Origin of the sequence: Aliivibrio sifiae (assembly GCF_002954715.1) — a bacterium.
In the GTDB taxonomy this organism is placed as follows: domain Bacteria; phylum Pseudomonadota; class Gammaproteobacteria; order Enterobacterales; family Vibrionaceae; genus Aliivibrio; species Aliivibrio sifiae.
Genome location: NZ_MSCP01000004.1, coordinates 57,672 through 100,756 on the forward strand (window position 1 = coordinate 57,672; position 43,085 = coordinate 100,756).

Sequence of the window (43,085 nt, forward strand, 5' to 3'; positions counted from 1 at the left end):
CCAAATTCGTGGAATAGTGTTACCACTTCATCATGAGTAAACAATGCAGGCTTACCACCAACAGGCTTACTGAAGTTACAGGTTAGGTACGCCACTGGCGTTTGTAGTTCACCATTTTCAGTAATACGACGCACACGACACTCGTCCATCCATGCGCCACCACGTTTGTGCTCACGCGCGTATAAATCTAGATAGAAGCTACCACGCAATATATTGGTAGAATCAAAGATATCAAAGAAACGCACTGACTCATGCCATACGTCAACGCCTTCACGTTCAACCACTGTCATACCAAATAGACGGTTTAAGACCTCAAATAGGCCAGATACTGCTTTTGATTCAGGGAAGTAAGGACGTAGTTCTTCATCAGAGATTTGGTACAGCTTTTGTTTTAGCTTTTCTGAGTAATAAGTCACATCCCACAGATCTAACTCATCAATATCAAACTCTTCTTTTACAAATGCTTTTAGCTCTTCAACTTCGCGCTCACCTTGTGGTTTCGCTTTAGCCGCTAAATCATTTAAAAAGCCCAGAACTTGCGTTGGGCTTTCTGCCATTTTTGTCGCTAATGATTTTTCACTATAAGAAGCAAAACCCAATAAACGTGATACTTCATGACGAAGTTGTAGCTCTTCAGAAATTAAATCAGTGTTATCCCACTTACCGGCATTTGGACCGCGATCCGATGCACGAGTCACGAACGCTTCATAAATTTCACGACGCAGTGGTTTATTATCAGCATAAGTCATGATTGGAATGTACGATGGCATTTCTAGTGTCAGTAACCAACCGTCTAACTCTTTCGCTTCTGCCGCGGCTTTTGCTGCTGCCATTGCTGATTCTGGTAACCCTGATAATTCAGCTTCATCAGTAATGTGTTTTGACCAACCCATGGTTGCATCAAGCACATTATTGCTGAAATTTGAGCTTAATTCTGAAGTACGCTTACTGATCTCACCGTAACGCTTTTGTTGATCAGCAGGTAAACCAATGCCTGATAATTCAAAATCACGCAGCTCATCAATGATTGTTTTTTGTTGAGCTTGAGATAAGGTTACAAACGCCTCGCTCTCTTTAATTGATTTATACGCTTCGTACAGTCCTTTATTTTGACCAACCCATGTACCGTACTCAGATAATGCAGGTAAACACGCTTCATACGCTTCGCGTAATTCTTCACTGTTTTGCACTGAATTCAAATGACTCACTGGTGACCAAATACGACTTAGACGATCATCGGTTTCTGCTAGAGGAATAATAATACTCTCCCAACTTGGAGCCGCGTCAGACGCCAATACTTCTTCCACTTTAGCGCGACAATCAGCAATGGCTTGTTCTACCGCTGGCTGAATGTGTTCAGGCTTAATTTGAGAAAACAGCGGTAAATCAGTAAAGGTAAGTAACGGATTAGACATATTCATTCCTTTTCTATTTTTCGTTTTTAGGATCGGCTTATCCCTTAAAGATGGTGCTTAATGGATAAAATTTCAATGGCTGATGCAAGAGTACACACATTGAGCTATAAACTTGGGTATAATCATGTGATTCCAATAGTGAGAGTTCATCCATGCTAAGTTATCGTCACAGTTTTCATGCAGGCAACCATGCCGATGTGGTTAAACACATTGTACAAAGCCTTATCCTTGATTCATTAACGCAAAAAGATAAGCCATTTGTTTATCACGACACCCACTCAGGGGTTGGTCGTTACGACTTAACGCATGAATGGTCTGAAAAAACCGGCGAATACAAGCAAGGTATCGCTCGCATCTGGGAGCAAACTGATCTTCCTGAAGAGATCACAAGCTACCTAAATGCCATCACTGAATTAAACGACGGTGAAGAACTGCGTTACTACCCAGGCTCACCACGTGTTGGTCGTGCTCACCTGCGTCGTCAAGACCGCATGGTATTAACCGAGCTTCACCCTGCCGATCACCCTCTGCTTGAGCAAGAGTTCCACCGTGATCGCCAAGTGTCTATTTATAAAGAAGACGGCTTTGCACGATTAAAAGCAAGTCTTCCACCAAAAGAGCGCCGAGGATTAGTCCTAATCGACCCACCTTATGAGCTTGCAAAAGAATATTACGATGTCGTTAACGCTATTGGCCAAAGCCACAAGCGCTGGGCAACAGGCATTTATGCGATTTGGTATCCAGTGGTTAATCGTTGTGACATCGACGATATGATTAAAGGACTTAAAAAATTAGATATCCGTAACATTCTACAAATTGAGTTGGGTGTTTCTGCAGATACTAACGAGCGTGGCATGACAGCATCTGGCATGATCGTCATTAACCCACCGTGGAAATTAGAAAGCCAAATGAACACTATTTTGCCTTTCTTAAAAGAAGCAATTGCACCAGCAACAGGTCACTTTAAAGTTGAGTGGATTGTTCCAGAATAAAAAATAAGGGTTCAGGCCGGTCGCAAGCTCCCTCAAAGGATTCAGGAAAAGCAGATAGCATTGCTCAGTTTTATCTCCTTCCTGAAACCTGCAAGCGAAGCGACCTGAAACCTAGTAGACCTTGAAAAAGAAAAATTTGGTCGCATTTCATACATAGTATGTAAAAAAATTAATACCAATGTAATTAATTAGATGAACTATTTCTTACGCAGGAAAATCACTTAAGAGTAAGGCAAAAATTCTTATAAGTAGCAATTCTACAATAATAATTTTTAACGCAACTATTAAGTGATTTAACCAGTAATAATGGTCAGATAATTATTGGAATTGGTATAACACTTATTGGAGAGAAAGTAATGGCTACGCATTTTGATTATATCTGTATCGGCGGTGGTTCTGGCGGTATCGCATCAGCAAACCGTGCGGCTATGCACGGCGCAAAAGTTGCTCTTATTGAAGCGCAAGAGCTTGGCGGCACTTGTGTAAACGTAGGTTGTGTTCCTAAGAAAGTGATGTGGCATGGTGCACAAGTTGCTGAAGCGATTAACTTATACGCTGAAGATTACGGCTTTGATGTTGAACTAAAAAAATTCAACTGGAGCAAAATGGTTGAAAACCGCCAAGCTTACATTGGTCGTATTCATGAATCTTACGATCGCGTTCTTGGTAACAATAAAATCAATGTAATTAAAGGTTTCGCTAAGTTTGTAGACGCAAACACTGTTGAAGTTAATGGCGAACACTACACTGCGGATCATATTCTTATTGCTGTTGGTGGTCGTCCATCAATCCCAAATATTCCAGGTGCTGAACACGGTATCGATTCAAACGGTTTCTTTGAACTAATGGAGCAACCAAAACGTGTTGCGGTTATTGGTGCAGGTTACATTGCGGTTGAAATCGCTGGTGTTCTTCATTCTCTAGGCACTGAAACTCACCTATTCTGCCGTAAAGAATCTCCTCTTCGTAGCTTTGACCCAATGATCATCGATACGCTAGTTGAAGTGATGAACACAGAAGGCCCAACTCTTCATACTCACTCTGTACCAAAAGAAGTAGTGAAAGAAGCGGATGGCAGCCTAACACTTCACCTAGAAAATGGTGAAACACAAAACGTTGATACGCTAATTTGGGCAATTGGTCGTCACCCTGCGACTGATGCTATCAACCTAGAAAAAACAGGCGTTGCTACTAACGATCGCGGTTACATCAAAGTTGATGAATACCAAGAAACTAACGTGAAAGGCATCTACTGTGTAGGTGACATCATGGAAGGCGGTATTGAGCTAACTCCTATCGCAGTTAAAGCGGGGCGTTTATTGTCTGAGCGTCTATTCAACGGTCAAACAAACGCAAAAATGGACTACACATTAGTTCCTACTGTTGTATTTAGCCACCCACCGATTGGCACGATTGGTCTTACTGAACAAGAAGCTGACGAGCAATACGGCAAAGACAACGTAAAAGTGTACACATCAGGCTTCACTGCAATGTACACAGCGGTAACTAAGCACCGTCAACCTTGTAAAATGAAACTAGTTTGTGCGGGTGAAGACGAGAAAGTCGTTGGCCTACACGGTATCGGTTTCACAGTTGATGAAATGATCCAAGGTTTTGCAGTAGCAATGAAGATGGGCGCAACTAAGGCTGATTTCGATGCAGTTGTTGCTATCCACCCAACAGGTTCTGAAGAATTTGTTACTATGAGATAGTCTATTTTTAGACTGTTTTAAATAAAAACGCCGCCAATAGTTAATATTGGCGGCGTTTTTTTTATTGAATCATGTTTAATTCAATTAAACAGTTAATGGCATTACTTACCCGATTTTTCTGCGATTTTAACTTCAACCATTGGCGCTAATTTTTCATAAGGTAAATACCCCGGAAGAAGTTGACCATCGATCAACATAGCAGGCGTCCCTCGCACACCTAAGTCCGTAAATAGTTGGTAGTTCTTCGCCACCATATCTTTCACTTCGTTATTAGTTGATACGTATTTTTCTGCACCATTTGCTTTAGCGACCTTCATAATAGAGCGCATATTGTGAATTCCCGGTTTACTTAATAAGGTCTCATTGATCTTATTAAATTTCTGAGGGCTTTCTTTCCATACTCTCATTGCAAAGGTTGCCGAGTTCGTCGGATTTGAACCCTCTTTAAGTGGCACATAAATGTTTATAACTTTAAGGTCATCAGGATGCTCATCGACCAATTTCATTAAAACTGGATCTAATTTTTTACACCACGGGCAACTTAAATCAGTTAACACCACAATAGTTAGCTTGGGATCTTTGGCGCCAAACGACGGAAGGTCTGGATTGTTGTACATATAATCATGATAATCCGCCAATGTTTTTTGATAGTTACCTTGTTGAACAATATACATCGCTAAACTTTCATGAAGACTATCAATAATCGTAGGATTTCCTTTAAGCATCTCATTAATATCTTCAATTTTCTCTGACTGAGTCATTGCAGAAGCAAAAGGAGAAAATAAGCATGCCATTACCAGTGTTGTGATTAATTTCGTTTTAAATTTCATATTCACTGTCCAAATTTATTCGTTAAATAAGTGATAAGCGAGCAAGTAAGCCCGGAGGTGTTGTTATCCCCGTGGTGATATTTTTTATCTCGCCTTTATCGATAATGACGATCGTTGGGGTTACTCGAATACCCCACGTTCTTGAAATATCACCGTACGTATCATTAATGTTGGTGAAGGTATAATTATGAGATGCCATGTAGCCAGATACTCTTCTGTCTTCTCCTGAACTTGTACTTATTCCTACAACTTGATAAGAGTCACTGAACCAATTAATCGTTGGCGTCACAAATCGACACGCTGCACACCACGTCGCCCAAAAGTAAACGATGACTGGTTTCTTTTGACTCATAGCAATGACATCAATAACCTCTCCGGTAGCACTTATCCCCTCAAGAATAGGGGCGGTATTAACTGGCATATCTTTGGTTCTCCATGCATCAACAGCAATGCTAAGAACAATGATCACAACAAGATAAATAAGTGTCTCTTTACCCCAACGTTTCATTTTCTTTCTCATTACTGCTTACTTCCCGCTTTTTTAATCGCGTCCATAACGACTTTTTCATTCAAAATAACCGGAAGTTCGATGCCATTTGGCGCACTAGGGCCATAAACCACGTTAAATGGCACACCAAATCGGCCATGCTCTTGCAAATAAGTGGTAATCTCTTCACTAGGTACTGTCCAGTCTCCTTGCATGGCAATAACATTGGTGCTGTTTAACTCGCTATAAACCGGCTCTTGAAGCAACACTCCAATTTTGTTCGCCTTACACGTCACACACCAATCAGCGGTAACATCAACAAATACCACTTTCCCTTCATCGACATATTGCTGAATAGATTCACTCGATAAGGGGACCCATTGAGGTTCAGCAGGAAGGAGAACCGTTGAGGTCATACTGTCTATCACGGTGCCAAAACCAAACGTGACCGCAAATAAAATACTCAACCATCCCGCCGCTTTCTTACTGTGAACTTGAACGGTTCGCAGTAAAATTACACCTCCCGCTATCACTGCAATACCATAAATCCAAAGTTCAGGTAGATGATTAGAAAGTAAATTCAACAACCAAATACTGGTAACTAACATCATTCCACCAAAGAGATATTTCAGCTTACTCATCCATGGTCCGGGTTTTGGTAACGAAAGAGCTATAGATGGGAAGATAGCAACCAATATCCACGGAGACGCCATACCAAGCGCTAACGCGGTGAATATGCCATACATGGTTGGAATATTTGTTGCTAAGGCAAAAGCAACGGCTGTACCTAAGAAAGGCGCAGAGCAAGGAGTAGAAAGTAAGGTAGCAAACATTCCTTGAATAAAGTGACCAAAATAGGAGTTATTCCCTTTTGATGCTATCCAAGTATTTGTATTTGATGATAATCGGATTTCAAATAAGCTCAGCATATTGGCACCAAATAGCACCGTAATTAGAGCCATAATGCCAATAAACCACGCACTCTGAAATTGAATCCCCCACCCAATGGCACTCCCCGATAACTTGAGCACAACTAAGAAAGAGGCAAGAAGCCAAAAAGAGAAAATAATCCCACTTGCAGAAGCTAAAAACTGCAATTTAATCTGTTTTTTCTCAAGGCCTTGAGCTGAAATAACACTACTTAACTTCATTCCCAATACAGGGAATACACATGGCATTACGTTTAAAAGTAAACCTCCAAATAAAGCAAATAGAATCATTTTTACGATGGATTGGAGTCCATTACTGTTTGTGATCATTCCATCAGCAATACTTGCAGGTTGTTCAGCAATGAATTCCTTATCTTTTAAGGTAACACTGATATCTTCACCGGTTAGGTCTGGGGTACCCATCCAACTACTCACATCAAAAGTTGCGGTAATATTATCGCCATCCACATCAATCTTTGGACGGGAGAAATTATCATCCTGCATTTCATCGGAAGGGCCATCAACCAAGACATCAGGCGCAATCCATCCCATTTTTTTGGTTGCTGTAACCTGAAGCTGCATTTTTGTCGCATCCCACACCGCTTTCACATCGCTGATCAATGCCGATTCTTTCGGAACCTGACTCAGCCCTTGGGCATAAACGTGCATCGCTTCTTTAGAAAGCGTTAAATCGGTAGGAGTGAACGTCAGTTCAAATGGATAGTCAGTCAGTACACAAATGGTGGTACAAGATGACAAAGTGAGATCAGCCTTAAAAGTAACTGGCTTATTGAGGTCGTCAATATGGAGCGTCATCGGAAAAATAACACTTCCTTTATAACCTAAGGTTTCAATACCAAGTAGGTCGAAACGTTTTGGGTAAGGCCAATACCAATCAATATTACGGATATTTTGAGAGTCATCCCAATTCATACTAGGGGCTATTCCCCCTTCGCCAGGACTTCTCCAATAGGTTTTCCAATCGCCCGAAAGACGAATTTCTAAGAATCCAGCAACGGTTTGATCAACTTTATTGATTTGCCCTGTAAGTACAAAACGAGTTTCAATCGGAGTGTGGTTTGGGTTTTTAAGCCACCCAGTATTCGGAGTTTCTGCTTGAGCAACGGATATAAATACGCTGCACAGCATCGCAAATAGCCCAAAGAGGACTATACGTGCTGTCATTACTGATTTTTGCATTTGTGTTTCCTTTAAAAAATAAATATACGTCGAATGTCGATAAAAACATTCGATTATTTATTCTCTAAAAACACATAACTTGAGATGAAGCCGCCTTCCTTTATGGAGAATTGGCTCTGTAAATAAGGAGGTATAACTAAAAGATAACAGCAATCCTATCACTAGGAGGACTATAAATATTTGCATAATCAGCGCATGATCGCCAACTTGATGTTGCTCGAAATGGACTAAGTGCCCCGAGAGATCGCATTTGTCGGTTAACCCATTTTTATCTTGTTGTTCTGCCTGTATTTGCTGTGCAGAATTAGATACTGACTCTCCTAGCGGTAAAGAACACGAACTCAATAAACCAATATTATTTGCCGCACAGACAAAGATAACCCAACACACGAGAATGAGGGGCCATCTAAGAAATTTATGTCTGTAAAGCGCAAGTTGCATAAACTAGTTAGCTACCAAAATAGGAATGAGTGCCATTAGGACAAACGTTCCTATAAATAGTTTCCTAGTTCAGATATTTAAATTTAGTGCGAATGATCGTGATGATGGCTATGTCCACAACCACACGTTGGGGCTGCGATCACACTTTGTAGTGGATGAAATTCCATTTTTTCTTGCAGGGCTTCTGGCGTTAACGAGTTTATTAACTGCATATTTTCCATATTAACCGCATCCACATTACCCAACTCACGCTGTGCTTTAGTTACTTCAATAAACTGACGGCTTAACTCTTCAGGTAGCTTAAATTCACGAATCGCACATAACAAATTGGTTGCTGTATCTACTGCAATCATCGAAACAGACAATGTTTTATCTTCAGTCAGAGTGAAGTAATCGTCAGGAATAGCAGCTGAGTTTAATTGCATTTCAAACGCTAGATCACCAAAGCTAACGACAACTAAACAACCCCCATTATCAGAGGTAATTACACCAAGTTGCGCGCCAGTTTGGCCTAACATCGCTTGTTCGTCGGCGGTAATATTACCCAAACCAACATAAAGCATATTTGGTAAGTCATTACGGAACAACTCAAGCATTGCGCCATCACCTTCTTGAAATGGGTGATCTGTAAACGTTTGTCCAACTTGAAATTGCGGAGTGTTGTGTTCAGCCATAATGATTACCTTAGTAGATTCTTAGCTCGATTTGATGAGATAAGTGTAATCTTTATTTGAGAAATGACTATCCCAGTAAAGGGCAAATGACTATTACGTATATGTAAAAGTTATCGTCATTCACATTTAATATATACGAACTAAAGCCTTTTCAATGACTATAAATCAGGCAAAAAACAAAATTTTCAGCCTGTTTTTCAATCGTTAAAAACGCAATTAAATAAAATGTCTTAATTGTTCTCAAAAATGATAAAAATCATTCACATTCCATATATAAATCTATACAGTACGCGAAAATAATTCTTATAAATTAATTCTTTGCAGCTAATAACCTCTCCAACTCAAGTCTTTTATCATTTAATGGATCTTGATGACGAACAACAACGAAAGATGCTTGATGACCTAAAAAATAGTCATCCTGATATTTATCGTGACGTCACTCCATTACTTAATATAACTACTTCAGACCACTTCTCAGATCTGTTTGGCTTTCACGCGCAACAAGCTTTTCATGTTGAATGGGACTTTAGCCACCAAATCGTTGATAAATACCAAATCACAGAAGAGTTAGGTCGTGGTGGGATGGGTGTCGTATATTCTGCATACAGAAATAACGGAACGTTTGAACAAGAACTTGCGATTAAATTCATTCAACCTGATTTTAATAACTTGCTAGATAAACATGCTCTATTTGAAGAAGCGCAATTACTCGCACGCTTAAATCACCCATATATAGCAAAAGTCTTTGATGGTGGAGAGCATGAAGGAACGGTTTATGTCGTTATGGAAAAAGTTATTGGGACAACGCTCAATGAATTTTTATACTCCACACCGTTATCACCAAAAGAAAAATTGCTGTTGTTTAGCCAAATTTGCCAAGCTTTAGAACATGCACATCAAAATGATGTTTTACATGCAGATTTAAAACCTGAAAACATTTTAATCGATAAGCAACACTGCCCAAAACTGATTGATTTTAACTTAACTCAAAAAGTACAGAACAGTAGAGGCCGTGGTATTAAAGAACTTGTTGCTTATAGTGAGCATTTTGCCAGCCCAGAACAAAAAAAAGGAGATTACTTAACGTCATTAAGTGATGTGTATTCTCTCGGAAAAATCTTACACCTTCTTTTCCCAGATCTAGAAAGCAAACACGATATTGCTTGTATACAACAAAAAGCAACGCAAATAAATTTATCTAAACGCTACAACTCCGTAGAAGATCTGCGTCACGACATTGAATCAGTCGTCAGTTCTCAACCGATTACATTAAAACAACAAAATCCTTTATATGTGCTTCATTGCTTACTAAAACGAAAGCCTGTGCCATCGTTTCTTTTGGTTTTATTAATATTATCAGGCCTTCTTTTTTCTGGCCTTTTGATCTTTAAAAACCACCAATTAGAACAAGAAAAAATAGTTGCTGAAAATATGATGTATGAGGTCACACAATTATTGTTTCATTCAAAAGGAAGAGATGTTTCTAAAGTATCTATCAACTCGATGCTGGAATTAACTCGACGTAGGATCCTCTCTAATCCAGATTTACCGACTCATATAAAACAAAAAATGCTGCTAGCTATGATGACGCCAATACCAACAAAGCACAAAGTAATCAGCGAGAACATAGAAAAAGAACAACAAACACTGTAAGAATTTCAGTAAGAAAAGGCATATTTAATGAAAAAGACAATACCCTCATCTCTATTACTAATTTATATAGTTATAGAAACAATCTCAGCCGCTTCTGCAACTGAAGTTCATACTGGTTATTTTATTGATTCACCAGTGACTGGACTTTACTACCAAACAAGCTCTGAACTTTCAGGGACGACAAATAAAGGCGCATTTAACTATCGCTCAGGAGATGTTGTTCGCTTTTTTTTAGGAAAAGATGAGAATGGGTATTTGGTTAGCACGCTATCAGGGCAAGAAGTAATAACGCCTACATTAACAACAACAACACCGAGCAAAAGCATTAACCTTACTCGATTGCTTCTTTCTCTTGATAGCACCCCAAACGATCGAAAAGAAATTATTTTAGCGAGTAAAATGCTTTCTGATATCAATTTTCAACAACAGTTAAAAAACATTGACCTTAATGTATTGGATCAATCAGCAAAAGATCTCAATTTAAATTTAGTGTCAGTCAAAGAAGCAGTCAATCATTTAAACCAAAGTCAGCAATACATAGAAAATAATTTCACATCAAATGAAATCATCTACCACCCAATAAATAAACGCCTTGAGCATATCATCATTAAGAAGAAAGACTCACAAGGAAGGCTTTGTGCATACGACCTTAAATACCGTAACCACCCTAGATCTAGCCCTCCTTTTGGCAATATAGAATATACAATCAATAAAACACATTTAATTCAATACCCAAGCGTTGGTGATTATTTTAATGGCTGTTTTCTAGATAAAACAAAATCATTATCTTCTGAAAAAACACATATCTCTCAATTTAAACATTGGGAAGGATTGATTGGCTGTGCAAATACAGGATGTACTCGTAATGATTTAAATGGTTTTTCTTTAGATAATTACAACGATGAAGGAGATTGGAAATATCGCACAACCGCAATGAATTTTGATCCTGAAACTGAATTATTTATGGAAAAAGTACAAGGACTTGGTCCAAATGAACACATCAAACATCAAAATCAAAGTGAAAAAATAATATTTACTTACCCAAAAGAAAAAGGAAAAAACATTCCTTTCGAGGGGATTTGGCGCCAAACCCAATATCAGGGTAAAACCATTAATTCATATTGCTTATTAATAAAACAAGGCGTTATTTTTCAAGATCCAGAAGTCAAAGATTCTTGCTCTCAAAATGAAAAGCATTACGTTCTCAATGTAACGAAAAAATATCCCGATATGTGGTGGATTAATAACGAAAATAAAACCGCACATTTAGAACAAATGAACTTACTCGTTCGTTGGTATCAAAACGGAAATCAACCACAACATACAACGTGGGAGTACTTACCAGCAGGAGAAGAATGGAACCAAGGCATTCTTTATCGGTACCGACAAATCGTTCAACAACAATCTGATGGCACAGAAGAAATAAATACGTTTACTGTCTCTGAATTTAGCAAAATATAACGGGATCCTTTTCATGACGAAAACAACAGAATTAACTCGAATCATTCAAAACTGGCAATCTGGTGATAAACAAGCCGAAAGTCATTTATATCAATTCGCCTATTTACAATTACATAGTATCGCTCAAGAAGAACGTAAGCGTAATGCAGAAAAATACGGTGAAAATAATGACGTACTTTCTGATAGCGTAAATAGTACAACAGCATTAATACACGACGCTTACATCAAACTATCAAATGCAGAGTTAACCGACATAAAAACAAAACGTGATTTTTTCTTAATGGCGACTAAAGTAATGCGTCAAATATTGATTGATAACGCTCGTTCACAACAAGCTCAAAAACGTCAGCCATTAACATCAATAGAAGGTGAGCATAATAAATTTGAACAACTAATTACAATGGACAAAGCATTAGATAGCTTTAGTGTTCGCTACCCTCGCCAATCCAGCGCTTTAAAATTAAAGTACTTAATGGGGATGAAAAATACTGAAATCTGCCAATTATTAGAATGCAGTCCAAGCCTAATAGAAAAGGATTTAAAATTTTCACGCAGCTGGCTGCAAACTCGCATGATGTAAGAAATATGAAAAAATACGCGTTACCTTTAATTCCAATAGTAATAATTACATTGAGTGGCTTTTGGCTACATTCAGCTCTATCTTCACCATCCAATAGCACTCAACCAATAGAGCAAGAGACACAAGCAAGTATCAAAGACCCCTCTTCTGATGAAGCTTTTCTTTCTAGCTTTGATAAACAAAAAATACTCATAAATAATGAGATTAAAAAACATGGACAAGAAAAAAAAACCATTACAAAAAATAAAAAAATAGAAAAATCCTCGCCTACTCAAATTGAAAAACAAAATTTACAGAATAACGAGCATGAAAAATACAACATTCAAGAAGATAATTTATTAAAGGAAGCTGACAAATTAGGGTCAAAAGGGAATCAAAAGCCCCAAATCAATAAAGAAATCCAACAGCAACTTCAAACAATGATTTACGCATGGGACTTAACTGAATCAACATCCATCAAGTACTCTTTCAGTATCCATGGACTTTTTTATGATGAAGACGATGATTTTATTACCACAAAAATACATTTTTCATATCCAGGCTTATCTTTAATCAATAAAGCAGGGCTGACTTTGGTTGGTACCCCTATAAAAAATAAAAAACCAACTAAATTCATAATTTCAGCTAAAGATGATCATCATGGAGAAGATGAAAGCTCTTGGGCACAAGTAAGCTTTTCACTCCCTTCAACCGAAGACTCGAACCTTATAGGTGAAAATGCATTAATTGGACAAACACTGTACCGCCTAGAAACATCCAAAAATTTTCTCGGTAGTAGTTACGACTATGAAATAGTCTATTGTGAAGCATTTAAGTTCATCAATAATATTGCTTTCTATGCAGCATCAACTAATAAACAAACATGCCCAAAAGAGGATCGTTTAACCGAAATAGGAACTTATCAAGCCGATGAGAATCAACTAATTTTAACTAGTAACGGCTCAGTATTTAACGCAGAGCAGCACTGGGAAATTAAACATGAATATAAATCCAGTCACAAAAAAGGAGAAAGCCTGCTCACCACCGTCCATAATGGAAAAAAATTTGAAACCTACACAATATTAAAAAATAAAGCTGCAATGGAATCGCGACTTAATGTAGTAACAGGTGAATACCCTTACCAAATGGAAAAGTTTGAATACTTTTTGCCTAAAGATATGGAAGGTCATTACATTAAGGGGACTGCTGGTATGTACATGATGGATTCACGTCTAATAAACCCAAATTGGCGAGATTTAGATTCAGACTTAAATATTAATTCAGATACTCATGATGTCACTTGTAAGCATGTTCTGTCTTTTTACCAAAGTTCAATACTAGGTGGGAAGGGGGTATATGCAGATATAACAACAAGTTCATTGGCACCAAATAATATCGATCCTATAGAATGCGAAGAAAGGATAAATTCAGAAACAGGAAAACGCTATTCTTATCTGGATTTAGATTATTCTAATTATGATGAGTTAGTAAATGGAGAAGTTTACAGTTACGTTCTCAAGCCTAAACCAGAGCTTGCTCATTTAGTTGAAGAGTTTAAGATCAATTTAATTTATCACGAACCAAATCTAAACTAACTCATTAATAAATAACAACTAAAAGAGCAAGCCCATGGCTCTTTTAGTTGTTGGCCTATCGTAGGCTAAAAACTCCAAAGTGCTTGAAAGCCAGTACTGAAGGTGTACGTATCAGCTTCTGGCAACGTCGCATATCCACTTTTATTCTCACGCTCTGTACATTCACCATCAACCATAGTGACACACGTTTCAAACTGTACTTTTTGTTTATCGGTTTCAAAACGTTTTTCATAACCAAGCATAGCGTACCATCCCAAGTGAAGCCCTTTCATTATTTCATAACTAACGGTTCCTTCAATGGATGTCCTAATACCAAAATCATTAAAAGTATTATCTTCAAATTTGGTATTTTTAGTCACACTATAAATTGGCATACCTAGTACAGCTCGTCCGCTTACTTTCCATTTTTTATCACTAAACAGTGAACCATTATCGTAAGCCACACCTAAATCGACAAAAATATCGGTCGACGTTTCTTCCCATGTCCCATAAAACGCTTTATTGGTGAACCCATTATGATTTCTCATACCGTAACGAGTATAGGTTTGATAAGTAAGTGCTGGTCCACCTATTACTCGCCACTCATCAGTAAGCTTGTAGTGCAATTGTATATTGGTCGCCGTTTTTAAATACTCAAACTGATTAGTTTGCATTAAATGGCTGTAATACTCCCAATCCTCCTCTGCGCTTTGAGGTGAAAAAGAAGCTAATGCATCTATCGAAAAATCAAAATTATCATTGATGTAATACAAACCACCACTATTTAACACCGGGTTTGTAATAGTGACTTTTGATTGCACCCCTCCATAATATTCTTGATACGTTACATTTTCTAAACCAAACGTAAAATACGAATACCCATAGTTTTTTTCTCCCTCATGTGCCATTGCAAAACATGGCAATAAACCTAACCAGTATATTTTTTTCATTGTTCATCCCTATATGTATTTTTGGGTGCGAAATATGAGTGATTCATTCCAAAAAACCAATAGTACGGTTGATAAAAAAATAAAATAAATTTTACGGTTTTTTTCCTATTTCTCGTGTCTTGTTTTGCTTTTTGAATCGGCGTAAAAGTGTCGCACTTTTGAGTTTTACAAATAAATAAACACTATTGAGGGGAAGGCTACCCTCACCAAAAAGGATTGAACAGAATGAAAAAGGTAAGTTTATTAGCAGCGTCAGTGGCATTTGCGTTAGTAGGTTGTGGTGGTTCTGACGGAGGTTCAGACGGTGGTTCAGATCATAATATAAATACTGAAACTCCTTCAGCAGGTGGTATCGTTATTACCGGTTTTGATGGTTACTTTAAGAATGCAGTGGTGTTTGATGATGTAAACAACAACGGCTCTCTAGACGTTAATGTTGATACTGTATTTGGTCTTACCAAGGCTGACGGTAAGATTACTCTACCAAAGGGAGTAAAAATCCAAGGTTCTCTTGCTCTTAAAACATTAAAACCAGGCGATACAGACAAAGATCTTGCAATAAAACTAGCAGCACTAAGTCCTGCTGCTGATTCTTACGCTGATTTCATGAATACATACACAACGGATATGGACTATGAAGGTCAACCAATGGCTAATGCCGTGGTTTTCCGTACACCTATTTCAGCTGAAGATAAAACCGCTGTAATTTCTCCACTGACTGACCTTGTTGCTATCGAAATGGCAAAAGGCACTGCTGAAAATCCAGTAAGTGAAGAAGCAGCAATCGCAGCAGTAACCACTGCGCTTGGTGGCACAACAGAGCAGCCTATTGATCTATTCTCTGATTTCGTAAAAGACTCAAAGACAAATTTAGAAAGCGCTAAATTACACAAAACAGCACAAATTCTGACAGAATCAAAAGCAAAGAACCCTGCTGTTTATGAGAAAAATTCAGCTGAAATTGCTGCCGTTGCTCAAGAAGAGTCTGAAAAAATCGTAACTGATGAAACAATGGGTTCTGATGATTTATTAAACCAAAAGCCTGTTATTAATCCTTCAGAGCCAGATGTTATTATTACCAACTACAAATTATTAGTGAATGAAGGCGCTAAAATTGCCATTCAAAAAGAAATTAGTGCATTAGCTATCACTGAAGGTCAATCTCTAGATACCACAATTACTATTCCTGCAAACCTATTCCAAGACAAGTACGACAATACGCAAACTAATGTACAAGCAGTGGTAGAAATTAACGGTAAAGGTGAAATTACAGCTAATTTAGTAGGTGAAACACTAACTCTTTCAGCTGAAAATCTACAACCAACGTCAGATATCTATACCATTACGCTAACAGCTGAAGATAAAGCAAAGGCAGACACTGAAGTATTAAATACACTAAGCACAACATTCTCATTTAAAGTTGAGATGCTAAACACAGCCCCAGTTGTAGACACTAAAACTCAAGCAAGCATTCAAACTGTGGTTAATTCTTGGGAATTACAACAAGGTGCCACATTCTCACAAACTTTCTCTGTTGATGGCTTATTTGATGACCGAGAAGGTGATGCTTTAACTTATACAACGAACATTAATTCAGTGGTATCAGGTTTAACATCTGCATTTAATAAAAATACTGGCAAAATCACTATTTCAGGTAACCCTCAACCTAATCACTTAGGCCAATTAGTATTTACGATTACGGCTGATGATGGTCACCCTGCAACTCGACTAGCTTCTGAAGCTGCAAACTTCACATTACCTGCTATTGAGGCTGGTGAAATCACAATAAATACAAATGCTAAAGCCGAGTTACAAACGAAAGCAGCAGCATGGAAATTAAAAGTTGGCACTGAATTTAACCAAACATTAAACATTAACGAATTGTTTGATTCTGCAGTAAATGGTGATGTTCAATATTATGCTAACTACGCAGAGTATGATAATACACTACCAGAAAACCCAATTAACGGCGTTGAAGTAAGCGTTGATCAAAGTGGTCTAGTTACATTAACAGGTACCCCAACTAAAGTAACCAATGGTGTTGTTCTATATCTAGCTCAAGGGATCAACTTCTCTGGTGGCGAAGATAATGACATTGAATCAGAAATGGTGATGTTAACACTTCCAAATGTTCAACCAGCAGATGAAGTAACACCACCACCAGCCGGAAAACACCCTCTTGAAAATAAAAACTGGTATGTTTTAGAGCGTGGTAGTGATGATGGTGACGGTATCGACAATAACAACTACTCGCGTGTTTGGTGTGATACGTACAGTTTTGAAAACGGGATAGTATTAAGTAATAATCGCTCATCAATAAATAAAAATACCTGTTCAGATGAAATTTTTGCACAAGATGACAATGGTACATACGTAATTGATGAAAATAACAACATTGTTGCTACATTTACTTTCATCGAAAATGGCGAACAATTAACAGAGACCTTCACTGTCTCAATTAATGACGATACTAATGCACCAATGGATGAAATCTCAATTGGTTCTAAATCAGTTCTTTTCTCAATGGAAGAACAAGGTCAAATTGAGCATGAAACAAAAACATTCTTTGCCGATAACGTAGATGCAGAAAAACGCATTAATGTAAACTCAAATGACGGTCCAGAGTTACGTGATGCACCTCTATACTGGCCAGGTCAGCAAGATGGTGAATATGTACTGAGATCAACATCACTTCAAATGAATACAGCAGAAAATAGCCCTGGCAACAGTCATGATTATATTAAAGTTTGGATTAATGGTGTGAGCTGTGACGGTTTATTCGAAGGTATCGATGGTGACGGTCCTATCTTTGAAAAATTCATCGTAACATCCGATTCAATTTCTCGGAATAATGAGTACAGTAACCAATTACATCACTCTGGATGCTTTACCTCGGAAGAAAATGGAACACCAAACGCTGTTATTTCATTCCTACTTGGTATGAACAACAACTACAAATTAAATGCGAATGAAACCTACAGCATTATGGGTAAAGTCTCTAATGATTGGGGATCAGCTCTTAGTGATATCAACTTCAACATGGATTGGACTGGTCCTGCAATCAACGACTAATTCTAATGATTTATGATAAACCCCGACACTCGTCGGGGTTTCTTTTATCTACGACCCAAACCTTAACTTCCAATTCAATCTAAAAATCCAACCAGAATCACAAAACTCATTACTCTCAATTTAGCTTCCACTTTCCATTACTGCGATTTCCAGTTCATAACCCTATAATATTTAAGTAAATAAATTTAAAACTTTGAACTCACCCCACCAACACCTTCCAATTTCCACTTCAAAGTGGAAAAACTACCCCTGTTCACTTTTCCCTTCCACTTATATTCTTTCATCATCAAGTTAAACACAAAAACTTATTATTTAAGGGAAATATAAAACGTGGATAGTCCTACTCTAGAAATTAATGAAGAGTTATTCACTGAAGAAGTAGATTCAACGTTCAATAAAGTAATTTCTATTTTAAGAGCTGAGAAAATATTTCCAGACAGTGTTCAAAAACAAATGCTTTATTCTCACTTAAAAGCAATGGTAATTAGATCTCATACTCATGAACCATTACCCGAAGTTGAAATTGACATGTTTGATGAAATATCAAAATCATCACACAAATTAGCAGAAGATGTTGTTAATTTATTTCCAACATTAGCGTACGAAGAATCTTATTTATTATCTGTTCACTTTGAAGTGGCAAAAGAAAACGAATTAACCGATGAATTTGGAGCATAACATGACAAATATAACAGTAGTGATTGGCGACCGTTTAGGTAAAGGGCAAAAAGTAGGTTTAGGCGTTGAAGCAGCAGGTGGTATTGTTACCGTTATTCCTGGAATGGCTGCAGACATGAAGCTTGGTGACATCATGAACCAAGAGCAAGCAGACTTTGGTATTTCTTTCTGTGGCAGCGGCGGCGCTGGTGCAATCACAGCTCAAAACAAATATGGCTACAAAGCAAAATATGGAATGCGTTCTGTTGAAGAAGGCGTAACAGCTATTAATGAAGGCTACAACGTTTTAGGTTTTGGTTTCATGGATAAAGAAGAACTTGGCCAAAAATTGGTTGAAGCATTTGTTAAAAAATACAGAAGCTAATATGAAAGAATCTATTACAACAACCGTAACGGTTAGTGGTGATGGAAATACAAAAAATAGGCTCTGTCAGAGAATATGAAGCGTTAACAAAAATAGATGCTGACTTTGTTATCTCTACAGAAAAAGTATCACAAAAAAATAAACCGACTATCGCAGTATCACCAATACCAACCAGTTTTCAGATAGAACAAGTAAATAAATTGATACTGATGAATCGCTCTCATCCCTATATGTTGGATAAGTTTTTTGATCATCGTTATTTTTCTGTGCTCGAAAAAACAACTACACAAGCAGAGTTATTAAAAACCTTCTCGAGCCACTTAACTCAAGACAATATCACCCCAACTGGATTTTATAATTCAGTGATCGAGCGTGAAAATATTACATCGACTATTTTAGGGGAGGGTATCGCTATCCCTCACTCTCTGGGGTTATTAGCCAATGAGACCAAGGTATACACCATTATCTCACCTCATGGTGTTGATTGGGGAAATGGAAAAATAGCGCATGTAATTTTCCTTTTTGCTATCAATAAAGACGACTATGAAGAAGCAATGAGTCTCTATGATTTATTTGTGACTTTTATGAATGGTAAAGCTGTAGATACGATTTTGAGCTGTTCATCTTATAAAGAATTTCAATATGTGGCAAAAGAGTGCTGGTTTAACAGAAAGAAAGATTGGTAATTAATTACATAGGTATAATAAAAATCCCAGAAAGCCTGGGATTTTTTATAGATAATAGAAATAGATAATTAAGTACGAGGCTTAAACTCAAGCACCGGTGCTTTTTCACCGTCATTCACATCTTTAGGATTATTAATTACAATCAAATCTAATGCTCGGCCTGTTGGGCTTAATAGCGCTAACTCTTCTTTATGCTCGTCTTCCAAACAAATATTTAATGAGATATCTGATAGCGCCTTTACACCAAACTCTTCTTCTAATGTTTCTAGCGCTTCTTGTAAGTTCTCAGCCAGAGACTTACTATCCCAACGACCTTTAAATTGGATTTCCAACGACTTTATCCTCTACTTTTTTAGTACACACCACATTCAACATCGATGTGTTTTTTAATTTTCTGACCGCTCCATCTTTGAAAAGCCCTAAATCATCAGCTCCCCAATAAGGTAATTGCATTGGCCATTTATCTTTTATCATTATCGTTGAATCAATTAATATTTGCCATTGCTCTTTAGTAACCAAATCCATCTCTATTTTTTGACAAACCTCTTGAGCGTATTGGCTCGTAGCTCGTAGCCAAGGTATCTTATTTTCCATATAAAAACCTTCGCTGCCATTATCAATAAATGGAACCGCAAAATTAATTTGATTAATGCTCACTCCTTTACGAATAGTCACTGGATTTAGCTCGGGCTCAGCAATAGTTTCTGACGTAATTTCAGCTTTAGGCATACTGGAAATATCAACTTCACGTAATGCTGATTTACTAAATAAACGCTCTTTCTGCAGTGTTTTTAACGCTTTTTTAGCAGTTAAAAAATCACTATAAGGCCCAATTAGACAGCGATTTAACTTCTCTTCCTTTTTCATATTAATCGGTACATTAACTGCCGAACTAATCTGAGAAACTATATTATCACTTAACGCTTTACGAAAAAGCCCACATTGAATCCAAAACTCACTGTCACCTTCATCATATTTTGCCGGTTGATTACCCCATAACCCTTCGCCAATGGGACAAGAGTCCAATAATTCATTATTCGCGGATTTCGTTTCTTTAGGAAAACAAACTGAGGCTAACACACTATTATTCGTTGCTAGATAATCAACGGTGTTTTCATTCGCATACACATTTGTTACCGCAGCCAGTGTACTCAGTATTCCCAATGAAATAGTTATTCTTTTTTTTAATTTAGCCATCAGATTACCCTAGGTAAAATATTTACAATATTATCAGCATAGCAAAAGTTCGGTTTCAGATCCGAGATCTCATTTCCAATGCTTCCATACTACTCTAATTCAAAGAATAAAATGGCTATCCACAAAGCGATAAACTAAAATTATTGCCTATCCTCCTTTATTTATGTCGAGTCGCACATGGAAGTTGAACTGTTAGAGATCCAACACTTTTTATCGCAATACCCTCCGTTTAATTTATTACCTGAAGAGGCAATAAAAGAAGCAGCTCAAAGCGTTGAAATATCTTATTACCGCGCAGAAAGTATGGTGATTGGATTTGGTGATGAGATCAAAGACCTTTATATGGTTCGCAGCGGTATTATTGAAGTCTATCGTCGTAATGGCGAGCTTTATAACCGACTTGATGAAGGCAGTATTTTTGGGCAAATGGGCTTATTAATGAATAATAAGGTTCGTTTCCCAGCAAAAGCACTTAACGATTCATTGTTGTATTGTATTCCTGAATCGGTATTTGATGATTTCTGTGAACGCTACGATGAGTTCTCAGATTTTGTAGAAGTTGAAGATGCCACTCGTTTAAAACAAGCGGTCGAGAGTAATCATGATGACGCTAATGATTTAACCACCTCAAAAGTAAAAACATTGCTGACGCGTGAAGCGGTAATGATAACCAAATATGAAACCATTCAATCCGCTGCAAAAACAATGGCTGAAGAAAATGTCTCAGCTGTTTTAATTACAGACCCTGAAATCGATACCGAAGAAGAAGATAATGACTTTGTTGGTATAATTACTGACCGTGATTTATGTACTAAAGTACTTGCTTGCGGATTGGATTTTGAAACCCCTGTGTCTGAAGTTATGTCTACAGAATTGATTTCTTTAGATCATAACGCCTATGTCTTTGAAGCCATGTTAATGATGTTGCGCTACAACGTGCATCACCTTCCTGTTCTTCGCAATAAACAACCGATTGGTGTACTTGAAGTTTCAGATATCGTTCGCTACGAATCCCAAAATAGCCTGTTATTCGTAAGCAGTATTTTCCAACAACAGACTATCGAAGACTTGGTAATTCTCTCTAGCCAATTGAAAGATTGCTTTATTCGAATGGTAAATGAAGACGCTAACTCTCACATGGTTGGTAGTGCGATGTCTGAAATTGGTCGAAGCTTTAAGCAACGTCTATTAGAGCTCGCTGAAGAAGAATTAGGGGCTCCCCCTGTCCCTTACTGCTTCTTGGCGCTTGGCTCTATGGCTCGTGATGAGCAATTAATTGTTACCGACCAAGATAACGCGATTATTTTAGACAATGATTACAACGAAAAAGAACATGGCGAGTACTTCAAAGCGTTATCTGCTTTTGTATGTGACGGTTTAGCCGCCTGTGGTTATACCTATTGCACTGGCGATATTATGGCAACCAACCCTGAATGGCGTAAAACTCAGTCAGAATGGGAAGAATGCTTTGCTGATTGGATCGATAATCCAGACCCTCAAGCCTTACTAAACAGCTCTATTTTCTTTGATCTTAACGGTGTGTATGGCCGCACTAAATGGGCAGAGCAATTAAATGGGTTTATTGTTCGTAGAGCGAAGAAAAATAATCGCTTTCTTGCTTGCCTTGCTCGAAATGGTTTACGTCGAACGCCACCACTTGGTTTCTTTAAAGATTTTGTGATGGAAAAAGATGGCCGTCATAATAATTCTATTAACTTAAAGCGTCGCGGTACAGCACCTCTTGCTGATTTAATTCGCGTTCACGCATTAGCTATCGGCTCTCAAGCACAAAACTCATTTGAGCGTTTGGACGATATTATTGAAGCGGGGATTTTACCTAAATCAAAAGGTAGTGATCTTCACCATGCAATGGAGTTAATTTCATTGGTTCGTTTACGTCACCAAGCATTAGATGTTGAAGCGGGCATTGAACCAGATAATAATATCGAACCAGAGAATATGTCAGACTTTGAACGTCGAAACTTAAAAGATGCGTTCCAAGTACTGAGTAATGCGCAAAACTTCCTTAAATTTCGCTATAGCGCCAACAAATTTTAGGGGTGAATGATGATATCGAACATTCAACAAGAAATTCTAAATTGGCCTGCTTTTTTTACACACAAGTTTGAAATCAGTAAAGATAAACGGCTTAAGAATTTTTACCAAACGGGAACATACGAAGAAGAAACCCCACTCAAGGATATTGAGTTTGTTGCTTTAGATTTTGAAACTACGGGGCTTGATGCAAACCAAAACAGTATCATTAGTATTGGCTTGGTTCCATTTACCCTGCAGCGAATTCGCTGCCGAGAATCCCAACATTGGTTTGTGAAAGCCCAAGACAGCTTAGAAGAAAACTCCGTTGTCATTCATGGAATTACTCACTCTGACTTGCAAGGCGCTCCTGATTTACGTCGTATCTTAGAAAAAGTACTCGATGCGTTAGCTGGAAAAGTCGTTGTAGTTCATTACCGAAGAATAGAGCGTGATTTTTTTGATACTAATTTACGAAGCTTGATTGGTGAGGGAATTGTTTTTCCAGTGGTCGATACAATGCAAATCGAGGGGGATTATCAACAAGGTCAATCTAAAGGCCTAATTAATTGGCTTAAAGGAAAGCGTCCTGAATCAATCCGTTTGGCAAATAGCCGATTACGTTATGGCTTACCGGCTTACCCTCCTCATCACGCATTAACTGATGCGATTGCGACGGCTGAATTATTTCAAGCTCAAGTGCGTCATCACTTCTCAGAGAATGACCCTATTCGTAAGTTATGGCAATAATAAAAACCGTTTAACCTAAAAACAAAAAAGCCGATGAAGATTATCTCTCATCGGCTTTTTATTGTTTGTTCACTAAAGAATTAAGAACGGTTATGTTTCTCAGTTCTCATACCCATAAGTAAACTCACACACATGACAAGCAATATAATGGTGAATGGTAAGGCAGTTGAAATAGCCCCAGCTTGAAGAGCCTCAATTGCTTGAGTACCACCAACCCATAGCAGAGCAACTGCAATTGCCCCTTCCATAAATGCCCAGAACACTCGTTGTGGTACAGGCGCATCAACTTTACCACCAGCAGTAATGCTATCGATAACTAATGAACCCGAATCTGATGAGGTGATAAAGAATACCAACACTAGCACAACCGCGATCAGAGAAAGAATATTCCCCATAGGTAGAGCATCAAACATTTGGAACATAGCTAGAGAGACGTCCGTTAACCCTTCAGAGCCTAAGGTACCTACATGATTGATCACCTGATCAATCGCAACACCACCAAACGTAGACATCCAAAGCACGGTAAATACAGTTGGTACAACTAATACTGCAATCAAGAACTCACGAACAGTACGACCACGAGATACTCGAGCAATAAACATACCTACAAATGGAGACCATGAAATCCACCACGCCCAATAAGTAACAGTCCAACCGTGCATCCACGCTTGATCCCCACGACCGTGTGGATTACTTAATGGAATAATATTTTCAATGTAGCCCATAACTGTCGTTGGAATCGTCCCCATCGAAACAGAAAATGAAACCAAAGCAACAAAAACAACTAATACAATCGCAATAATCATATTAATGTTACTGATGACTTTTACACCACCATCAATACCACGCATTACTGAAACAACAGCAAGCAAGGTAACAATGAAAATAATCGCGACTTGTAAACCTAATCCACCTTCAATTCCAAACACATGTTGGAAGCCACTTGCTGCTTGTTGAGCACCAAGACCTAAAGAGGTAGCAAGACCAAATAACGTTGCTAGAACAGCAAGAATATCAACAATATGACCGGGCCATCCCCATGTGCGATCTCCTAAAATTGGATAGAAGATTGAGCGCATAGAAAGTGGTAAGCCTTTATTGTAAGAAAAGAAAGCTAATGACAAGGCAACAACACCATAAATAGCCCATGGATGAATACCCCAATGGAACATGGTTGCACCAAGTGCTAATTGTTTTGCTTCCGGTGTATACGCTTCAACGCCTAGTGGTGTTTCAAACCAACCAGTAAAGTAAGCAACCGGTTCTGATACACCCCAAAACATAAGACCAATACCCATGCCAGCAGCAAACAGCATCGCAATCCAAGAAACCATAGAATAATCAGGTTTTGCTTTATCGCCACCAAGGCGGATCTTGCCGAATGGAGAGACAATCAATGCTAAACAGAAAATAACAAAGATATTTGCGGACCACATAAACAAACCATCAAATGCGTTGATAATCTGTAATTTCAAACCATTTAATACTGTTTTAGCCGTTTCTGGGTCCGTCACTGCAACAGCAATTAAGAAGAGTGCAATCAAGCCAGCACTAATACCGAAGACGGAATTATGAATATCCAGTCCCCATTTTTGAACGTTATCCTGTCCAACAGTATAATCCGTATTATCTATACTGTACTTGTCCTTATTTCTACTCATTATTCCTCACTTCGAGCCTTAGCTCTCTGTTTTGGTTTAATTCAAATACTCGCTTTAAAATATTTAAACACACCCTATGATCCTAACAACTGAGCAAATTATTACCAGTAAAAGCGGTAAATTAGCCAGAAAAACAGCAAAACAAGCGAAATATCCTTATCTGTAAGACATTGTTTATGTTTTACAAATAAAAAAAAACGATGACTAAATCATCGCTTTTTATTAATTAGCTATGGTTAACCTTTATAGATTTTAGGATTAAATACGTCTCTTAACCAATCACCAAGTAAATTAATTACCAAGACTAAAGTAACCAAGACTAACCCAGGGAAAGCAGTAATCCACCACGAACCAGAGAAGATATAATTAAACCCGATACTGATTAATGAACCTAATGAGGGTTGGTCTACCGGTAGACCTAAACCTAAGAAAGATAACGCAGCCTCAGACATAATAGCATTAGCAATTTGCACTGTAGATATAACCAAAATTGGAGATAAGCAGTTAGGTAAAATATGACGGAACATGATTCTTGGTGAACGGAATCCCATTACCTTCGCCGCTTCTACGTATTCTTTCTTCTTCTCTGCCAATACTGACGCACGGATTGTACGAGCATATTGTGGCCACTCAGCAATACCGATAATAACCACGAGCATTACCACTGCATATTGGCTAAAGAACTCTGTTCCAAAACTGGCTTTAAAGATAGCAGAAACAATGATTGCAACCATCATGGTAGAAAAGGACAATTGCACATCAGCAAATCGCATTAAAAAGCTATCAATTCGACCACCAAAGTAGCCGGCTGATAAACCAATAATGATACCTAGCGTAAGTTGTACTGCTACTGCCAAGAAACCAATCGTCAACGATAAGCGCGAACCATAAAGAATAGTCGACAATACATCACGACCTTGGTCATCTGTACCTAAAAGGAAACGTTCATCTCCCTCTTCCATCCAAGATGGAGGCAATTCTGAATCCATAATATCAATCGAACTAAGATCATATGGATTACTTGGAGCAATGACAGGTGAAAGCAATGCACCTAAAACAAACACTAAAAAGACAGCAAAACTAAACATTGCCACTTTATCGCGTAAAAAATAATACAAAAAATCTGAAGATTTAAATCGCTCCCAACGAGTTGGAACGTGGTTAGTTGTTGTGTTCATGATTACGCTCCTTTGCCTGTAATATCTACAGTTGGGTTAATTAGTCCATACAATAAATCAACAATCGTATTCGTTACGACGAAGATCAATCCGACAAAGATAACGTAAGCGGTAATCAAAGGTGTATCTACACGGTTAATCGCCTCTAAAAATAAAGAGCCCGTTCCCGGCCATTGGAACACCGTTTCGGTCAAAATTGTATAGGCCACCATAGTACCAATTTGAACACCACCAACCGTTAAAACTGGAAGCATGGTATTTTTTAATGCATGTTGGTAATAAATTTTGTTGGTAGCGATGCCTTTTGCTTTTGAAAACTTAATGTATTCAGAACTTAATACTTCAAGCATTTCTGAACGCACCAAACGAATAAACAAAGGCAGCATAATGGAAGCCAGTGAAATACAAGGCAATACTAAATGAGCTAAGCCATCAATAGTAAAAAACCCTGATTCCCAACCAAGTAAATTGTACGTTTCTCCACGCCCATAGGACGGTAGCCAATTTAATTCAATTGAAAAAACATACATCAACATTATTGCGGTTAGGAATACAGGGATCGATATACCAATACTACTGAACGCCATAATTACTTTAGTAAAAAAGCTTTTAGGATGAATAGCCGAATAGACACCAAGAGGGATCGAGAGACATATAATAATAATCGCAGAACCCAATACTAATTCAAGGGTTGCAACAAGCTTATCTAGGATGACCTCAACGGCTGGCTTTTTGAAAAAATAAGACGTGCCCAAGTCACCTTGAACCGCATTAGTAATAAAACGAGTATATTTTGTGATGAACGGGTCATTTAACCCTAGATCATCTCTCAGAGCTTGACGCTCTGCTTCTGAAACTGATTGTCCAACCAATTCACGTAACGGGTCACCCAAGTTATCTTGGATGGAAAACGCAACCAGACTGATCACAAACATCACTATCAGAGCCTGAAACAGGCGCTTGACCAGAAACGTAAACATTCCTTGTCCCCTTAATCTATCCTAAGAATGACATGATAATTTTCATGTCTAACATATTGTTGGTCTTGCTGTTGGATACAAATAAAGGTTGCTTCGATTCATTCAAAGCAACCTATCTGTTTTTTGGTTAGTCGTTACTTAACAACTAAGTCGCCAAAGTATGGGTATTCCATTGCATTTACGATTGGCTTGATATCAATGTTTGATTTCGCACCCCATGCAAGGTTCTGCCAATGTAGTGGAACAAACGCAGCATCGTTATAAAGCGTGTCTTCTACTGTTTTTAGCATTTGGCTACGTTTAGCTGGGTCAGTTTCTACATTTGCCGCTTCAACTAAACGGTCAACTTCTGGGTTTGAGTAATGGCCACAGTTGTACTGACCTTTACCTGTTTCTTCATTACGAGTCATTGTTAGGAACTCAGAGAAGTTTGCTGAATCTTCAGTATCTGAATGCCAACCGATCATCATCATGTCAGCAGAACACAAATCAAACTCTGGCCAGTATTGTGCTTTTGGCAATGTTTTCAAATCAACTTTAATACCAATTTTCGATAGCATCGCTGCTGCTGCTTGAGCAATTTTTGCATCATTAACATAACGGTTGTTTGGTGCCATCATGCTTAGTTTGAAGCCTTCTTCGTAACCCGCTTCTTTCATTAGTTGTTTTGCTTTCTTAAGATCGTAACGTGGAACTAAGTCAGCATCATAACCAGAATAACCTGAAGGTCCTTGTTGACCAGCAGCAGTCGCAAAACCTTTCATGATTTTCTTAACGATACCTTCGTTATTGATTGCATGAACGATTGCTTGACGAACACGAACGTCTTTCAAGGCTTCATTGCTTGTTTGATTCATTTGAAATGAAATCAAACGAGTGCCTGGCAGCGTTACTAAATCGATACCTTTGGTATTTTTCACTCGCTTATGATCGTTTGGTGCAACAGGAGCAATAACATCAACATCACCAGAAAGAAGAGCAGCAACACGTGTTGCATTCTCTTTAATTGGTACAAGAGTTAATTCATCTACGTTACCTGGAGAATTTTTATCCCAGTAACCATCAAAACGTTCAAAAACAACTTTTACGCCTTGTTCTCGAGATTTAACAACAAATGGGCCAGTACCAGAAATGTGTGTTGATGCGAATGAATTACCGTGTTTTACGATTTCAGATTTATCTTTGCCATCTTCCGTTTTGCCAGAATAGAACTTACTGTCCATTGGGAAAAGATACGTCGCTGTCTGTAAAACTAATGGATAAGCGCCTTTAGAAATAAGTTCAACAGTGTAATCATCAATTTTAACTAGTTTTTCATACGGTTCGAAAATAGCTTTAAAATCAGGTGAGTCTTTTAGACGATCAAATGTCCAAACAACATCATCAGCCGTCATTTCATTACCTGAATGAAATTTAACGCCTTTACGTAAATTAAAACGGAAGGTTTTTTCATCGATACGTTCCCACTTTTCAGCAAGACGTGGTTCAAAGTCAAATGACTGCGTATAACGCACTAGGGGATCAAACACCATATGAGAAAGTTGTAGTGTGCCGCCAGACAATTGCTCATGTGGATCAAGAGATACCGGATCGGCATCGTAAGCAACGGTAATGTCAGCTGCTGCTGCACTAAAACTTAGGCCTGCTGCCATAAGCGCGATAGCCAGTTTGGTCTTCATGGTTTTCATTGCATAACTCCTTTATGCGGGAATATATCCCTAGTTTGTTGTATTTATACTTATTATTAGACGGTTTATACCGCTGTTAGATTATCTCTCAAGCCTTTAAACTCAGGCATAAGCGAAATTAATTGCTGGCTATACTCGTGCTGTGGGTTGGTATATAGATTTTCAGTAGGAGCAACTTCCAATAATGTTCCCATCTGCATTACACCCACACGATCACACATTTGACGAATAACAGGTAAATCATGACTGATAAACAACATGGTTAGGTTTAACTCATCTTGTAAATCTTTTAATAAGTTGAGGATTTGTGCTTGAACCGATACATCTAATGCTGAAGTAGGTTCATCACAAATTAATAGGCGTGGACGAGTCGCTAACGCTCGAGCAATAGAAATACGCTGACGCTGGCCACCAGAAAACTCATGTGGGTACTTCAATGCCGCCATTCTGCCTAAGCCAACATGATCTAAAAGATCATTAACGATCTGTTGCGTTTCTGATTCTGAGCGTGTTAGCTTATGAAAACGGATCGGTTCTGCAATGATATCGAAGATTTTCATACGTGGGTTCATTGATGTATAAGGGTTTTGGAAGACCATTTGCATTTGACGACGCATAGGTCGACGTTCTTTCTCTGACTTCAATGCTGTGAGATCAATCCCTTCAAAAGTAACAGAACCAGAATTTGGCGGGTACAAACCAGAGATTATACGAGCAATGGTAGATTTACCTGAACCTGACTCACCCACAAGACCAAATGTTTCCCCTTCGTGAATTTCAAAGCTAACATTATTAGAGGCTTGAACGTATTCACGGCGACTTTCAAAAAATGAGTCTTTCGTTATAAATCGTAGATTTACATTTTCTACTTTTAATAATGGTCCTGCGTATTCTCTCTGATCTTGGCTTTGCCCTAACCAGTGATTCTTCACATCAATAGGATCATGCTGAACGGCTTCTTCGATATAACTCACTAACGGGAAACGATCTAATTTAACGTCAGAACGTGGAACCGCAGAAATCAAACTACGAGTGTATGAATGATCCGGGTCACCTAAGACTTTCTCTGTCTTACCAAATTCAACCAAATCACCGCGGTACATTACCGCGACTTTATCTGTTACGTTTGATACAACACCCATATCATGAGTAACAAGCATACAGCCTACATTTTTCTTAACACAAAGATCTCGTATAAGACTTAGAATTTGATCTTGAATTGAAACATCGAGAGCTGTAGTAGGCTCATCGGCAATAATAAGGTCAGGTTCACCGGCTAATGCTATCGCAATAACAACACGTTGACGCATGCCACCTGAAAATTGGTGTGGGTATTGTTTTAAGCGATTGTCCGGTTGCGGGATACCCACTTGCTCCATCAGAGATAACGCTCTCGCATAAGCCTCTCCAGATGACATTTTTAAATTGGCATGAATGGTTTCGGTTAACTGTTGCTCAACCGTAAATAAAGGGTTTAACGAGGTCATTGGGTCTTGGAAAATAAAACCAATTTTAGAACCTCTAACTTTACGCATATCTTCTGTTGTTAGACCTGATACTTTTTCACCATCAAGAAAAACCTCACCTCCAGCAATAACACCTGGGGGGCTTAATAAATCAATAACAGCATTACCGACGGTTGACTTACCTGCTCCAGATTCTCCAACAACACCAACAATCTCACCGCGTTCTATTGAAAACGACAGGGATTTAACCGCGGCATGAACTCCATGACGAGATGGATATTCGATACGTAAATTTTTAACTTCTAAAAGTGACATTATCAGACTCCGACTACTCGGCAGCATCCTGCCCTGTCTGCACATTGATTCCATTCGAAACAGAAATAAATACTGTAACGTGATTAGGACACCAATGTAGTCAATTATTCACAAAAAAGCAACAAACAAAGAGTATAAAACTGATATATGTCATTATACTGCATAAAAAGTCACTCAATATAAAATAAACTAAAATCTACGACTGCAAAAAAAACAATAACTATTAAATAAAACATATGGTTACTAATTAAAATATAAATAATATTTTTATCTATAAAAGCATTGTATTTAGATAAATAGACATAAATATTTTTAACATTTCAAATAAGTTTTTAATTGGAATAAGTGAAAAAACACAGAGTTTTATATAGCTACATACAATAGAAAGCAGTGCAAGCTATCAAAACAAATATAAAATCAAGTACTAGAAACTTGAGTTTCGGGGGATTAATTATAAAATAAATCACAATGTAAAATAGCGATTTTGTGATGAAGGTTAGAATAATATAAAGCAGAAACGAAAAAAGCCTCGTCATTTCTGACGAGGCTTTAAAATGTGGTCGGTGAAGAGGGATTCGAACCCCCGACCCTCTGGTCCCAAACCAGATGCGCTACCAAGCTGCGCTATTCACCGAGTTTTTATTTGATTCTTGGGATGTTACTTGAATCAAAAGGTAAACTGTTTTTACAGTTACCAAAATTAATGGGGTGGCTAACGAGATTCGAACTCGCGACCACCGGAATCACAATCCAGGGCTCTACCAACTGAGCTATAGCCACCACTAATTTTTTCTATAACCGCTATCGCGATTATTTAAATAGTGGTCGGTGAAGAGGGATTCGAACCCCCGACCCTCTGGTCCCAAACCAGATGCGCTACCAAGCTGCGCTATTCACCGACAAATTTCGTTTCGATTCTTGGGATGTTACTTGAATCAAAACTGGAAACTTTATTTACTAAGTAAACTTGGTTACCAAAATAATGGGGTGGCTAACGAGATTCGAACTCGCGACCACCGGAATCACAATCCAGGGCTCTACCAACTGAGCTATAGCCACCACTACTTTTTTGCGCCTTTAATTTATATTCCGGATGGCACGCCCGAAAGGATTCGAACCTTCGACCTTTGGCTCCGGAGGCCAACGCTCTATCCAACTGAGCTACGGGCGTATACCCTATCGGCGGAGAGGAATAATACGGATCTGCGTGACCTGCGTCTAGTGTTTTTTTTACTTTTTTTATCGTTTGGTCTCTTTTTCGACAATTTCTACCTATTTATCCTCATTTTCTTTAGGTGTAGTGGTTTATTGCAACAATTTAAGCAGATATACTCACTCAATATTTACACGAAGTTAACGCGGCTATTTTATTAAGTACGCTTTTCAACTGGGTAAATACAATAAAATGGGCTGAAGCCAATAATAATAACTGGGAGTGTAAAGTGAGCTTTATGGAAAAATCGATTCGTAACATCATTATTGCAACGATTGCTGCATTAACTTTTTCAACTACCTCTTTTGCAGCAGGTAACTCTGATGATGCAATAGCTGAGCGAATTAAGCCAGTTGGTCAAGTTTACCTAGCAAGTGATGTTCCTGTTGTTGAAGAACCAACAGGACCTCGCACTGGAGAGCAAGTTTACAAAACATTTTGTACAGCTTGCCACTCTACAGGCGCAGCAGGATCACCTAAAACCCAAAATGCGGCAGATTGGGCTCCTCGTATAGCAAAAGGGATGGACGTACTTAAAGACCATGCGATTAATGGCTTTAATGCAATGCCTGCACGTGGTACTTGTATGAACTGTTCTGATGATGAAGTTGTTGCTGCTGTTGAGTACCTAATAAAAGGCCTATAATTAAAAGCATCTATAAAAAATGCCCACTTATAATAGTGGGCATTTTTATTTTCAGTTATTTTTTAAGCATTGCTCTAAGATTGGCTATATTATTTTTTCCTCTCTCCATCCTCTCTTCTTGAGTTGGCTTTGGTTTTTTCATTTCCCAATCTAGATCATCATGTGGTAACTCTTCTAGAAATCGACTCGGTTCAGGACGAATTAATTCACCATATTGTCGACGTTCTTTGCATAATGTAAAAGTCAGTTCTTTTTGAGCTCGAGTTATTCCAACATAAGCTAAGCGACGCTCTTCATCTACATTATCTTCATCCATACTCACTTGGTGAGGTAAGATCCCCTCTTCAGCACCAATCAAAAAAACATATGGAAATTCTAAGCCTTTTGATGCATGTAAAGTCATTAATTGAACCTGATCGGCCCCATCTTCATCCTCACCTCGTTCCATCATGTCTCGTAAGGTTAAGCGTTGAACCACTTCTTTTAATGTTTTCTCTTCATTATCATAATTATCACCTTCTAAATCGGCGACAATCCATGAGTAAAGATCAGAGACGTTTTTCATTCTCATCTCTGCTGCTTTTGCGCTAGTAGATGTCTCGTATAGCCAATCTTCATAATGAATATCTTTCACAAGAGAGCGAACCGCTTCTACTGTATTACCCCGTTCTGCATTTTCAGAAATAGAAACAATCCAATGACTGAAACGACGTAGTGATTCTAATCCTCTCCCTGTAAGAGTTTGCTCTAATCCCATTTCAAAACTGGCTTCAAACAAACTCTTTCCGCGCATATTGGCGTAAGTACCTAATTTTTCTAACGTCACAGGGCCAATTTCACGGCGAGGCGTATTTACCACTCGTAAAAATGCATTGTCATCATCAGGGTTTGTTAGCAAGCGTAAATACGCCATGATGTCTTTGATTTCAGCTCGCGAGAAAAAGGAAGTCCCACCTGATATTTTATAAGGCACTCGGTTTTGCATTAACGATTTTTCTATCAAACGTGATTGGTGATTACCACGGTATAATACGGCATAATCTTTATAGTCTGTTCTATTTAAAAATCGATGAGCAATGATTTCACCCACCACTCGTTCGGCCTCATGTTCGTCATCTTTTGCAGTAAGTACTTTTATTTGCTCACCATCAGGGATCTCTGAAAAAAGACGCTTTTCAAATACATGGGGATTATTAGCAATCAATATATTAGCTGCTCGTAGAATTCGGCTGGTCGAGCGGTAATTTTGCTCCAATTTAATCACTCGTAAATTTGGATAGTCTTCGTTTAATAGCACCAAATTTTGAGGTTTTGCACCACGCCATGAGTAGATTGATTGATCATCATCCCCTACGACTGTTAAGCGGCCTCTTTCTCCGACTAATAGTTTCACCAATTCATACTGACTGGTATTGGTATCTTGGTACTCATCCACAAGTAAATAGCGGATCTTCATTTGCCAACGCTCACGAACCTCTTGATTAGTTCGAAGCAGTAATACAGGTAATGAAATAAGATCATCAAAATCAAGCGCGTTATAGGCTTTCATTTGTGTTAGATACATCTCATAACAAAAGGCAAATAATTGGTCTTGCTCTGAACGAGCGAAGCCTTTAACTTGCGCAGGTGTCAGCATGTCATTTTTCCAATTAGATATACTGCTTAATAACTGACGCAGTAAATCTTTATCACCATCAATCTGCTTTTCTGTTAACTCTTTTAATAAAGCCAGCTGGTCTTGATCATCAAATAAAGAAAAACCAGCTTTCAAGCCAAGTACTTTATATTCACGTCGAATAATATCTAAGCCTAATGAGTGAAAAGTAGAAACCATTAACCCTCGGGACTCTTGCTTGTTTAGCGTTTGCCCGACACGCTCTCTCATTTCTCGTGCCGCTTTATTGGTAAATGTTACCGCTGCAATATTTCTCGCTTTATAACCACACGTCTGGACGAGGTAAGCTATTTTATTTGTGATTACACGGGTTTTACCTGACCCTGCACCAGCCAATACTAAACATGGCCCTGAGACAAATTTAACTGCCTCATCCTGCTGTGGATTAAGTCTCATGAATCACCTATTAAATCGATAATGAATTATTTGGGTCTATAATAAAGCGGTCTACTTTGGAATACCATGTAAACAATCAATCAAAAAATGTGACCTTTACGTTTCTTGACACAAAAATAGATTACATTTTATTCGTCGTGTCCTAAAATAATGAATGAACGTTCATTCATTTCATAAGGATCTATTTATGAAGGAAAAACGCCAACTCATCATTGAGTCAGCTGAACAGTTGTTAGCCACCGATGGGTTTAGCGGTTTATCCATGCAAAAAGTAGCAAACCAAGCGGGTGTTGCCGCAGGTACTATCTATCGCTACTTTGATGATAAAGAAGCATTAATCCAAGAAATAAAGCTAAATATAATGCAACGAGTAGCCTTTGCTATTCAAGAAAACGTACTAGATTCAGATCCAATTAAAGTCCGTTTTCGTACTATGTGGTTAAATATTTGGCATTTTGCTATTTCAGAAAGAAATACATTTTTGAACCGCAATCAATACGATTCACTTCCTTGCTTTGATTTAGTCAAACTAAAGGAACTAGAGGAAAAAATGTTTGCCCAAGTTAATCAACTCTTTATTGATGGACTTGAGCAAGGTGTCTTTAAGCCTCTTAGCGTAGAAATATTAACTGGCCTTAGTTTAGAAGCGAGTGTTTGTTTAGCTCGAAAACATGCTCAAGGTTTTTTTACTTTAACAAACGATGATCTTGACGCGGCAATTGAAGCCAGTTGGGATGCCATTATTAAACACTAATTTGGAGTTCTAATCAGAATGAAAAAGTGGACTTTCTTTATGTTACTTCTTGCGCTACTTCTTTTTGGTAGCGTTATTGGTTTTAACATGTTTAAACAACAAAAAATTGCTGAGTACATGGCAAACAGACCTGAACCTGAATTTCCTGTTACGGTTGAAACGGTTACTTCGTCTCTTTGGACTCCAACTATCGAAGCGATTGGTTTCATTGAGCCAAACCAAGGTGTAACTCTTACCACTGAAGTTAATGGCGTAATCGATAAGATTTCCTTTGATTCTGGCAGCCAAGTAAAAGAAGGGCAATTACTGCTTTCTCTTGACTCTAAAGTAGAAAAAGCCAATTTAAAAAGTACTCAAGCTCGCTTACCTGCAGCTGAAGCAAAATATAAGCGTTATAAAGGCTTGTACAAAAAAGGGTCTATTTCTAAAGAATCATACGATGAAGCTGAAGCGAATTATTTCTCTCTTGCTGCTGATATTGAAGGTATGAAAGCATCAATTGAGCGTCGTGAGATTAAAGCACCTTTCTCTGGTGTAGTTGGTATTCGTAACGTGTATCTTGGTCAATACTTACAACCAAGTACTGATATCGTTCGTTTAGAAGACACTAGCATCATGCGTTTACGTTTCACTGTTCCTCAAACGGATATTTCTCGTATCAACATTGGCCAAGATATTGATATTACGGTTGACTCATACCCTAATGATGTATTTAAAGGATCAATTAGCGCGATTGAGCCAGCGGTAAATATTCAAAGTGGTCTAATTCAAGTTCAAGCTGATATCCCTAATAATGGTGGAAAACTACGTAGTGGTATGTTTGCTCAAGCAGATATCATCTTACCTACATTAGAGAACCAAGTTGTTATCCCGCAAACAGCAATTACCTACACTCTCTATGGTGACAATGTTTACATCGTTACTGAAAAAGACGGTGATAAGCGTGTTCAACAGCATGTAGTAAAAGTTGGTGAGCGTTCAGAAGCTATCGTACACATTCTTGACGGTGTTAAACCTGGCGATGTTGTTGTTACATCTGGTCAAGTTCGTTTAAGTAATGACGCGAAAGTACGTATCGTTGAAAGCGATGCAACAACACCACCTGCTGAAACACCAATGCTGTAACCGGAGGAACTATGCGCTTTACTGATGTTTTTATTAAACGTCCAGTTTTAGCGGTATCAATCAGCTTTTTGATTGCTTTGCTTGGTATCCAAGCTATTTTCAAAATGCAGGTTCGTGAATACCCTGAAATGACGAATACCGTTGTAACGGTAACAACAAGCTACTACGGTGCGAGTGCTGACCTTATCCAAGGTTTCATCACTCAACCCTTAGAACAAGCGGTGGCTCAGGCTGATAATATAGATTTCATGACGTCACAATCTGTAATGGGTCAATCGACTATTACGGTAACGATGAAATTAAATACAGACCCCAACGCCGCATTGTCTGATGTGTTAGCTAAGACTAACTCTGTTCGATCTCAGCTTCCAAAAGAAGCCGAAGATCCAACAGTTACTATGTCGACAGGCTCTACAACTGCTGTACTTTATATTGGTTTTACAAGTGATGAGCTTGTATCAAGTCAAATTACCGATTACCTAGAACGAGTTGTTAACCCTCAACTATTTACGGTTAATGGTGTTTCAAAAATCGACCTTTATGGTGGTATGAAATACGCATTACGTATTTGGTTAGATCCTGCCCGTATGGCTGCAATAAATATGACAGCAACTGATGTTATGGGGGTATTAAATGCCAATAACTTCCAATCAGCGGCTGGTCAAGCAACGGGTGAATTTGTTCTTTATAATGGTAGCGCAAACACACAAGTTTCTAATGTAGAGGAACTTGAGCGTTTAGTTATTAAAAGTGAAGACGGTGAAGTTGTTCGTCTAAGTGATATTGCGAAAGTATCCTTAGAAAAAAGTCATGATGTATACCGGGCAAGCGCTAACGGTAAAGAAGCAGTTGTTGCAGCAATCAATGCCGCACCAAGTGCTAACCCGATTAACATTGCAGCAGATGTTTTGGAACTTTTACCTCAACTAGAGAAAAACCTTCCTAAAAATATCAAAATGAACATCATGTACGATTCTACGATTGCGATTAACGAATCAATTCATGAAGTAATTAAGACTATTGTTGAAGCAGCTGTTATCGTACTTATCGTTATCACATTGTTCTTAGGTTCATTCCGAGCGGTAATCATCCCTATTGTAACCATCCCGCTCTCCCTTGTTGGTGTTGCTATGGTAATGCAAGCCATGGGATTCTCATGGAACTTAATGACACTTCTTGCCATGGTTCTCGCCATTGGTTTGGTAGTAGATGACGCAATCGTTGTACTTGAAAACGTAGATAGGCACGTCAAACTTGGAGAAACACCATTTAGGGCCGCGATCATTGGTACGCGTGAAATAGCGATACCTGTAATTGCAATGACTCTAACGTTGGGTGCTGTATATGCTCCTATCGCTATGATGGGAGGAATTACTGGTTCTCTGTTTAAGGAGTTTGCCTTAACCCTTGCAGGCTCAGTATTTGTTTCTGGTATCGTCGCACTAACACTATCTCCAATGATGTGTTCTAAGATGCTTAAAGCAAATGAAGTACCGAGTAAATTTGAAAGTACAGTTCATCATTTCCTTGATGGTATGACAAATAAGTATGAGCGAATTCTTGGTTCGGTAATGCAACACCGTCCGGTAATCATTGCATTCGCGGTTATCGTTTTTGCCAGCCTGCCATTACTATTTAAGTTCATTCCAAGTGAACTTGCTCCTTCTGAAGATAAAGGAGTGGTAATGCTGATGGGTACTGGTACATCTAACGCTAACTTAGATTACCTGCAAAACACGATGAATGATGTAAATACAATTCTTTCAGACCAACCTGAAATTGCATTTGCTCAAGTATTTACAGGTGTTCCTAACTCAAACCAAGCATTTGGTATTGCATCAATGGTTCCTTGGAGCCAACGTGAAGCGAGTCAAGCTGATGTAACTGGCCGAGTAGGTAAATTAGTCCAAGATGTTCCTGGTATGGCTGTAACAGCCTTCCAAATGCCTGAACTTCCAGGTGCTGGTTCTGGCTTACCAATTCAGTTTGTAATAACAACACCAAATAGCTTTGAGAGCCTATTCCAAATAGCGACCGAAGTGCTAACTGACGTTAAAGGTAGCCCTTTATTTGTTTATTCTGATATCGATTTAAACTTTGATTCAGCAACAATGAAAATCAACATCGATAAAGATAAAGCAGGTGCTTATGGCGTAACCATGCAAGATATTGGTATTACGTTGAGTACTATGATGGCTGATGGCTACGTTAACCGTATCGACCTAAATGGACGTTCTTATGAGGTTATCCCTCAAGTTGAACGTAAATACCGTTTAAACCCTGAATCAATGAATAACTATTATGTTCGTTCTCTCAGTGGCGAGGCTGTACCATTGGGTAGTTTAATTTCAATTGACGTAATTGCAGAACCTCGCTCTCTGCCTCACTTCAATCAGTTAAACTCTGCAACCGTTGGTGCTGTACCATCACCTGGTGTTGCTATGGGTGATGCAATTGCTTGGTTTGAAGATATAGCAAATACAACATTACCAAGTGGATATAACCACGATTACATGGGCGAAGCTCGCCAATATGTAACAGAAGGTAGCGCATTATATGCAACCTTTGGTTTAGCATTAGCGATCATCTTCTTAGTTCTTGCGATTCAATTTGAATCTATTCGAGATCCATTAGTTATCATGGTTTCTGTTCCACTAGCAATTTGTGGAGCGTTAATTGCTCTTGCTTGGGGCGCTGCAACTATGAATATCTACTCTCAGGTAGGTTTGATTACGTTAGTCGGTTTGATTACTAAACACGGTATTCTTATCTGTGAAGTAGCAAAAGAAGAACAGCTACATCACCTTAAAAATCGTATGGAAGCGGTAACTGAAGCGGCTAAAGTTCGTCTTCGTCCTATCCTAATGACAACGGCGGCAATGATTGCGGGTCTTATCCCATTAATGTATGCAACTGGAGCAGGTGCTGCACAGCGCTTTAGTATTGGTATTGTAATCGTTGCTGGATTAGCAATCGGTACTCTATTTACTTTATTTGTACTGCCAGTGATTTACAGCTACTTAGCAAGTGAACATAAACCGTTACCTGTTTTTGAAGAAGGCAAAGAAATTCAAGAATAAGGTATTTAAGAATCTAAAGGCTACTTCGGTAGCCTTTTTTATATTTGAATAGCGACAATCGGCTGTGCTTTATTTAAAATAAAGAAAAAAATTGACCAAGGAATAAATAATGTTTGATCCAAAGAAGTTAGAACAGGTAGCAAAACAAATTCATGATTCAATGCCTCAACCAGTTAAAGAACTAGGTAGTGATGTTGAACAAAAGGTACGTCAGGTTATTCAAGGTCAACTGAATAAGCTTGATGTTGTAGGAAGAGAAGAGTTCGATGTTCAAACTCAAGTACTACTTCGTACTCGCCAAAAACTAACAGCAATGGAACAAAAACTGGCTGAATTAGAAGAGAAGCTTTCGAATAAGTAATTGAAAGTTTAAGTCTCAGATACAAAAATGGCTTAATCATTACTGATTAAGCCATTTTTTAAATTTAATTTAAATTAACCACCAACAGCGATACGCTTCATATCACTCATATAGCTACGTAACTCTTCACCAATATATTCTACTGGGTGATTACGAATGGCCTCATTAACAGCAATTAGCGTTGCGTTATCAACTTGATTTGATGTTTCACCTAAACCACGACCAATTACGTTTGTCTCAATAGATGGCATAAACTTCTCACGAAGTAGTGGTGTTGCTACATTAGCAAATAGATAATTACCATACTCAGCAGTATCTGAAATTACCACATTCATTTCATATAAACGCTTACGGGCAACCGTATTTGCAATTAATGGTAGTTCATGTAGTGATTCATAATATGCAGATTCGTCAACAATACCAGATGAAGTCATTGCTTCAAACGCTAGCTCTACACCAGCACGAACCATTGCAACTAATAAAATACCATTATCAAAGTATTCTTGTTCTGAGATCTCAACATCTGACTCTGGATAATTTTCAAATGCAGTTTGGCCAGTCTCTTCACGCCAGCCTAAAAGATTAACATCATCATTTGCCCAATCCGCCATCATTGTACGAGAAAACTTACCTTGAATGATGTCGTCCATATGCTTATTATATAAAGGACGCATTAAATCTTTTAATTCTTCAGATAGCTCGAACGCCTTCACTTTTGCAGGATTAGATAGACGATCCATCATGTGAGTCACGCCACCGAACTTAAGCGCTTCAGTAATAGTCTCCCAACCAAACTGTAATAATTTACCGGCATAACTTGGTTCAATGCCATCAGCGATCATCTTCTCGTAAGAAACGATAGAACCTGCTTGTAACATACCACATAAGATAGTTTGCTCACCCATTAAATCAGATTTAACTTCAGCTACAAAAGATGACTCCAAGCAACCGGCTCTATGACCGCCAGTACCAGCAGCCCATGCTTTTGCGATATCCCAGCCTTCACCCTTTGGATCATTTTCAGGGTGAACAGCAATTAATGTAGGAACACCAAAACCACGCTTATATTCTTCACGAACTTCTGTACCTGGACATTTGGGCGCAACCATAACAACAGTGATGTCCTTACGGATCTGCATACCTTCTTCAACAACGTTAAAACCGTGAGAATAACCTAACGCAGCACCTTCTTTCATTAGTGGCATTACAGTTTCAACAACATTTGTATGTTGTTTGTCTGGCGTTAAATTAACAACAAGATCTGCTTGAGGGATTAACTCTTCATAGCTAGCAACTACAAAACCATTTTCTTTCGCGTTTTTATATGACTGACGTCGCTCATCAATAGCAGTTTGACGCAGTGCATATGCAACGTCTAAGCCTGAATCTCGCATGTTAAGACCTTGGTTAAGCCCCTGAGCACCACAACCAACAATCACTACCTTTTTTCCTTTTAGGTAATCAGCTTCAGTTGCAAACTCTTCGCGATTCATAAAACGACAACGACCAAGTTGATCCAATTGCTCACGTAAATTCAGCGTATTAAAATAGTTAGCCATAATAAAACTCCGTAAATATCATTTAATCCATTAGGATGATTCTGTGTATACAAAGATAATAACGAAAGATTAACATTGTAAAAAGTGATATATTAGCAACACATGATTGCAAAAATAGCAACGATATGAATATAAAATTATTACAAACTTTTCTCCATCTTTGTGAGAGCCATAGTTTTACTTATACGTCTAAAGCAATGCATTTAAGTCCTTCAGCATTAAGTCGACAAATTCAAAAGCTTGAAGATGATATAGGACACCCTTTATTTATCAGAGATAATCGCAGTGTTGAATTAACTAGCGCAGCTAAACAGTTAATACCAGTTGCAATGAATATATGTTCAGAATGGAGTGGCTATAAAACACGTTCAAACATTGTAAACAATGCTTTGAAAGGACAACTAAAACTATTTTGCTCTGTAACTGCTAGCTACAGTCATCTCCCTCAACTATTAAATGATTTTAAAGTTAATTACCCACATATAGACATAAAGTTATCTACTGGAGATCCTGCACAAGCAATAGAAAAAATCGAAAACTCTGAAGCTGATATTGCTATATCTGCCATTCCTGAAAAAACATCAAATAAATTAGCTTTTGAAATTATTAGTGAGATCCCTTTATCTGTTATTGCTCCTACTGGTAATAATCAATTCATTGGCGATATAAACAAAGAAAATACAAATTGGAATTCCTTACCTTTTATTCTTCCAGAATCTGGAACAGCTAGAAACCGAGCAAACCAGTGGTTTAAAGAGCAAAAAATAAAACCAACAATTTATGCTCAAGTATCGGGTCATGAAGCTATTGTAAGCATGGTAGCTTTAGGTTGTGGAATTGGAATTGCTCCAGATGTGGTAATTAATAACAGCCCAGTAAAAGACAAAATTCAACGTTTAAATACTTCACCTATAGCACCTTTTAAATTAGGACTATGTTGTAAAAAATCAAAACTTAGTGATCCTGTCATTCAAGCTTTATGGCAAATAGCAGAAAATACATTTATTTAAAAGAAGAAACGAAAAAAGGCTTCCCAATGGGAAGCCTTTTAAAATTTGAGCCTAGCGATGTCCTACTCTCACATGGGGAAACCCCACACTACCATCGGCGCTATTACGTTTCACTTCTGAGTTCGGCATGGGATCAGGTGGGTCCATAATGCTATGGTCGCTAAGCAAAATATGTCAGTAAATGGTGCTGATACCCAGACTCGAACTGGGGACCTCACCCTTACCAAGGGTGCGCTCTACCGGGCTGAGCTATATCAGCAATAACTATTTACTTATGTAATCGAAAAAAGCCATCCGTTAGGATGGCTTTTTAAAATTCA

33 protein-coding genes, 6 tRNA genes and 1 rRNA gene (1 of these 40 only partly in view) are annotated in these 43,085 nt (G+C 38.3%); 18 read left to right on the forward strand and 22 right to left on the reverse strand.

Features of this window, described 5'->3' with window-relative positions; translation table 11 throughout:
* Positions 1 to 1,415: the 5' portion of an oligopeptidase A gene (prlC, locus tag BTO23_RS20460; RefSeq protein ID WP_105064430.1), read on the reverse strand. Its footprint begins 628 nt before the window's first position; 1,415 of the gene's 2,043 nt are visible here — the first part of the coding sequence; it begins with the start codon at positions 1,413 to 1,415; the stop codon falls past the left edge of the window.
* A 152-nt stretch (positions 1,416 to 1,567) separates the two neighbouring features.
* Between prlC and BTO23_RS20465 the strand changes: the two genes are divergently transcribed.
* Together BTO23_RS20465 and gorA are read left to right on the forward strand one after the other, a co-directional pair.
* Positions 1,568 to 2,407 (forward strand): 23S rRNA (adenine(2030)-N(6))-methyltransferase RlmJ, encoded by an 840-nt coding sequence (locus BTO23_RS20465; protein WP_061005491.1) that lies wholly within the window; start codon positions 1,568 to 1,570, stop codon positions 2,405 to 2,407.
* Positions 2,408 to 2,763: 356 nt separating this feature from the next.
* Complete coding sequence (gene gorA, locus BTO23_RS20470; protein ID WP_105056925.1) at positions 2,764 to 4,119, forward strand: glutathione-disulfide reductase; 1,356 nt, start codon at positions 2,764 to 2,766, stop codon at positions 4,117 to 4,119.
* Between the two features lie 101 nt (positions 4,120 to 4,220).
* On the opposite strand, the gene BTO23_RS20475 is transcribed toward gorA, so the two are convergent.
* From BTO23_RS20475 to BTO23_RS20495, 4 genes are all read right to left on the reverse strand, one after another.
* The gene (locus BTO23_RS20475; RefSeq protein ID WP_105064431.1) at positions 4,221 to 4,949 is read right to left on the reverse strand and encodes a DsbA family protein; all 729 of its coding nucleotides are present in this window, start codon (positions 4,947 to 4,949) and stop codon (positions 4,221 to 4,223) included.
* A gap of 22 nt (positions 4,950 to 4,971) precedes the next feature.
* Complete coding sequence (locus BTO23_RS20480; protein WP_170066791.1) at positions 4,972 to 5,469, reverse strand: protein disulfide oxidoreductase; 498 nt, start codon at positions 5,467 to 5,469, stop codon at positions 4,972 to 4,974.
* Entirely contained in the window at positions 5,469 to 7,565 is a 2,097-nt protein-coding gene (locus tag BTO23_RS20485; RefSeq protein ID WP_061005500.1) for a protein-disulfide reductase DsbD family protein, read from the reverse strand. The genes BTO23_RS20480 and BTO23_RS20485 overlap by 1 nt, the downstream gene beginning before the upstream one ends.
* Positions 7,566 to 8,089: 524 nt before the next feature.
* Complete coding sequence (locus BTO23_RS20495) at positions 8,090 to 8,680, reverse strand: hypothetical protein (RefSeq protein WP_060994033.1); 591 nt, start codon at positions 8,678 to 8,680, stop codon at positions 8,090 to 8,092.
* A gap of 318 nt (positions 8,681 to 8,998) precedes the next feature.
* Here BTO23_RS20495 and BTO23_RS20500 point away from each other — a divergent pair, with 318 nt between their 5' ends.
* From BTO23_RS20500 to BTO23_RS20515, 4 genes are read left to right on the forward strand one after another with little or no spacing between them, the layout of a single operon-like run.
* Positions 8,999 to 10,333, forward strand: coding sequence for a serine/threonine protein kinase (locus tag BTO23_RS20500; protein ID WP_060994034.1), 1,335 nt, complete (start codon positions 8,999 to 9,001; stop codon positions 10,331 to 10,333).
* A 27-nt stretch (positions 10,334 to 10,360) separates the two neighbouring features.
* Positions 10,361 to 11,794: a chromosome partitioning protein ParA gene (locus BTO23_RS20505; protein ID WP_105064434.1), complete on the forward strand. Its 1,434-nt coding sequence runs from the start codon at positions 10,361 to 10,363 to the stop codon at positions 11,792 to 11,794.
* 13 nt (positions 11,795 to 11,807) lie between these two features.
* The gene (locus BTO23_RS20510) at positions 11,808 to 12,374 is read left to right on the forward strand and encodes an ECF-type sigma factor (protein ID WP_060994035.1); all 567 of its coding nucleotides are present in this window, start codon (positions 11,808 to 11,810) and stop codon (positions 12,372 to 12,374) included.
* Positions 12,375 to 12,379: 5 nt separating this feature from the next.
* A complete protein-coding gene (locus tag BTO23_RS20515) occupies positions 12,380 to 13,948 on the forward strand; it encodes a hypothetical protein (protein WP_060994036.1) in 1,569 nt (522 codons plus the stop codon).
* Between the two features lie 65 nt (positions 13,949 to 14,013).
* Here BTO23_RS20515 and BTO23_RS20520 read toward each other — a convergent pair whose 3' ends face one another.
* Complete coding sequence (locus BTO23_RS20520; RefSeq protein ID WP_060994037.1) at positions 14,014 to 14,877, reverse strand: hypothetical protein; 864 nt, start codon at positions 14,875 to 14,877, stop codon at positions 14,014 to 14,016.
* Positions 14,878 to 15,102: 225 nt separating this feature from the next.
* On the opposite strand from BTO23_RS20520, the gene BTO23_RS20525 reads away from it, so the two are divergent.
* From BTO23_RS20525 to BTO23_RS20540, 4 genes are all read left to right on the forward strand, one after another.
* A complete protein-coding gene (locus BTO23_RS20525) occupies positions 15,103 to 17,949 on the forward strand; it encodes an Ig domain-containing protein (RefSeq protein ID WP_105064435.1) in 2,847 nt (948 codons plus the stop codon).
* Positions 17,950 to 18,279: 330 nt separating this feature from the next.
* Positions 18,280 to 18,627, forward strand: a complete 348-nt coding sequence (locus BTO23_RS20530) for a transcriptional regulator (RefSeq protein ID WP_105064436.1) — start codon at positions 18,280 to 18,282, stop codon at positions 18,625 to 18,627.
* A gap of 1 nt (position 18,628) precedes the next feature.
* Positions 18,629 to 18,991 (forward strand): glycine-rich SFCGS family protein, encoded by a 363-nt coding sequence (locus BTO23_RS20535; protein WP_061005510.1) that lies wholly within the window; start codon positions 18,629 to 18,631, stop codon positions 18,989 to 18,991.
* Between the two features lie 41 nt (positions 18,992 to 19,032).
* Positions 19,033 to 19,677, forward strand: coding sequence for a PTS sugar transporter subunit IIA (locus BTO23_RS20540; protein WP_245922158.1), 645 nt, complete (start codon positions 19,033 to 19,035; stop codon positions 19,675 to 19,677).
* 68 nt (positions 19,678 to 19,745) lie between these two features.
* Here BTO23_RS20540 and BTO23_RS20545 read toward each other — a convergent pair whose 3' ends face one another.
* Together BTO23_RS20545 and BTO23_RS20550 are read right to left on the reverse strand one after the other, a co-directional pair.
* Positions 19,746 to 20,009: a hypothetical protein gene (locus BTO23_RS20545; protein WP_060994048.1), complete on the reverse strand. Its 264-nt coding sequence runs from the start codon at positions 20,007 to 20,009 to the stop codon at positions 19,746 to 19,748.
* On the reverse strand, positions 19,993 to 20,874 hold the full coding sequence (locus tag BTO23_RS20550; protein WP_105064438.1) for an SPOR domain-containing protein: 882 nt from the start codon (positions 20,872 to 20,874) through the stop codon (positions 19,993 to 19,995). Before BTO23_RS20550 ends, BTO23_RS20545 begins: the two co-directional genes overlap by 17 nt.
* Positions 20,875 to 21,051: 177 nt before the next feature.
* Between BTO23_RS20550 and BTO23_RS20555 the strand changes: the two genes are divergently transcribed.
* Both BTO23_RS20555 and BTO23_RS20560 read left to right on the forward strand, forming a co-directional pair.
* Positions 21,052 to 22,932, forward strand: a complete 1,881-nt coding sequence (locus BTO23_RS20555; RefSeq protein ID WP_061005524.1) for a DUF294 nucleotidyltransferase-like domain-containing protein — start codon at positions 21,052 to 21,054, stop codon at positions 22,930 to 22,932.
* A 9-nt stretch (positions 22,933 to 22,941) separates the two neighbouring features.
* Positions 22,942 to 23,658 carry a 3'-5' exonuclease gene (locus tag BTO23_RS20560; RefSeq protein WP_060994051.1) on the forward strand — a complete coding sequence of 239 codons (717 nt, stop codon included), beginning with the start codon at positions 22,942 to 22,944 and terminating at the stop codon, positions 23,656 to 23,658.
* A gap of 80 nt (positions 23,659 to 23,738) precedes the next feature.
* On the opposite strand, the gene BTO23_RS20565 is transcribed toward BTO23_RS20560, so the two are convergent.
* The 10 genes from BTO23_RS20565 to BTO23_RS20610 all read right to left on the reverse strand — a co-directional run bounded on the left by BTO23_RS20565 (position 23,739) and on the right by BTO23_RS20610 (position 32,117).
* Positions 23,739 to 25,319: a BCCT family transporter gene (locus BTO23_RS20565; protein ID WP_061013937.1), complete on the reverse strand. Its 1,581-nt coding sequence runs from the start codon at positions 25,317 to 25,319 to the stop codon at positions 23,739 to 23,741.
* A gap of 236 nt (positions 25,320 to 25,555) precedes the next feature.
* Entirely contained in the window at positions 25,556 to 26,497 is a 942-nt protein-coding gene (locus BTO23_RS20570; protein ID WP_060994053.1) for an ABC transporter permease, read from the reverse strand.
* 2 nt (positions 26,498 to 26,499) lie between these two features.
* Positions 26,500 to 27,477 carry an ABC transporter permease gene (locus BTO23_RS20575; RefSeq protein ID WP_105064439.1) on the reverse strand — a complete coding sequence of 326 codons (978 nt, stop codon included), beginning with the start codon at positions 27,475 to 27,477 and terminating at the stop codon, positions 26,500 to 26,502.
* A 134-nt stretch (positions 27,478 to 27,611) separates the two neighbouring features.
* On the reverse strand, positions 27,612 to 29,165 hold the full coding sequence (locus BTO23_RS20580) for an ABC transporter substrate-binding protein (protein WP_060994055.1): 1,554 nt from the start codon (positions 29,163 to 29,165) through the stop codon (positions 27,612 to 27,614).
* A 65-nt stretch (positions 29,166 to 29,230) separates the two neighbouring features.
* Positions 29,231 to 30,946, reverse strand: a complete 1,716-nt coding sequence (locus BTO23_RS20585) for a dipeptide ABC transporter ATP-binding protein (protein WP_170066792.1) — start codon at positions 30,944 to 30,946, stop codon at positions 29,231 to 29,233.
* 557 nt (positions 30,947 to 31,503) lie between these two features.
* Positions 31,504 to 31,580, reverse strand: a tRNA-Pro gene (locus BTO23_RS20590).
* A gap of 70 nt (positions 31,581 to 31,650) precedes the next feature.
* Positions 31,651 to 31,726, reverse strand: a tRNA-His gene (locus tag BTO23_RS20595).
* A 42-nt stretch (positions 31,727 to 31,768) separates the two neighbouring features.
* Positions 31,769 to 31,845, reverse strand: a tRNA-Pro gene (locus BTO23_RS20600).
* Positions 31,846 to 31,929: 84 nt separating this feature from the next.
* A tRNA-His gene (locus BTO23_RS20605) sits at positions 31,930 to 32,005 on the reverse strand.
* 35 nt (positions 32,006 to 32,040) lie between these two features.
* A tRNA-Arg gene (locus BTO23_RS20610) sits at positions 32,041 to 32,117 on the reverse strand.
* A gap of 280 nt (positions 32,118 to 32,397) precedes the next feature.
* On the opposite strand from BTO23_RS20610, the gene BTO23_RS20615 reads away from it, so the two are divergent.
* Positions 32,398 to 32,805, forward strand: coding sequence for a c-type cytochrome (locus tag BTO23_RS20615; RefSeq protein ID WP_060994057.1), 408 nt, complete (start codon positions 32,398 to 32,400; stop codon positions 32,803 to 32,805).
* A gap of 55 nt (positions 32,806 to 32,860) precedes the next feature.
* Here the strand turns inward: BTO23_RS20615 and rep are convergent, their stop codons facing one another.
* On the reverse strand, positions 32,861 to 34,876 hold the full coding sequence (gene rep, locus BTO23_RS20620; RefSeq protein ID WP_061013939.1) for a DNA helicase Rep: 2,016 nt from the start codon (positions 34,874 to 34,876) through the stop codon (positions 32,861 to 32,863).
* Positions 34,877 to 35,063: 187 nt separating this feature from the next.
* On the opposite strand from rep, the gene BTO23_RS20625 reads away from it, so the two are divergent.
* The 4 genes from BTO23_RS20625 to ubiK all read left to right on the forward strand — a co-directional run bounded on the left by BTO23_RS20625 (position 35,064) and on the right by ubiK (position 40,196).
* Complete coding sequence (locus BTO23_RS20625) at positions 35,064 to 35,630, forward strand: TetR/AcrR family transcriptional regulator (protein ID WP_081091628.1); 567 nt, start codon at positions 35,064 to 35,066, stop codon at positions 35,628 to 35,630.
* Between the two features lie 18 nt (positions 35,631 to 35,648).
* A complete protein-coding gene (locus tag BTO23_RS20630; RefSeq protein ID WP_105064441.1) occupies positions 35,649 to 36,755 on the forward strand; it encodes an efflux RND transporter periplasmic adaptor subunit in 1,107 nt (368 codons plus the stop codon).
* 11 nt (positions 36,756 to 36,766) lie between these two features.
* On the forward strand, positions 36,767 to 39,835 hold the full coding sequence (locus BTO23_RS20635; protein WP_061030545.1) for a multidrug efflux RND transporter permease subunit: 3,069 nt from the start codon (positions 36,767 to 36,769) through the stop codon (positions 39,833 to 39,835).
* A gap of 109 nt (positions 39,836 to 39,944) precedes the next feature.
* Positions 39,945 to 40,196: a ubiquinone biosynthesis accessory factor UbiK gene (ubiK, locus tag BTO23_RS20640; protein ID WP_060994062.1), complete on the forward strand. Its 252-nt coding sequence runs from the start codon at positions 39,945 to 39,947 to the stop codon at positions 40,194 to 40,196.
* A 74-nt stretch (positions 40,197 to 40,270) separates the two neighbouring features.
* Here the strand turns inward: ubiK and ilvC are convergent, their stop codons facing one another.
* Positions 40,271 to 41,755, reverse strand: coding sequence for a ketol-acid reductoisomerase (gene ilvC / locus BTO23_RS20645; RefSeq protein ID WP_105064442.1), 1,485 nt, complete (start codon positions 41,753 to 41,755; stop codon positions 40,271 to 40,273).
* A 125-nt stretch (positions 41,756 to 41,880) separates the two neighbouring features.
* Between ilvC and ilvY the strand changes: the two genes are divergently transcribed.
* Positions 41,881 to 42,765, forward strand: coding sequence for an HTH-type transcriptional activator IlvY (ilvY, locus tag BTO23_RS20650; RefSeq protein WP_060994064.1), 885 nt, complete (start codon positions 41,881 to 41,883; stop codon positions 42,763 to 42,765).
* Between the two features lie 49 nt (positions 42,766 to 42,814).
* Here the strand turns inward: ilvY and rrf are convergent.
* Together rrf and BTO23_RS20660 are read right to left on the reverse strand one after the other, a co-directional pair.
* Positions 42,815 to 42,930, reverse strand: a 5S ribosomal RNA gene (gene rrf, locus BTO23_RS20655).
* 17 nt (positions 42,931 to 42,947) lie between these two features.
* Positions 42,948 to 43,024 (reverse strand) — tRNA-Thr (locus tag BTO23_RS20660).
* Positions 43,025 to 43,085 lie beyond the last annotated feature (61 nt).

Bases quoted from the DNA above. Each gene is read 5' to 3' on its own strand.
- BTO23_RS20475 (WP_105064431.1), bottom strand. From the start codon at position 4,949: ATGAAATTTAAAACGAAATTAATCACAACACTGGTAATGGCATGCTTA.
- BTO23_RS20570 (WP_060994053.1), bottom strand. From the start codon at position 26,497: ATGAACACAACAACTAACCACGTTCCAACTCGTTGGGAGCGATTTAAA.
- gorA (WP_105056925.1), top strand. From the start codon at position 2,764: ATGGCTACGCATTTTGATTATATCTGTATCGGCGGTGGTTCTGGCGGT.
- BTO23_RS20625 (WP_081091628.1), top strand. From the start codon at position 35,064: ATGAAGGAAAAACGCCAACTCATCATTGAGTCAGCTGAACAGTTGTTA.
- BTO23_RS20510 (WP_060994035.1), top strand. From the start codon at position 11,808: ATGACGAAAACAACAGAATTAACTCGAATCATTCAAAACTGGCAATCT.
- BTO23_RS20505 (WP_105064434.1), top strand. From the start codon at position 10,361: ATGAAAAAGACAATACCCTCATCTCTATTACTAATTTATATAGTTATA.
- BTO23_RS20465 (WP_061005491.1), top strand. From the start codon at position 1,568: ATGCTAAGTTATCGTCACAGTTTTCATGCAGGCAACCATGCCGATGTG.
- BTO23_RS20565 (WP_061013937.1), bottom strand. From the start codon at position 25,319: ATGAGTAGAAATAAGGACAAGTACAGTATAGATAATACGGATTATACT.
- ilvC (WP_105064442.1), bottom strand. From the start codon at position 41,755: ATGGCTAACTATTTTAATACGCTGAATTTACGTGAGCAATTGGATCAA.
- BTO23_RS20575 (WP_105064439.1), bottom strand. From the start codon at position 27,477: ATGTTTACGTTTCTGGTCAAGCGCCTGTTTCAGGCTCTGATAGTGATG.
- BTO23_RS20525 (WP_105064435.1), top strand. From the start codon at position 15,103: ATGAAAAAGGTAAGTTTATTAGCAGCGTCAGTGGCATTTGCGTTAGTA.
- BTO23_RS20535 (WP_061005510.1), top strand. From the start codon at position 18,629: ATGACAAATATAACAGTAGTGATTGGCGACCGTTTAGGTAAAGGGCAA.
- BTO23_RS20540 (WP_245922158.1), top strand. From the start codon at position 19,033: ATGGAAATACAAAAAATAGGCTCTGTCAGAGAATATGAAGCGTTAACA.
- ubiK (WP_060994062.1), top strand. From the start codon at position 39,945: ATGTTTGATCCAAAGAAGTTAGAACAGGTAGCAAAACAAATTCATGAT.
- BTO23_RS20630 (WP_105064441.1), top strand. From the start codon at position 35,649: ATGAAAAAGTGGACTTTCTTTATGTTACTTCTTGCGCTACTTCTTTTT.
- BTO23_RS20485 (WP_061005500.1), bottom strand. From the start codon at position 7,565: ATGCAAAAATCAGTAATGACAGCACGTATAGTCCTCTTTGGGCTATTT.
- BTO23_RS20515 (WP_060994036.1), top strand. From the start codon at position 12,380: ATGAAAAAATACGCGTTACCTTTAATTCCAATAGTAATAATTACATTG.
- rep (WP_061013939.1), bottom strand. From the start codon at position 34,876: ATGAGACTTAATCCACAGCAGGATGAGGCAGTTAAATTTGTCTCAGGG.
- BTO23_RS20635 (WP_061030545.1), top strand. From the start codon at position 36,767: ATGCGCTTTACTGATGTTTTTATTAAACGTCCAGTTTTAGCGGTATCA.
- BTO23_RS20550 (WP_105064438.1), bottom strand. From the start codon at position 20,874: ATGGCTAAATTAAAAAAAAGAATAACTATTTCATTGGGAATACTGAGT.
- ilvY (WP_060994064.1), top strand. From the start codon at position 41,881: ATGAATATAAAATTATTACAAACTTTTCTCCATCTTTGTGAGAGCCAT.
- BTO23_RS20615 (WP_060994057.1), top strand. From the start codon at position 32,398: ATGGAAAAATCGATTCGTAACATCATTATTGCAACGATTGCTGCATTA.
- BTO23_RS20555 (WP_061005524.1), top strand. From the start codon at position 21,052: ATGGAAGTTGAACTGTTAGAGATCCAACACTTTTTATCGCAATACCCT.
- BTO23_RS20520 (WP_060994037.1), bottom strand. From the start codon at position 14,877: ATGAAAAAAATATACTGGTTAGGTTTATTGCCATGTTTTGCAATGGCA.
- BTO23_RS20480 (WP_170066791.1), bottom strand. From the start codon at position 5,469: ATGAGAAAGAAAATGAAACGTTGGGGTAAAGAGACACTTATTTATCTT.
- BTO23_RS20580 (WP_060994055.1), bottom strand. From the start codon at position 29,165: ATGAAAACCATGAAGACCAAACTGGCTATCGCGCTTATGGCAGCAGGC.
- BTO23_RS20560 (WP_060994051.1), top strand. From the start codon at position 22,942: ATGATATCGAACATTCAACAAGAAATTCTAAATTGGCCTGCTTTTTTT.
- BTO23_RS20495 (WP_060994033.1), bottom strand. From the start codon at position 8,680: ATGGCTGAACACAACACTCCGCAATTTCAAGTTGGACAAACGTTTACA.
- BTO23_RS20585 (WP_170066792.1), bottom strand. From the start codon at position 30,946: ATGTCACTTTTAGAAGTTAAAAATTTACGTATCGAATATCCATCTCGT.